Origin of the sequence: Rhizobium sp. CB3090 (genome assembly GCF_029714285.1) — a bacterium.
Taxonomy (GTDB): domain Bacteria; phylum Pseudomonadota; class Alphaproteobacteria; order Rhizobiales; family Rhizobiaceae; genus Rhizobium.
Map to the genome: position 1 here is coordinate 3,850,699 of NZ_CP121662.1, position 56,019 is coordinate 3,906,717.

Below are 56,019 nucleotides of genomic sequence, written 5' to 3' on the forward strand. Positions count from 1 at the left end.
CCGGGCTGCCGGACAGGATCACGGCTTTTGGCTGCAGCCGCTTGAAACCGGCTTCGGCGGATTGAAAGGGGACGATCTCGCAATAGACGCCCGCTTCGCGCACACGCCGCGCGATGAGCTGCGTTACCTGGCTACCAAAATCGACGATGAGAACGGTGTCTGGATGTGCTGTCTGGGTCATGGCGAGCCTTTAATGAAAAGCGCTTTCCCTGGCAATCCGGCAAATCAAGCCGGAGCCGATTTTATTGTCCCCATTGTATCAGCCGACGCGTCGCTCAGAACCAGAAAACGCCGTCTTCCAGCGCCGTGAACAACCCATCGACGGCATAGGAGAGTTTGCGGTCGATGACGTGCAGATATTCGCTCCAGCCGGAAATATGCTGCAGCTCGACCAGGCCATCGGAAATGCCGCGCAGTCCGATCAGCGGCCGGTCGTAGATCTGGCAGACACGCAGTACGGAGAAGGTTTCCATATCCACCATGTCGGCGGCGATGCGGCCATAGGCATCGGCGCCCGAGATGACATTGCCGCCGGTCGAAAGGCTCGCTTCCGGGATGGCGGGAATGCGCAGCGGCAGCTCGATCGTAGCCGGCTGATCGAGGAACGGCGTGCGGCCTTTCTCAAAGCCGAGCGGTGAAGCGTCCATGTCGCGATAGGAAACCGAGGTGACCTGGTAGACCTCGGTTTGCTCCAGCTTGGAGGAGCCGGCCGAACCCAGCGAGACCACCATGTCCGGCAGATCGTCCTGCGCTTCGAGCTGAGAGAGCGCCCGCGTCATGACGATGGCCGCTTCGACCGGGCCGACGCCGGTCATCAGCGGATCGATGCGGGAGCGCAGGAACGGGCCGTATTCCGCCTCCGCCGCCATGACGAATAGGATCGATTTTCCCGATACGCGCTTCAGTTCGAATTTCATCCGGTAATTCCCTCTCGGCCTCGGATGACCATCATCGTCCCGGTCATGGAGGCAATCAGCTTGGCAGGCCCGTCGCTTATGGCATAGGCCCGTCCATCGGCGACGATAATGGTGCTGCCGGGCTTGGTAACATCGCCCCGAAATAGAAAGCGCTCGCCGCGTCCCGGCGACATCAGGTTGATCTTGAATTCGATCGTGAGAATCGATGCATCGGGATCGATGACGCTGTAGGCGGCAAAGCCGCAGGCCGAATCCAGTGCGGCGGCGATGATGCCGGCGTGCAGGATGCCGTGTTGCTGGGTCAGCTTGACGTCGAAGGGCAGCTCGATCTCGACCGTGCCATGCTCGACGCGCGTCAACTCCGCACCGATGGTCGCCATCGCCGCCTGACGCTCGAAACTCGTCCGAATACGCGTCCGAAAGTCGCCGCTACTGCTTTCCCCAGTCATCCTCTTCCCTTTCGCGGCTGCGAAATTGGCATGGCGGGAGAGTTTGGACAAGGGCATTACGGTGGAATTCGCCTTTCCCCTGATGGTGGGCATCCCCTATGTTCATCAGCACATTAGAAATGGAACCGAGATGACGACGATCTTGCAATCGACGAAAGCCTACGAGACCTGGATGCGCACGCAATTGGGCGCCGATCTCGTCGAGACCGATCTCCAAAAGAAGCACAAGAAGATGAAGAGCGGCGGTTTCGTCTTCCTGCGCGCCACCTATTGGCGCTGGGCCGAGACCATCTTCGACATCTGCCCCGATCTTGCGAGCGCGCCGCAAGTGCTGGCAATCGGCGATACGCATCTGGAGAATTTCGGCACCTGGCGCGACGAGGAGGGACGGCTGGTCTGGGGTGCCAACGATTTCGACGATGCGGCGGTCATGCCCTATGCGCTGGATCTCGTGCGCCTCGCGACAAGCGCGATCCTTGCGCGAGGCGCCACCGCTCCGACGCCACGCGCCATCGCAGAAGCCATCCTTGGCGGTTATCGCCGCGGGCTGAAGGCGCCGTCACCGGTCATTCTGGAGCGTGATTACAAGTGGCTGCGCAACGATGTCATCCTTTCGAATGCCGAGCGCAAGGAATTCTGGGACAAATATCGCGATCTGCCGCCTCCGGCCAAGCCTGTACCCGCGCCTTATCTTGACGCGCTGCGTCGATCGCTGCCGGATGAAAGGGTTCCTTTCATCGCCAAGCCGCGCACCGCTGGCACCGGCAGCCTCGGCCGCCCCCGGTTTATCGCTGATGTCGAATGGCGCGGCGGGCCGGTTCTCCGCGAGGTCAAGGCACTCGCTCAATCCGCCTGGTCGCTCCGACACAATCCATCCGATTCGACGATCCGCACGGGCATCATCGCCTCCGGCCGCGCCCGCTCTCCCGATCCGCGCTATCAGGTGATCGACAAGCTGCTGGTCCGTCGCCTTTCGCCGAACAGCCGTAAAATCGAAGTCGAGGGCGATGCGCAAATCCTTCTGTCGCCGGATATGCTCGACCTGATGGGCTTCGAGATCGCCAACTGCCATGCCGATGACGTTTCCCGGCTTCACGGAATTCTGGACGATCTCGACAAGCGGGAAGTGGATTGGCTCAGGAATTCCGCCAAGGCAGCCGCGGCTGCGATCAGTATCGAGCAGGCGGAATTCGCCAGAAGGTGGTAAGGTAAACGGGATCTTCTTCATCCGCCCTCGTGGTTCGAGACGACCCTGCGGGCCTCCTCACCATGAGGGCTATTCTTTTGCACAAGTCGCGGTGAATGGGCTTTTGTGCCGACGCGATATTCTCTCCGCCTCATCCTGAGGAGCGGAGCGCCCTGAGCTTGTCGAAGGGCGCGCAGCCTCGAAGGACGAGGACGGCCCGGTAAACACGTCACCCCCGCAACGCAGTAGGCCGTCCGATCCGCACGATATGTTGGTCCCATGCGACATCGCTGTGCTGCTTCAGAAATTCCCCATCATAGGACGATACCGCAAACCCGTGCTCGGCCGGCGCGATGCCCGCCGCATCCGGCACGCTCTCGACCTTCAACACCGCACCGGTCTTCGCATCTAAAGTCACCGACGTACCTTGGACCGGCGAGGTGACGCCGACAAGGTTGTCCGTGCGGTTGACGGCGATGGCGCCGACGTAGTTGCCGAGGGCGCGGGTGGTGTCGTCGGGCAGGGAGATGAAGGTCAGGTCTTCTCCCTCGGAGAAATGGCCGACGAGCGGCGGCAGGTCGTTGCGATGGCCCTCATATTGGCAGGCAAACCAGATCCGGCCTTGCGCATCGATATCGACATGGCGGGTGGAAACCTCAGCATATTGGGGCGGCAGGGCGTGTTTTTCGATCAGCCGGCCGCTTGCCGCATCGATCAGCGTCAGCGACGGCTCCATGTGATCGAGGTTGAGCTTGGTGCGGCCGAAATCCGGATGGGTCTCGATGCCGCCATTGGCGACGATCAATAGTCTCCCGTCGTCGGAAACCGTCATGTCGTGCGGGCCGGTGCCATAGGTTTCGTATTCGCCGATACGCGCGAAGCGATTGCGGGCGTCGTATATGCCGATGATGCCCCGGCTGTCGTCGAAATCATTCTCGCTGGCGTAAAGCAGCTTTCCATCTGGGGAAAACGTGCCATGGCCGTAGAAATGCCGGCCCTCGCGCGCGGTGATGACGATAGGCTCGCCCTTGTTCCAGGGATCGAAGATCATCGCATAGGTTCCGGGGCGGCGGGCGAAGGCGACGGTCTTGCCGGTCGCCTTCGAAAAGGCCATGCCGTGGGCGCGGGCGGGCAGTGCCACCTGATCGAGGATCTGGCCGCGTTCGGTCACCGTCGCGACGGCAAAGGAACCGTCTGATGTGCGGATGCCGGAAGCATAGACCGCGTCAGCCCGCTCCAGCGCCATCAGCGCACCCGGCTTCAAGGCGGCCAGAAAGGTAAGTCCGGCCGCTTTCACGAAGGCCCTGCGGTCGATCAGCGCGCTCCGCATGCCATCAATCCCCGTCAGCGAAGGAGAACCCGGCGGAAAGGCCGATCGCGCCGCCATAATCGTCGCTGAAGGCGGTGGTGAGGTCGCGCGTGACATTCAGCAGCTTGTCGATCTTGGCGCGCTCGGCATCGTTGTCAAGCGCCGCTTCGATATCGGGATTGACCGTCGGCGCAGTCAGGGTCAGTTCTTTCAGTAGACCATCGATCTTGTCGGCGATGTTGCGCTTGTCGGCAGGCATAAGATCGGCCATGCCGGCTTTTTCCCAGAGCGTTTTCAGCCCATCGAGATTGCCCGACAGCGAGGCCCAGGTGTTACCGGAACGCCAGTAGATCGCCATTTTCGGCCGTGCCGTAGCAGGGTCGCCCTTGTAAAAGGTCTCGAGCCGCTGATCCCTGACATTTCCGGCGCCATGCACGAGAATGCCAAGCAGCGCCGTCACGGCTTCCTTATTGTCCATGAAGTCGTCGCTGCTCTTGCCGGGATTTTTCCAGGACTTCTGCACGCCGTTCGGATCATCCCATTCGTCGGCTATTTCCTTCGCCGTGTTTTCAATATTGCCGGCGACGGCCGCACCATAGCGGCAGCGAAACCCTTGCTTTTCGGTGCTGAGGACGCTGGAGCCGTTACCATAGAGCACATATTCCAGCGCCGTCAGGCTCATCAAAGCCACGCTCTTGCCGGCGACTGCTTCGACCGTGGTGTCCTGCTCGTCGCCCTTGGCGATCAGTGCCTGCACTTGCCGAAGACCGACACCCTTGCGGTCGGGATAGAAGAGGATGTGTTCGAAGCGGTTCTTTTCGAGGATCGGTCCGGTCTGCACGATCTCGATGCGCGACCAGCTTTTGACCGTGTCGCCGAAAGCGGATTGCGCGTTTGTGAGGCTTGCGGCGGAAGGATCGGCGCAGAGCGCCTTCATCGCCTCGGTCAGCTTTGAGGCGCTCTCCTGCATGGCACGGTAGCCGGGCCGGATGACGTCATCTACGGCCCGCTGCAACACCGCCGGCACGGCTGCTTCGTTCAGCCCGGCTCCATTGGCCGTCGCGTCCTGAGCATTGGCGGGCAGCGCCGCAAGGCTGAGGAGAAGGCCGGCCGCGAAAGGTTTCCAATGGCGCATCAGAGGGACTCCAGAAAATCGATGAGCGCTTGCCTGTCGTTCTGCGGCAGGTTTGCGAATGTATTGCGGGCCTTTTCCGCCTCTCCTCCATGCCAGAGGATGGCTTCGGTGAGCGTGCGGGCACGGCCATCATGCAGGTAGGCTTGCTGGCCGCTGACCGTTTGCGTGAGGCCTATACCCCAGAGTGGCGGTGTGCGCCAATCGCGTCCGGATGCCACACCGACCGGCTGGCCATCGGAAAGCCCGTCGCCCATGTCGTGCAGCAGGAAATCGGAATAGGGCCAGATGAGTTGGAAAGCCTGCGCCGTGGCCATGCCGTCGCTGCCTTTGAGATCGTCGCGGGTGACGAATTTCGGCGTGTGACAGGCAGCACAGCCGGACTGATAGAAAAGTTCCTTGCCGTGCAGCACGTCGGGAAAGCTTGCTTTGCGGCGCGCCGGCACGGCGAGGTTTTCGGAATAGAAGGTGACGAGATCAAGGATCGGTCCCGGTGCTTCCGTATCGCCGAGACGCTTCTGCACGCCGGTTGGCATGGAAAGACAATGCGCCTCCTTCGCCGTGCAGTCGCCGTGGGCATTCGGCTGGTCGGGCGTGGAAATGCCGATATCATTGAGGAAGGCGTCCGCCACCTGATCGCGCACGCTGGCATTCTGCGCCTTCCAGCCGAAGCGGCCGAGCGCGAGCTGGCCAGTGCGGTGGTCGCGGACCACGGCCGCGCGGCCGCGAATGCCGTCGCCATCTTTGTCGTCCGGATCGGCATGCGCGAGGATATCGGCATCCGGAATGGCTTCTATCAGGCCGAGACCGATCATCGAAGGTGCGACGCGCGGCGAGATCGTCGTTGTCTCGCCAAGCGGACCGTAGGCGAGGCCGGTCACGGCATAATGCGGCTTGCGCAGTGAAACGGTTTCGCTGCCAGCCAGCGTCACCGTTTCCTCAGTATAGGTGACGGCCACCCTACCCTCTGCGGCGAGGCCAGGCACGGCGAGATCCTGCAACTGCGCGCCATAGGTCGAATCCGGAAAATTGAGCGCCTTGAAATCCTTCAGGGCCTGTTCCTCTTCCGGCGTGATCGCCGGCCGGGCCAGCCGCAGCACCATCGAGGTGGCAGGAGCTCCCGCCGTCTCCGGCGGATGACCGCGGCCATCCCTGATGTGGCAGCTCTGACAGGAGCGGGCGTTGAACAACGGTCCCAGCCCGTCGGTTGCCTGCGTGGAAGAGGGCGAGGAGACCCAGAGCTGGCGGAACAGCGCATTGCCGAGGTGGAAATTCTCCTGACAATCCAGGCTCAGATTAGCGGAAGGCTGTGAAAAGATGTTGCGGCCGACGGGAGCGATCGACGTCGTCGCGCCGCTCTCCATCGCCTCATAGGGCTCGGCCTTGGAAAAATCCGCAGTCGGGCGGGTCACGTCCTGAACTTTCTTCAGGGTGTCGGCTGTGAGATCGGTGCGGACGGTCGGGAAATTCAGAACATCGGCTGCTGCCAGCGTAACGGCAAAAACCAGAAAGCCCGCTGCGAGAGCGGGCAAGATTGTGCTGACAACCGGAATGCGGATCATCTGGATCAGGGCGGCAGCATCATCGGATGCCGCCGCCCTCCTTTGTTACTTCTTGAAGACGGCGTTAGGATTATCCAGGCTATCAGAGCCTTCAAGCTTGATCGTGCCGAGATCGAGGTCGGCGACGACGCGCTGGATGCTCTTCGTCTGATCGAGCAGGCCGTCGATCGCCTTCTGGACGGTGGCGTTGCCGGCCGTATTGCCTTCGGCGATCATCTGGTCGTATTTCTCGACCGTCTCGCCGCGATGAACCATGGCTTTCATGGCATCGAGCGTCGCGTTCAGCTTGCCTTCCATCTCCTTGTCCAGCGCCTTGTCCTTGGCGGCGACAAGATCGTGCAGCGACGGACCTTTCATCTTGGTGCCGTCGACGCGGGTGTAATTGCCGTTATAGGCGGCGGCGATGCCGATGGCGGCATTGTTGTGGGAGTTATAAGTATTGTCGGAGAAGCAGTCGTGCTCCTGCTCGGGATCGTGCAGCAGCAGGCCGAGCTTCATACGCTCGCCGGCGAGTTCGCCATAGGAGAGCGAGCCCATGCCTGTCAGGATGGCGGCGAGACCGGCCTTCGGATCGGCTTCGATGTGTTTCGTGGCTTCGCCATCCGGCGCCCAGTCATTGGCCATTTCCTGCATGGCAGAGACCAGCAGTGTCGAGGCCGATTTCAGATATTCGCCGCGGCGGTCGCAATTGCCGTGCGTGCAATTCTTCAGGTCGTAGTCGGTGGCGGGGCGTTCGCCGGCGCCCGGTCCGGTGCCGTGCAGATCTTGGCCCCAGAGCAGGAATTCGATGGCATGGTAGCCGGTCGCGACATTGGCTTCGACGCCGCCGGCTTGCTGTAGCGTGCCGGAGAGGAATTCCGGCGTCAGATGCGAAGCGTCGACATCCTTGCCGTTGATCTTGATCGTCTTGTTGGCGATGACATTGGCGACATAAAGCGAATTCTCATCGCTCTCGGTGCCATAGGAGGCATCGACATAGTCGATAAGACCTTCGTCCAGCGGCCAGGAATTCACCGCGCCTTCCCAATCGTCGACGATCGGATTGCCGAAGCGGTAGACTTCCGTCTGCTCGTAGGGAACGCGCGCCTTGATCCAGGCAGCCTGGGCCGCCTTCAGCGTCTTGTCGCTGGGATTGGCAAGCAACGCGTCGATCGCCTTGTCCAGTGCCTGCGCCGTGGTCAGCGCGTCCTGATACTTGGCATGGCCCACTTCGGCGTAATGCTTGATGATGGTAGCCGGCTCGGGCGCGGCCGCAAGCGCCGGAAGGGTGGACATGGCGGTCGAGGCGACGGCCAGCGCCAGGGCGGCGCCAAAATTGATTTTCAGTTTCATAATCCTCTCCTGTGACAACGGGGGCGTCGTCGGAAACTTGTAAAATTGTCTCATGTATTAAAAACAAACTGGTGTCAAACACTCTAGTTTGGAATGATTTTAAAGCGGGAAATTATCGGTTCCAGCATCGGCAAAGGCGTAGAGTTGCTGGAAAAAGCAGCAAATGCCGCATCGTCTCATTTCGCCGATGCAGCAATATCCGTCACGGGCGGGGAGTGAGCCTGCCTATCCCTTCCGCTGCAGCCGGCAGAAGAAAAAGCCATCGGTATCGGTTGATGCCGGGGTCAGCGTGATGGTTTTGCCGTCCGATGAGCGCGGCTTCGGCGCGTCGCTGCCGAACAGCTTCTCCCAGGAGCTCAGCGCTTCGACCACGTCGAAGTCCGGATTGTTGGCGGCAAAGCGGTTGACCTGCGTTTCGTTTTCCTCCGGCAGGACCGAGCAGGTGACATAGAGCAGCGCGCCGCCGGGGCGGACGAACTCGCAGGCTTGGGCCAGCGCTTCCTGCTGCTGACTTGTGCGCTCGTCGAGGTTCTTCTGTGTCAGCCGCCATTTCGTATCGGGGCGGCGGCGCCAAGTACCGGTGCCGGTGCAGGGCGCATCGACCAGCACCTTGTCGAATTTGCCGCGCAGCGGAAGCAGGCCGTTTCGTTCGTCATGAACCTGGACATTGCGCGTGCCGGCGCGCTTCAGGCGCTCGATGATCGGGGCCAGCCGCCGTCGATCGGAATCATAGGCATGGACCTGACCCTTATTGTGCATCGCGGCCGACATGGCGAGCGTCTTCCCGCCGCCGCCGGCGCAATAGTCGAGCACCTGATCGCCTTCTTCAGGCAGAACGAGATCGGCAACGATCTGCGATCCTTCGTCCTGCACCTCGAACCAGCCTTTCTGGAAGGAAAGTTCGGCGGTGACATTCGGCAGGCGCGATGCGCCTTCGCCGGCGGGAATGCGGATGCCGTAACGGGCGATCTTCGAGGCATGGGCTCCAGCGCGTTCCAGCGCCTTCACCGCCTTGTCGCGGCTGGCTTTCAGCGCATTGGCGCGCAGATCGAGTGTCGGCCGCTCAGCCAATGCCTGCGCTTCCGCAAGCCAGCTATCGCCGAATGCCTGTTGGAAGGAATGTTCGACCCATTCAGGAATATCGCCCTGGATGTGGCGAGGCGCGTCCTCGATCTTGCGGGCGGCAAAGGCTGCCAGCGCCTCGGCGCTTGGTGGTTCGGGGGCGAATTTGTCGCCGTCGAGTTCTGCGGCCAGCATTTCGGGCGTCAAGCCCCATTGGCGAAAGAGGACGGCATGGGCAAGCGCTGAGGGGCTGTCGTCGCCCATCAGCCAGGCATGGGACAGCCGCATGCGCAGGGCGTCGTAGACGATATTGCCGATTGCGGCACGGTCGCCGGAGCCGGCGAAGCGATGGGCCAGTCCCCAATCCTTCAGGGCATCGGCCACCGGTCGCTTGCGCGCTTCGATATCGGCAAGAACTTCGATGGCCCCCTGCAGCCGGCCGCCCAGACGCATTCACTATTCTCCTGCTTGCGCATGGCTCCGAAATCACCTGGATTGCCGGAAAGGCTCATGCGCCCACCAAAGTGTCACTGACACCTCATCAATCCGCACGAAATAGGCACGTGGCGGCAGATTATTGAGACGTCTCAACCGCGTGGTAACCGCGATTGACGGAGAGAGCAAGCGTCAGGCCGAAATGCCGGGATCGTTGCCGGCAAATCCGCCGGTTACTTCGAGGCGACGACGTCGTAACAAACGCTCGCTGTGCCGGAGGCAACCATGCCGATATCCTGCGCTGCAGCACGGGAAAGATCGAGCACGCGCCCGCGGATGAAAGGTCCACGATCGTTGATGCGAACGACGACGCTGCGGCCATTGTGGCGGTTGGTCACCCTCAGACGTGTACCGAAAGCAAGCGAGCGGTGGGCGGCAGTAAAATTGCCTGAACTCATACGTTCCCCGGAAGCAGTCTTGGAGCGTCCCCCGTACCATGATGCACCCCCGCACCCCGATGCTGCAAATGCATCCGTCGAGAGGATAGCAAAAGCGGCGGATATAGTTGCGATGATCGCAATTGAACGATTGATTTTCTTCAAACCGATTTTCCCTCAAACAATTGAACTTGCGCCTGGTGAGCGGCGGGGGCTTAAATCGGGCGAAAAATGGCAAAAAAGTGCCTGCTAATATCACGGAATGTTACGAGATGTAACATTCGTGATTTATGACAACTTATATTATTAATAGCTAAAATTAAGATTCGATGGAAAAAACCTAATGGAATCAGTTAAAAACCGAACGAATTTTCCTAAATCGATGTTGCAATGCAGAAGATCACGAAATTTGAAAAAATAATTTTCCGACTTCGCCTTATTTGCTGCCGCATTTGTGCAATTTCAGAGACCATTAACCATAAATGTGGAGCAAATTGAACTCACCAATATGGATTAGTAGGAATTTTCGTGCGATTTTTTGAAGGAGCGATCGCGAGTTCGCTTAGCCGCGCCAGCGCCCCGAGGACCACAATTGCGCGAGCGACATACGGTAGTCCGGATAGCGGAATGGGAAGCCAAGCGCGCGCAGTTTTGCGTTCGAAACACGCTTGTTCTCGCCATAGAACGAACGCGCCATCGGCGTCAGCTCCGCCGTTTCGAAAGCCTGTTCCGGCGGCGGCTCGATGCCCATCAGACGGGCTGCCTCGACGATGACATCCTGCGGCGGGCCGGGTTCGTTATCGGTGACATTATAGATGCCGCCCAGCTTGCGCTCGGAGAGGAATTTGGCGCAGGCGCCGATATCCTCGACGCGGATGCGGTTGAACACCTGGTTGGCCTTGATCAGCCGCCGCGCCGTTCCCTTTTCCAGATTGCAGAAGGTGTTGCGGCCCGGACCATAGATGCCGGCAAGCCGGAGCACGGCAACCGGAATGCCGAGCCTGATACCGACACGGTTCCAGCCATCCTCCGCTTCGACGCGTTCGACCGAGCGCTCGGAAACCGGATGCAGCGGTGTCTCCTCGCTGACCCATGCGCCTTTGTGATCGCCATAGACGCCGACGGTGGAAAGATAGCCAATCCATTCGAGCTTCGGCATGAGTGCCCGGATATTCATATGCGCTAGCCGCAAGAGCGGATCACCCGCCTTGCCGGGCGCGATCGACTGGATGAGATGCGTGGCGGATTTCATGGTCTCGCTCAATGTCGGATCGAGTGTCTCGCCGTCGAAGATGAAGGCTTCGATGCCCTCCTGGCCAAGAGAACCGATCTTGTCGGGCGAACGGGTCGTGCCGGTGATCCGAATGCCAGGGCCGGCGAAGGCCTTGGCGATAGCCGTTCCCGAATAGCCGCAGCCGAAAATCATCACATGCATCACGCAACTCCCGCCATTGTCCATTCCGCGCGCACATCGGCGTCCGGTTCGTCACTTCTTTCTGCCGCAAAACTGCGGAACTCGCCAGCCGTCATCAACCGCGACAAGGCCCAGACGGCCATGCCGCGGACCACAGCCGAGGGATCGTCTGCCAGGCCGCGGCATGCCGGGATCAAGCCGCGCTCCCCGGAATTGCCGGCGGCGATCAGCACATTGCGAATGAAGCGATCACGGCCGATGCGTTTGACCGGCGAGCCGCTGAAGAAGGTGCGAAAGGCGGGATCGTTGAGACCGAGCAGAAAAGCGATCGACGGTTCCTTGAGATCTTCGCGAGCGATCAGCTTCATCTCGGCGGCGGCGCTGGCGAATTTGTTCCAGGGGCAGGCGGCGAGACAGTCGTCGCAGCCATAGATGCGATTGCCGATCAACGGCCGAAACTGCGGATCGATCGGTCCCTTATACTCGATGGTCAGATAGGAAATGCAGCGGCGGGCATCGAGCTGATAGGGGGCCGGAAAAGCTGCCGTCGGGCAGGCGTCGAGACAGGCGCGGCAGGAGCCGCAATGATCGATCTCGGCCTGATCCGGTTCGAGATCGGCCGTGGTGAACATCGAGCCGAGGAACAGCCAGGAACCGTGCGTTCGGCTGACGAGATTGGTGTGCTTGCCCTGCCAGCCAAGGCCCGCTGCCGCCGCCAGCGGCTTTTCCATGACCGGCGCCGTATCGACGAAGACCTTGACGTCTTCCTGCGATCGCGCCGCGAAACGGGTGGCGATCTCCTTCAGCCGGCCTTTAATGATATCGTGATAATCGCGATTGCGAGCATAGACGGAAATGGCCGCTCTGTCAGGCTTCTCCAGAATGCCGCGCGGGTCTTCCTCCGGGCCATAGTTGAGGCCGAAGACGGCGATGGAGCGGACATCACCCCAGAGCACGTTGGGATCGCCGCGGCGTTCGCGCGTCTCTTCCATCCACGCCATGGTGCCGTGATAGCCTTGGTCCAGGAATTGATTGAGCCTGGCCCCGGCTTCGGAAATGGCGCCTGGCCGGGTGATACGGCAGAGATCGAAACCCTGCGCCCGCGCTTCATCGCGAAGAAAAGCGGTCAGTGTGCGCCGTCGCTTGTTTTCTCTTTCTATGGCACGATCTTCGGGCATATTGAGCCCTCGTCAGAAATCCAGATCGGCGTAGTGCGATACAGGCGTGATGCCGCGCACGCGTTCCGCCAGGATCGGCCGGAAAGATGGGCGCGATTTCAGCCGTTGATACCACTCCTTGGCGACCGGCGATTCCATCCAGTCGATCTCGCCGAGATAATCGAGAACGGAAATCGAAGCGGCCGCGGCGAGATCCGCATAGCTCAGCCGTTCGCCGGCAAGCCATTGGCGGGAACCCGCGAGCCAGGAGAGATATTTCATGTGCTGGCGAATGTTGCCCCGAGCCATGCGCATCACCTTGGAGTCGGGAGCGCCGCCGCCCTGGTCGGCAGTCATCTGCAGCTTGTATACTCGTTCGCGTACCAAAGGCCGCGTTACGTCCTGTTCCATCTTCTGCATGAACCATTCCGTCAGCCGGCGGATTTCGGCGCGCTGAAACGGGTCTTCCGCCAGAAGCCGGCGGTCCCGCTTCAGGACGCCGTGCGTCTCGTCGAGATATTCGGAGATCACGGTTGCGCCGCAGAGCGCCCGCATGCTGTCATCGACATAGACCGGCAGGGTGCCGGCCGGATTGAGCGCCAGAAAATCGCGCCGCTTTTCCCACGTCTGTTCCTCGATCAACTCCGTCTGATAGCCGTATTCGGTCAGAATCAGACGGACGAACCGTGATGGAGATGACATGGAATGATGATACAGCGTCGGCATTGATACTCGGGCTTTTGCAGTTGATGCTTATAGGAGTCTCGGGCTCACCATCTTGCGGCCCTAGTCATACGTCATCGGTTGAAGCTATAGGAGGTTGGCCTAGCTATTACAAGCGAATCGGGCCACCCCGCCCTTTGACAAAGGACACAATATGGCTGAACAAATTGTTATCGCGTTGTTTTTGGGCCTCGTGGAAGGCCTGACGGAGTTCATTCCGGTATCCTCCACGGGACATTTGATATTGATCGGACATTTCCTCGGTTTTGATGAGGCCGCCACTTTCGACGTTCTGATCCAGCTCGGTGCAATTCTCGCCATCTTGCTTGTCTATTTCAATCGTCTCGTTCAAATCGCAAAGGCGCTGCCGGTCAGCGTCAAGGCACGCCATTTCGTGCTCGCCGTCCTTTTTGGCTTCCTGCCGGCCGCCGTCATCGGTGCGATCGCGCATGATTTCATCAAGACGGTGCTGTTCGATTCGCCGAAGGTCATCTGCATCTCGCTGATCCTCGGCGGCATCGTTCTGCTGGTCATCGACAGGATCCCCTTCAAGCCCAAATATACCAGCGCCTATGAGTACTCCTGGCCGATGGCGATCAAGATCGGCTTCTTCCAGTGTCTGGCAATGATCCCTGGAACCTCGCGCTCCGGCTCCACCATCGTTGGTGCCCTGCTTCTCGGCGCCGACAAGCGCTCGGCCGCGGAATTCTCTTTCTTCCTTGCCATGCCGACCATGGCCGGCGCCTTCGCGCTGGATCTGTGGAAAAGCCGTCACGACCTCAGCATGGACCAGGGCCTGCTGATCGTCATCGGCTTCTTCACTGCTTTCATTTCTGCGCTGTTCGTGGTCCGGGCACTGCTCGATTTCGTCTCGCGCCGCGGCTACGCCCCCTTCGCTTGGTGGCGCATTGCCATCGGCGTTCTCGGCCTGATCGGGCTTTATACCGTCGGCTGAGGCGGGTCGCCTCGGTTAAAATTTTGAGGAAAATGAGGCCGGCGAAAACCGGCCTTTTTCATGCTCGATCAGTTCGAGGATGAGGGTTCGATGGAACCTGTCGTGCAAGGATCGACGCCGTAGGCCGGCGTGCATTCACCCTTGACCGAGGTGATGCTGCCGCGGGCCACGAACGAACCAGCGAGGATCACCAGTGCCGCGCACGCAAACAAAAGCGCGATAGACTTACCCATCGAAGAATGCCTTTCCGCAGAAGTGAAACGCGTCGCAAATTGGTCCATTGCCGGACCCGACGACGCGCGGTTGTGTTAGTCAGTGAAGTGTCCAATAGCAATAAATGTTCATGCTAAATTTGACGTTAATGCTACTATTTTCAGTGTGCGTCTTTTGGGCAACGCCAGGCTGTGAATGAAGGCGGTGAGGGAGGCCACCCGATACCGCAAACGCAGCCATACGAAACAAAACGCCGCCTGGAAGAACCAGGCGGCGCTTCGTTTCTTCGAATCGCTAAAGCGTCACGCGGCCTTGCCGGAGCCGGTGAACTGACCCTGCGGGCGATAGCGCACCAGATAGGACGGCAGCACGGAGATAAGCAAGGTCGGATTTAGGCCAATGCCCTTCAGCGTCCGGCCTTCCGCCTCGGCTTCCTTCGAGACGACATTGTCGTGCTTCAGCAGGCGAACCTGGTCGGGCGTGATCGGCGGTGTGATGAACGGCACAGCCGAAGCGATGCCGCCGATGAAGGAGGCAAGGCCGAACGGTAGAGAAACCAGCGACTTCTTCCGGTTGATGACGGCAAGCGTCGTCTCGAGACATTCGCGGAAAGAAAGCACCTCAGGACCGCCGAGCTCGTAGATCGTGCCGGCCTTCAGCTTGCCGTCGACGCTGCGGGCGACCGCCTCGGCAACATCCTCGACATAGACCGGCTGGAACTTCGTCTGGCCGCCGCCAACCAGCGGCAGGAACGGCGCGGTGCGCGACATATCGGCGAATTTGTTGAAGAAGCTGTCTTCCGGACCGAAGACGATCGACGGCCGCAGGATGACGGCATCCGGCTTGATCGAGAGGATGGCGGCTTCGGCGCGAGCCTTGGTGCGGGCATAGGCGGAAGCCGAATTGGCGTTGGCGCCGATGGCGGAAATATGCGTCAGCGAAGCGCCGACGCCGCGAGCTGCTTCCGCGATGGCCTTGGCGCCGAATTCCTGCACCGCGTCGAATTTATTGCGGCCGCTTTCGGCGAGAATGCCGACGCAATTGACCACATGCTGCGCGCCTTCGACGGAGCGATCGATCGAGTTGCGATAACGCAGGTTCGCCTGGACGATCGAAATCTGACCGAGATTGCCGAGCGGCTGCAGAAAACCGGCGAGATCGGGACGGCGCACCGCGACGCGGATACGGTAGCCGCGCTTGGCAAGCACGCGGACGATATGCCGCCCGATGAAGCCCGATCCCCCGAACACGGTAACGAGCGGCGGAAGGTTGGACAGGGTCATGGCAGGCTCCTCGAAAGGCTTAGATAGGGCTGATGTGGCTTCGTCTTAACCGATCCGAGGGCCGAGGTGAAGTGCTATCGCGCCGCATGTTCTGGCTGCCATTTAAAAGCTTTAAACGCCTTCGACGACGACCATTTCGGCATCAGCCACTTCATGACGAATCTTGGCGGCGATCTGGTATTCCGGGGAATTATAGCAATCGACGGCATGCTGCAGCGACGGGAATTCGATGATGACGTTGCGGCCGCGCGCTTGGCCCTCCAGTGGCGTAAAAGCGCCGCCGCGGGCGAGGAAAACCGCGCCGTATTTTTCGAAAGCCGGCTTGGCGGCGGCAACATAATCCTTGTAACGCTCGGTATCGCGAACATCCACGCGTGCGATCCAATATCCCTTTGCCATGTCCGATCTCCCTGTTTCCTGAAAATCTAGAGCGCAGCGTCCATCTCTGCGAGGATGGCGCGGGCGGCTTCCTTCGGATCGGCCGCCTTGACGATCGGCCGCGCGACGACGAGATGGCTCGATCCCGCCTTGATGGCCTCAGTCGGCGTCATCACACGCTTCTGGTCGCCCTTCTCGCTGCCGGCCGGGCGGATGCCGGGGGTCACCAGCGCCATGTCCGGGCCGATGATCTTGCGCACGGCGGCGGATTCCTCGGCCGAGCATACGATGCCGCCCATGCCGGCGAGGAGCGCCTGTTCGGCGCGGCGCAGCACCAGTGTATGCGGGTCGTATTCGTATCCGGCGGCGATCAGATCCTGCTCATCCATGGAGGTCAGCACGGTGACGCCGAGCAGGCAGAGATCGGAACCCTTGGCTGCGGCGACAGCGGCCCGCATCGCCTTCGGATAGGCATGCAGCGTCAGCATCGACATGCCCATCTTGACGATGTTCTCGACGCCGGAAGCGACCGTGTTGTCGATATCGAGCAGCTTCATGTCGAGGAAGATCTTCTTGCCGTCAGCGGCAAGGTCGCGGGCGAATTCCAGCCCGCCGGCAAAAACCAGTTGATAGCCGATCTTGTAATGGAGGATATCGTCGCCGAGGGTGTTGACGACCTTTTCGGCCTCCTGAAGGTTTGGAACATCCAGTCCAACGATCAAGCGGTCGCGTGCGGTCATCTCAACTCCACCCCTGCCAATCTTCTATAGGCGTCCAGTCGCATGAGACGGCGCGCTTCGCAAGGTCGAAACAGAAAAGATTACCGCCGCCGGGCGGCTGATCGCCCTGACGCGCGATCGGTTTGCCTTCAAGGCGGCATTTCAGCAGCGTGCCAACGCCGCCATGACCGACAAAGGCGATGGGCACGTTCGGGTCATGCCGCGACAGAACTGCTTCCACCTCGGAGACGATCCGTACCTGCGCATCTATCGCACGCTCCCAGCCCTTAAAGCTCTCATGTGGATGGGCAAAGAACCAGTCCGCCGCCTTCTCGAATTCCGGCGGGGTCAGGAAGCCCGTGGCGCTGCGGTCGTTCTCGTGCATGGCTTCGATGATCTCGACCGCAGCAGCGCTCGCCGTCGCCAGGATTTCGGCAGTCTCGATCGCCTTGCGCTCGCCGCTGGAAACGATGAGACCGAGCTCGCTCGCCCATAGGCGCGTCGCCGCTATCTGCGCCCGTGCCGCGCCAATATCGGAGAGCCCCCAATCCGGAACGGGAACGGCGGGATCGATGCGCACCTGCGGGTGCGTAATATAGAGAGCGAACATGATCTAGCTCAGCCGCGCCGATAGACCCAGAGCTGGGCCGGCGGGATGTTGCGAACAATGAAGTCGAAGTGCTGGATATGGTAGCGATCCGGCCGGGCGATGATCGGCGAGACCGGTCCGTAGGAGATCTGCACCACGGGACGGCCGGGCGGGATGCGGTCCAGTAGGCTTTCGAGGAGAGCGACGCGCGCCTTCATGGGAAAATTCAGCAGCGGAATACCCGAGACGATGGAATCGAATGTCTGGCCGCGCAATACCCCAAGAGTCTTGTCCAGATCGAAGGCATCGCCATTGATGAAATGGACGCCGGGATAAAGACGGACCAGATGATTGTAGAAGTCGGTGGAATATTCGACGGCGACGAGATTTTCCGGTTCAACGCCGCGGGCCAGGATCGCCTTGGTAATGGCGCCTGTGCCGGGGCCGAGCTCCAGCACCGGCAGGCCGGAATGGATGTTGACGACGCTCGCCATCTTTCGCGCCGTGATCGAGGATGTGGGAACGATGGAACCGACCGTTTTCGGGCCCTGCATCATGCCTTTGAAGAAACGGATTTCTTCGTCGAACTTCTTGCCCAACCGTTCCTTGAGACGCAGCGCCATTCTCTCCCCCACCACATTTAACAGTTACGACTTACATATCGTTTATCTCTCATCTTGCAATGCCATGGCGCAATAACAAGGAAAAATGTCGTAACCGGTGCAAGCTCGAATAGAAGCGCCCCCTCGTTCTCAGAACGCATAAAAGGCGCCTCGGTTTCGTTAGAGCGGTTCAGCGTTTCACAGAATCGCTTCTCCGCTCTATCCCTTTGTTTTGACGCGTTCCGGACGGAAAACCGCTGCGCACTTTTCCTGGAACTGCTTTAAACGCGCATCGGCATCAGGACATAGAGTGCGTCATCGCCGGCCGTGTCGCGGATCAGTGTCGGCGAGCCGGCATCGGCAAGCAGGAAGATCGCGGCATCGCCGGACAATTGCGCGGTAATGTCGAGCAGATATTTGGCGTTGAAGCCGATTTCCATCGCATCCATGTCGTAGCCCACGGCAAGTTCTTCCGTGGCGCTTCCGGAGTCGGGATTGTTGACCGTCAACAATAGCTGGCCGTCCGACAGTGCCAGCTTCACGGCGCGACCGCGCTCCGACGAAATGGTCGAGACGCGGTCGACGGCCTGGGCGAATGTCTGGCAATCGACCCGCATTTCCTTGTCGTTATTCGTCGGGATGACGCGCTGATAATCAGGGAAAGTGCCGTCGATCAGCTTCGAGGTCATGACGATCGAGCCGATTGTCAGGCGGATTTTCGCATCGGACACTTCGACGGTGACGATGACATCGGGGCTGTCGACGAGCTTCTGCAACTCGCCGACCGTTTTGCGCGGAATGATAATGCCCGGCATGCCTTCCGAGCCAGAGGGAGCGTCGACATCGGCGCGGGCGAGCCGGTGTCCATCCGTGGCCACGGCTCTCAGCTTCAGGTCGCCCTTGCTTTCGATCGTGTGGAAGAAGATGCCGTTCAGATAATAGCGGGTCTCTTCGGTGGAAATCGCGAACTGCGTCCGGTCGATCAGCATCTTCAGGTCCGCCGCCTTCAGTTTGAAGGAATGGCTGAAGCTGCCGGCGGTCAGGTCCGGAAAGTCGGATTCCGGCAGGCATTGCAGCGAGAATTTCGAGCGGCCCGAAGCAACCGTCATCGAGCTGCCGTCGGGATTGGTGGCGAGAAGCACTTCTGAACCGTCCGGCAGCTTGCGCACGATGTCGTAGAGCAGATGCGCCGGTACGGTGGTGGCGCCAGCCTTCTCGACATTGGCGGGTGTCGCCTCGGTGATTTCGAGGTCGAGGTCGGTCGCCTTCATGTCGAGGCTCGCGCCCTCCGCCTTGAGCAATACGTTGGACAGGATCGGGATCGTGTTGCGACGCTCGACCACGCGATGCACGTGGTTCAGCGATTTCAGGAGGTTCGACCGCTCAATTGTAATACGCATGATGCTACCGCTTTCGACCGTTACTCCCGGGCAGCCATAGGCGCCCGAAGGATGCTTTTTCGGACAAGGCCCGAGATTGGACGGGCAAAATGACAGAACTCAGCATGCGAATGCAAGAGGCATCGGGATATGCCGCACGTCATTTCGGTATTTGGCCGACAATGCTCACAGGATTTGCACCGCTCTTGCCGTCAGGCCATACCTCGCCCATAAAGGCGATGATTCCGAGGCGAATTCAGGGTCGGTATGAGCGACGAACACACAAGCGGCGGAGCGCGCAGTTTCCGCCTGCACAATACCACGGTTCCAGCACGGCCGCTGGAGCCGGCGCTTTATCTCGTCGCGACGCCGATCGGCAATCTCGGCGATATCACGCTGCGCGCACTGGAAACGCTGGCAGGTGCCGATGTTCTCGCTTGTGAGGATACCCGCGTTACCCGCGTGCTGCTCGACCGCTACGGCATCCAGAACCGGCCCTTCGCCTACCATGAGCACAATGCCGACGAGGTAGGGGCGCGGCTGCTGCAGGCGCTGGAAGCCGGCCGTTCCGTGGCACTGGTCTCCGATGCCGGCACGCCGCTGGTCTCCGATCCTGGTTACCGGCTGGCGCTGCAGGCGATCGACGCGGGTTACCGTGTCGTGCCGATCCCGGGTGCGTCCGCGCCGCTTGCCGCGCTGGTCGGCTCCGGCCTGCCCAACGACGCCTTTTTCTTCGCCGGCTTTCTGCCCGCCAAGGACAAGGGCCGCCGCGACCGGCTGGCCGAGCTTGCTGTCATCCCCGCGACTCTGATCTTCTTTGAATCGCCCCATCGCATCGCCGCAACGCTCAGCGCAGCAGCCGATGTGCTTGGCGGCGAGCGCAAGGCTGCCGTTTGCCGCGAACTCACCAAGACCTTCGAGGAATTCCGTCGCGGCACGCTCACTGAACTCGCAATTTTCTATGAGGCTGTCGAGCATGTGAAAGGCGAGATCGTGCTGCTCGTCGGCCCGCCGGAAGAAACGATCGCCGCCGAAGCTGATGTTGAGGCCATTCTCAGCGATCTCGCGCGGAGCATGCCGACAGCGAAGGCGGCGGCAGAGGCTGCCCGGATCACCGGTCTGCCGCGCAAGGATCTCTACCAGCGCCTGCTCGATATGAAGGAGCGCCATGGCTGAGACGGGCGAGAGGCTGAAGCGGCGGGAAGCGTGGCGACGCGGCCATGTCTCTGAATATGCCGCAGCGCTTTTTCTGTTCTTCAAGGGCTACCGCATTCTCGCCATCCGCCACCGCACCAAGCTCGGCGAAATCGATATCATCGCTCGCAAAGGTGATCTCGCAGTCTTCGTCGAGGTCAAAGCGAGGCGCGGCGAGCAGGAGGCGATCGATGCCGTCTCCTTTTCCGCCCAAGGGCGTATTCGTGCTGCCAGCGACCTTTGGCTTGCTCGCCAGAAGGACTATGGACGCCTGTCGCAACGCTATGACATCGTGGTGATCCTACCCGGCCGCTGGCCCCGGCATTTTCCGGATGCTTTTTGAGGCTGACCATCATGGCGCCGTCATAAAGCGCAACTATTGCCAGACCACCGCGCTCACGTCGCTTCCGCGCATCGCGCCCTAATCATTTCGTCAGGTCTTATGATGATCCGCAGCACCGTTTCCGCCTTCGCCGTTCCCTCGCAAGAGGAACGCAAAGGCTTCATTTCATTGGAAAAGACCCCTGACATTCATGCGGCAACGCTCGCCTCGCTTGCTTGCATGAACACCGTGCGCATCGGTGGCGCGACCGGCGAAGTCCAGCCGCTGAGCTTCCCCTTCACCGTGGCCGCATGGAATATGGAGCGCTGCCTTTTTCCCCTCGAATCCGCCACCAAGTTGAAGGCGACCAAGGCGTCGCTCATCCTGCTCTCCGAGATGGACGAGGGCATGGCGCGGACCGGCCAAAGTGACCCGACCGCGATCGTCGCGGGCGAACTCGGCATGAACTATGCCTATGGCGTGGAATTCCTGGAACTCAGCCTCGGTTCGGAAATCGAGCGCTCCTTCTGCAAGGACGATTTCAACGAAAAGGGCTTTCACGGCAACGCCCTGATGGCGTCCGTCGCCTTGAAGGATGCCTTTCTCTTCCGGCTGCCGGGCGAGGCCAAGTGGTTCAACGACAGCAACGAACAGCCCCGCATCGGCGATCGCTGCGCTGTCGGCGCCATCGTCGAAACCGAGGCTGGTCCCTTCGTCGCCGTTTCGGTCCATCTCGAAAGTGTCGCAACTGCTGCCTATCGCGAGCGGCAGATGGCGGCGCTGATCGACGCTGTTGAAGGTTTTGCACCGGGTTTCCCCATCCTGATCGGCGGCGATCTCAATACCGGCAATCACACAGGCGGGGATTTCTCGACCGATACCCTGTTCGCCATGGCCGAAGGCCGCGGCTTCGAATGCCATGGCGGCCCACTGGATCAGACCAGCACGCGCCCGAGCCTGATCACGCGCTTTCCCGATCGCACCATGAAGCTCGACTGGTTCCTGAGCCGCGGTTTGAAGATCAGCGAAAGCCATCTCGTTTCCTCCCTCAATGAAGAGGGCAAGCCGCTTTCCGATCACGACATGATCGTTTGCACAATCGAAGGTTTTTCTACCTGATCGCTGCAATCGTTAAAATGCGCCGGATTTCATGAACCGCGTCGTTACCTCTTCCGTGCGATGGAGGCTGAGACGCGCATGGAATTGGGGGATTGCATGGTCTTGAAATTGATGTTGGCGAGCATGGCGGCTTTTACCGCGCGTGCCGTCCCGGTCGTCGCCGCGCTGCCGCAGTCGAAAAGCTTCGTGGCCGGCGCCAGCAGCGAAATGGAAATGAAGCCTTCGCCGATCGAACCGTCCTGGATTTTGGCGGGCGATCCGGTTGCCCGCATTGCGGAGCATTCGCGCGGGCACGACGATGCTGCGATGACCGCGCTATGGGATTGCACCGCGGGCGAGTTTCGCTGGTATTTCGGCTGGGACGAAACGGTGATGATCCTCGAAGGTGAGGTACATATCACGACGGAGGATGGCGTTGAACGCACGCTCAGCGCCGGCGATGTCGCCTATTTCGCCGGCGGAACCTGGGCCACATGGCGCATCGACCGCTATCTGCGCAAGGTCGCCTTCTGCCGCAAGCCGTTCCCGAAGCCTTTGACCATGGCCTATCGCCTGCGCAACTTCGTCCGGCAGGGCGGTGCACAGGGCCTTGCCGCCTGACGCGGCCGGCCCTGACGGAAGCCCTTGAATAGCCGTTGCGTTTGGATGCGGGCCGACCTACATCTGTCCGCAAATTCGAGCGAGGGCTGACTATGGCTGGTATCAAGAATGTTGCGGTCCAGATGGACCACGTCAAGAGCATCAACATCGCAGGCGATTCCACCTTCGCCATGAGCCTGGAGGCCCAGAACCGCGGCTATAAGCTCTTCCACTACACGCCCGAGCGTCTCAGCATGCTCGACGGCAAGATCTATGCTACGGTCGAGCCGATGATCGTGCGCGACGTCAAGGGCGATCACTTCGAGCTTGGTGAGCCGGAGCGCGTCGATCTTTCGACCATGGATGTGGTGCTGCTGCGCCAGGATCCGCCCTTCGACATGGCCTATATCACCTCGACGCATCTGCTCGAGCGCATTCATCCGAAGACACTCGTCGTCAATGATCCGGCCTGGGTCCGCAATTCGCCGGAAAAGATCTTCGTCACCGAATTCGCCGACCTGATGCCGAGGACGCTGATCACCCGCGATCCAGCCGAAATCCGCCGCTTCCGCGACGAGATGGGCGATATCATCCTGAAACCGCTCTATGGCAACGGCGGCGCGGGCGTGTTCCATTCGACGCGCGACGACCGTAACCTGTCTTCGCTGCTCGAAATGTTCGGCCAGATGTTCCGCGAGCCTTTCATCGCGCAGCAATACCTGCCTGACGTGCGCAAGGGCGACAAGCGCATCATCCTCGTCGACGGTGAGGCTGTCGGCGCGATCAACCGCGTGCCGGCCGAGCATGATGCCCGCTCCAACATGCATGTCGGCGGCCGTGCCGAGGCGACGGAGCTGACGCCGCGCGAACAGGAAATCTGCAAGCGCATCGGCCCGGCGCTGAAGGCGCGCGGCTTCCTGCTCGTTGGCATTGACGTCATCGGCGACTACATGACCGAGATCAACGTCACCTCGCCCACGGGCCTGCGCGAAGTCAGACGCTTCGGCGGTGCCGACATTGCCAGCCTGTTGTGGGATGCGATCGAGGCGAAGCGCGCTTGAGGAGCGCCTGTCCTGTAGGATCACGGCGCCACCTCTCGCCTTGCCGCAGGTAAGCTATATCGCAATGCCCATCCGGCTGCAGGTCAGGATCACTGCTGACTGCCCGATGGAACTGTCATCCGAGATGACGGTTGGCACGAAGCCGAAAAGCGGCTTCACGTCGACCATCATCCCGACATAGGGGCGCTTGTACATAACGCCGCCATAGCCGCCCATGGCGCTAATGGTGCCGCAGACGCTGACGTAGCCTTTGCTATCCTTGGAAGCCGCCATCGGCCCGAAGATCAGCACGCCCTGATAGGGAAGCTGCTCGCGCAAACCCTTTTCCACCGTAGCAATTTCCTTGACGCTCAATGGATAAGGAACGCCTTTTTCCAGATTATCCCCGCCATCGATAGACTGGCAGCCGGCCAGAACCGCACCCAGCAGAAGGGAAAGCGATACTACAAGTCTCATATTTGCTACCGATTGTAGAAATCGTCCCTTCGTTCCTTTATTGTTCTTGTTTCATTCCATAATTTCTGCCACTATGCAACCCATAGTCTGTTATGAAAAATTGATAACGGTAAACGGGTTAAAAGAGGGCGGGATGGTAGCGCGCGTCAGCACGGTTGCGTTTCAGGGTATCGAGGGCGTTCCCGTCGAAGTGCAGGTGATGATCTCACCGGGCAAAGTGATGATGCATATTGTCGGGCTGCCGGATAAGGCGGTGGCCGAAAGCCGCGAAAGGGTGCAGGCAGCCCTTCACGCCTCCGGCCTGTCGCTGCCGCCGAAGAAGGTCACCGTCAATCTCGCGCCGGCGGACCTGCCCAAGGAAGGCAGCCATTTCGATCTTGCGATCGCGCTCGGATTGATGGCGGCGCTGGGCGCCATTCCGGCGGATGCGCTATCGGCCTATACCGTCATCGGCGAGCTCAATCTCGATGGCACGATCGCGCCTGTCGCCGGCGCTCTGCCGGCTGCGATCGCCGCCAACGCAATCGGCAAGGGGCTGATCTGCCCGGCCGAAAGCGGTCCGGAGGCCGCATGGGCCGGCCCGGACATCGATATTCTCGCACCGCGCAGCCTGATTGCGCTCGCCAATCATTTCCGCGGCACCCAGGTCCTGTCGCGCCCCGAACCGGCGATCCGCGCCAATGCCGCCAACTTCCCCGATCTTGCCGATATCAAGGGGCAGGAGAGCGCCAAGCGGGCGCTGGAGGTGGCGGCGGCTGGCAACCATAATCTGCTCTTGGTCGGTCCGCCCGGTTCCGGCAAGTCGATGCTGGCGTCGCGCCTGCCATCCATTCTGCCGCCATTGTCGACGGCGGAGCTGCTGGAAGTGTCGATGATCCATTCCGTCGCCGGCCAGCTCTCGGGCGGAAAGCTTTCCAATCGCCGGCCCTATCGCACGCCGCATCATTCAGCCACCATGGCGGCGCTGGTCGGCGGCGGTTTGCGTGCCCGCCCCGGCGAGGTATCGCTGGCGCATCATGGCGTTCTGTTTCTCGATGAATTGCCCGAGTTTTCGCCGCAGGCGCTGGATGCGTTACGCCAACCGCTGGAGTCGGGCGAATGCGTCATCGCCCGGGCCAATCATCGCGTTTCCTATCCCGCCAGCATTCAGCTTGTCGCAGCGATGAATCCTTGCCGTTGCGGCATGGCCGGCGAGCCGGGTCACACTTGCGCCCGCGGCCCGCGTTGCGTAGCTGATTATCAGGGCCGCATATCCGGACCGCTGTTGGATCGTATCGATATCCGCCTTGACGTGCCCGCCGTCTCCGCAGCCGATCTCATCCGCCCGACGACGGCCGAAAAGAGCGCCGATGTCGCGCTCCGCGTCGCCCGTGCCCGCGAAAGACAGCGCGAGCGTTTCGAGGCAGCCGGCGTGAAGGGCATCTCCACCAACGCCCGTTGCTCGACATCGATGATCGAGGCTATCGCCGAGCCGGATACTGCCGGCCTGCAATTGCTGCGCGACGCAGCGGAAAAGATGAAATTTTCTGCCCGCGGCTATCATCGCGTGCTGAAAGTGGCCCGCACGCTCGCCGATCTGGACGACAAGCAAATGGTCGGGCGTATCCATCTCGCAGAAGCCATTTCCTACCGCATTGCCGGCGAACGGCTGACCGCGGTAGTGTGAGCGCAAGCGGCTCAGATGACAAAGGGCGCCGCAGCGCCCTCTGAATGTTTGACGATTGAAGTAGTCTGTCTCAGCCGCCGAGACCTTCGAACAGCGCCGTCGAGAGATAGCGCTCGGCAAAGGAGGGGATGATGATGACGATATTCTTGCCTTCGTTTTCCGGCCGTTGACCGATCTTGATCGCAGCCGCCAGTGCTGCACCGGAGGAGATGCCGACCGGCACGCCTTCGAGCTTGGCGACGAGACGTGCCTGCTGGAAAGCCTCGTCATTGGTGACCGTGACGATCTCGTCATAGATGTGGGTGTCGAGAATCTTCGGAGCGAAGCCGGCGCCGAGACCTTGGATCTTGTGAGGGCCGGGATTGCCGCCGGAGAGAATCGCCGAGTCTGCTGGCTCGACGGCGACGACCTTGATATTCGAATTGCGGGCTTTCAGCACTTGGCCGACACCGGTGATCGTGCCGCCGGTACCAATGCCCGACACGAGGATATCGACCTTGCCGTCCGTATCGTTCCAGATTTCCTCTGCCGTCGTTTTGCGATGGATTTCCGGATTGGCCGGGTTTTCAAATTGCTGGGGGATGATGGCCTCCGGCAGCGTCGAGGCCAGTTCCTCCGCCTTGGCGATCGCGCCCTTCATACCCTTCGGACCTTCGGTCAGCACCAGCTCGGCGCCGAGCAGCAGCAGCATCTTGCGGCGCTCCATCGACATCGTTTCCGGCATTGTGAGGATCAGCCGGTAGCCCTTGGCGGCGGCGGCAAAAGCGAGCGCGATGCCGGTATTGCCGGAGGTCGGTTCGATCAGCACGCTCCTGCCGGGTGTGATCTTGCCCTGCGCTTCCAGGCTCTCGATCATGGCGACGCCGATACGGTCCTTGACGGAAGCGATCGGGTTGAAGAACTCGAGCTTCGCCAGCAGGTTGGCCTTGACGCCCTTCTCCTTGGCCAGCTTGTCGAGACGCACGATGGGCGTGTCACCAATGGTATCGGTGATAGAATCATACACGCGGCCGCGGCCTGGTTTACGGGTGTCGGACATGGGTAGCTCCCCCTCTATTGAAATCGCGGAGACACAATAGGATCAAACGCTGCCGGAAACCAGAATGGGATCACTCTGCCGACCCTGTGCTGCGGGAAAAGAATCTCCCACAGCGTTTTGTCGAGAAAGGTTTTTTCAGGCCGCCCGAGCGGCGATGAATGCTGCCGTACCGGCCAGAATACTGGCGGCGACCCGGTTCAAAATCTGCAGCGCTTTCGGTCTCTTAAGGAAAGTGCGGGCACGAGAAGCGAGCAGCATATAGGGGATGAGCACCACCAGAAGAACGACGAAAGTCGCCGCAAGCAGAATGGCATATTCGCGAAGCCCAATGCTGCCGATATCGATCAGCGTCGGTACGAGTGCCACGTAAAAAAGCATCGTCTTCGGATTGCCGAGGGTCACCAGCAGTCCGGAAAGGAAGGACATGCCTGCGCTGGTTGATTTTTTCGCCGCGACATCGGTAGAGAGCAATCCAGAAGTCCAAAGCTTCCAGGCAATGTAGGCGAGATAAAGCGCACCGGCGATCTTGATGACGATGAAGATCTCCGTGAAGGTCTGCGCCACGAAAGCGAGTCCGAGAATGACCGCCGTCAGGTAGATCGTGTCGCCGAGCACGAGGCCGAGGCCCATGAAGAAAGTCTCGCGAAAGCCGGAACCAAGCGCGCGGGCAACGATCGCAGTGACGCCCGGACCGGGAATCGCGGCCGCGATGAAAAGCGCGCCGCTGTAGGCGAGCAGGGCTGCAAACGTCATGGTGCATTCCTCCAGCAACAGGTGATTGCTCTATCCCACTGATCTTGCGTTTTCAAGCGATTGCGCAAACGGTGCGAACATACTACCAAGGGTTAACGGCCCCGTCGAAACTGTGTTGCACAAGGCTCCCATGTCGTCCGCATTGCTCCTGATCGACCTTCAGAACGCCATTTTGGCTGGCCTCGGCACGCCGGAGCGCCAGCCGGCGATCGACGCTGCCCTTGAAGGTGTCGTGGCGAGGCTTGCTGAACTGAAACATAAAGCTCGCGCCGCCGGCATTCCTTCCTTCATCGTGCAGCATGATGGCCAGGGAACGCATCGTCTGGCAAAGCGCGGCGAGGGCTGGCAGTTGCGCCGCGAAATCGCGCCGGAAGCCGGCGATGTCGTGGTACATAAGACAAGCTGCGATTCCTTCTTCGAGACCGATCTTGAGGCGCGCCTCCGCGCCAAGGGGATCACCCATCTCGTGATCGGCGGCTGCATGACGCAATTCTGCGTCGATACCACCGCGCGACGCGCCGTTTCGCTCGGCTTCGACGTAACATTGCTCTCGGATGGCCATACCACCGCCGATATGGGCAAGCTGACATTCGAGGCGATCATCGCTCATCACAATATGCTGCTGGACGGATTCGATGCCGGCCCGCATGAGGTCAAGCTAATCCCGACCGCCCGAATCGCCTTCTGAATTCATCCCCCGCCGGAGACCTCCATGCCGCATCTCGCCAGCATCATCACCTTTGCCTTGATCGCCGTCGGAATGGTGGTGACGCCCGGGCCAAACATGATCTATCTGGTGTCGCGATCGATCTCGCAGGGACCTACGGCCGGACTGATCTCGCTCGGCGGCGTGGCGCTCGGTTTCGTCTTCTACATGCTTTCGGCCGCGCTCGGCATCACGGCCTTCCTGTTCGCCGTGCCCTTTGCCTATGACGCGCTGCGTCTCGCCGGCGCGGCCTATCTCGCCTGGCTTGCCTGGAATGCATTGAAGCCGGGCGGCCGTTCCGCCTTTCAGGTCCGCGATCTACCGAAGGACGGGCCGCGCAAACTCTTCGCTATGGGCCTGGTGACAAGCCTGCTGAACCCGAAGGTCGCAGTCCTCTATCTTTCGCTGCTGCCGCAGTTCATCGATCCCGCGAACGGCAGCGTCTTCAGCCAATCGGTCATTTTCGGCTTCACCCACATTGCCGTCAGCGTGACCCTCAACTCCATCTTCGCACTGACGGCTGGTTCCGTCGCGCTGTTCTTCTCAAGCCGCCCATCTTTCATGCTGGTGCAGCGCTGGCTGATGGGCACGGTGCTTGCCGGGCTTGCGATGAGGATGGCCTTCGAGGCACAGCGATAGCAATTCCAGGAACGGCTTGAGATCAGAACACCGGCCGCATGAAGCTGCGTTCATAGCTGACGATACAACGCGTTTCCTCCGCATAAGCAAAAGCGGCGCGGCATTCGGAGTCTTCGGCCATCTCCTGCCGATAGGCCTCATAGGCGGCCAGACTCGGGAAACTGAAGAGCGCCAGCGCGATGTTGTTGGCGCCCTCATGCGGCAGGAAGTAGCCGTGATGCGTGCCGCCGAGCCGGTTGACGAGAGGGATCCAGAGCTTTGCGTAGTGTTCGAATTCCGCGAGCTTGTAGGGATCGATCGTATAACGAAGATAGCAGGTGATCATTCGGCGGCTTCCTTTGAAAGATGACCGCTTTTAGGACGCGGCAAGGCGATCGTCCAGCCGAGGTTCATACCGGCTGCTGCTGCTAAAATGATGACCGCACCAATGATCTGCGCTATGCCGAGCACATGTCCGAAGGCGAAGCGATCGACGACGATGGCGGCGATCGGATAGATGAAGGACAGAGCCCCGGTCAGATGCGTCGGCAGCTTCTGGATGGCGCCATAGAGCAGCACATACATCAAGCCGGTGTGGACAATGCCCATCGTCGCCAGAATGGACCATCCGCCGGCGTCTCGCGGCAAAGCAGAAAAATCGGCGAAAGGCAGGAGCATCAGAATGCCGGTCGAAACCTGGATCAGCGCGATCAGATGCGGCGGCGTGCCCTTCAGCCATTTGGCGGCGAGTGCTGCCAGCGCATAGAAGAAGGCGGCGCCGAGTGAGAGCAGGATGCCGATGGCATAGCTGCCGGTGGCCGTTGCTTCCGCCGGCTTGCCCTCAACAATGACGGCCATGCCGGCAAAAGCGAGACCCAGCCAGAACAGCTTGGTGATCGTGATTTTTTCGCCGAGAAACAGCGCGCCGAGACCCAGCAGCATGAACGGTTGGGTATTGTAGACCGTCGTCGCGATCGAGATTGAGGCATGCGAATAGGCGGCGAAAAGCAGCAGCCAGTTGAGGACGATGGCGACGCCGCCCGCGACGGCGATCGCAAAAGTCCGCGGGCTGAGAATGCCGGGGCGCAGCAGACCCATGGCGCCGCAGATAACAAGAAGGGTAAGCGCACCAAACAGGCATCGCCAGAAGACGACGCCCGTGACAGGCTGCCCGGACATCAACACGAACCAGCCGATCGTTCCCGAAATCAGCATCGCCCCCGTCATTTCCGCTGTGCCGCGCCTTATCTCATTCATTGCTTTCGCTCCCATTTATGAAGCTTGATAATATTGTTCTCAACGGACGGATGATATAATCTGAATAAAGAATATGGGGTGAATAGCCTAATAATGTGAGGTAAAAGAATGAGTGTGCCTAATGTGTCTGCGGAGCTCGACGCGATTGATCAACGCATGCTGGACGCCCTGGCGCGCAATGCCCGGATTTCGCTGAAGGAATTGGCCGAAGTGGCCGGCCTGTCGTCGCCGAGTGCGGCCGAGAGGCTGCGCCGGCTGGAGGAGCGGGGCGTCATTGCGGCCTTCACCGTCGATATCGTGCTGGAAGCGGTCGGCTATCCCCTGCAGGCGATCGTGCGCATCCGGCCGCTGCCTGGGCAATTGCATGTGGTCGAGCGCATCATCCAGGAGACGCCGGAATTCATCGAATGCGACAAGGTCACTGGCGACGACTGTTTCATCGGCCGCCTCGTCGTGCGCTCGATGGGAGAACTCGACGGCATACTGGACAAGATTGCCGAGCGCGCCGAGACCAATACGTCGATGGTCAAGGCAACCCCGGTCAAACGGCGACTGCCGCCTCTTTCGCGTTAAAACACCCTCAAACGCCAGTCGAGCCGAAGCCGCCGGCGCCACGCGTGGTTTCGCCGGCTTCGGTGATTTCGGCAATGCGCGCCTGCGTCACCGGCGCAATCACCATCTGCGCGATGCGCATGCCGCGGGTGATGTCGAACGGCTCTTCACCGAGATTGATGAGCAGCACCTTCACTTCGCCGCGATAATCGCTGTCGACCGTGCCGGGCGTGTTGAGGCAGGTTATGCCGTGCTTGAAGGCGAGGCCGGAGCGGGGGCGGATCTGGGCTTCGAAACCCTCGGGGATCTCGAAGATGAAGCCGGTCGGCACCAGCGCTCGTTTGCCGGGCGCGATCGTCAGGGTCGCACCCTCGTCGACAGCCGCGCGCAGGTCCATGCCGGCCGCCCCCTTCGTCTCGTAGGCGGGCAGATCGAGGCCCTGGCCGTGGGGCAGGCGAATGAGGTTCAGCGTCGGGCGCGTATCCGTGTGAATGGTCATGCGGCATTAGTTTGTGCTGGAACTGTCAAGGTCAATTGCAATCCCGCCTTTGAATCGCTAGATACAGCCGCAATTCACAGGATTTCACAAGCATGGCCGAAAGTCTCGCCGAGGCGGTTTCCCGCCGCCGCACATTCGCTATTATCGCCCACCCGGATGCGGGCAAGACGACGCTCACCGAAAAGCTGCTGCTCTTCGGCGGCGCGATTCAGCTTGCCGGCGAAGTCAAGGCCAAGAAGGATCGCATGCAGACGCGCTCCGACTGGATGAAGATCGAGCGTGAGCGCGGCATCTCGGTCGTGACCTCGGTCATGACCTTCGAATATGACGGCAACGTCTTCAACATTCTCGATACGCCCGGTCACGAAGACTTCGCCGACGATACCTATCGCACGCTGACCGCTGTCGATGCCGCCGTCATGGTCATCGACGCCGCCAAAGGTATCGAGCCGCGGACGCTGAAGCTGTTCGAAGTCTGCCGCATGCGCGACATCCCGATCATCACCTTCATCAACAAGATGGACCGCGAAAGCCGCGATCCCTTCGAGATCCTCGATGAAGTGGAAGAGAAGCTGGCCCTGGACACCGCTCCGGTCACCTGGCCGATCGGCCGGTCGAAGACCTTCTGCGGTTCCTATCGTCTGGCTGACAATACCGTCCGTGGTTCCGATACCGAGGTGGAGGCGACCCCGGTCAACGGCCCGCAGGCGGTCGCCGGTCGGCTGCCGGAAAATGAGCGGCAAGCCTTTATCGACGAGACCGAGCTCGCAATCGAAGCCTGCCGTCCCTTCGACCGGGAATCCTTCCTGGAAGGCCATATGACGCCGGTTTTCTTTGGCTCGGCTCTTCGCAATTTCGGTGTTCGCGATCTCATCAACGCACTCGGCGACTTCGCGCCGCCGCCGCGCGATCAGGTCGCCGATATCAGGACCGTGCAGGCGACCGACGACAAGATGACGGCCTTCGTCTTCAAGATCCAGGCCAACATGGACCCGAACCACCGCGACCGCATCGCCTTTGCGCGCATCTGCTCCGGCAAGCTGGAACGCGGCATGAAGGCCCGGCTGTCGCGCACCGGAAAGCAGCTCGGCCTGACGGCGCCGCAATTCTTCTTCGCCTCTCAGCGCCAGCTTGCCGACACCGCCTATGCCGGCGATGTCGTGGGCATTCCAAATCATGGCACGCTACGCATCGGCGATACACTGACGGAGGGCGAATCCCTGGTCTTCCAAGGCGTACCGAATTTCTCGCCGGAAATCCTGCGCCGCGTCCGCCTTGAGGATGCGATGAAGGCGAAGAAGCTGAAGGAAGCGCTGCAGCAGATGGCCGAAGAGGGCGTCGTGCAGCTCTTCTCGCCCGAAGATGGTTCTCCCGCCATCGTCGGGGTTGTCGGCGCCCTGCAACTCGACGTCTTGAAGGAGCGGTTGATGGCCGAATATGGCCTGCCGGTCTCCTTCGAAATGTCGCGCTTCTCCGTCTGCCGCTGGATCTCCGCCGACCAGACCGTCGACCTCGATAAGTTCGTCACCGCGCGCCGCGGCGACATCGCCCGCGACCTCGACGGCGATCCGGTCTTCCTCGCCCAAGACGGCTTTTCGCTGCGCTACGAAGCCGAACGTTATCCGGCTATCAAGATGGTCGCCATCAAGGAATATCACGCCGTCAAGGCGGCGTGACAGTATCGTCGATCGCAGAACGATGATCGTGCCGCGCCGGCCGTCATGAAACCCGCCTGACCGCACGCCGCTCGACCAGCGCTACATAAAGTGCCGCCAGCAAGGCGAGCGATGCCGATATGAGCATCAGAGCGAACAGGGTATGGATTGTCGCCGACTGCGCAAGGAACAGGCCGGCGATCGACCCTATCAGCGCTCCGCCGGCGATTCTCATGGCGGCGGCCAGTCCCGCGGCGGTGCCGACAAGATCGGGCCGGACGGACAGTGCGCCGCTATTGGCAGCAGGCATGGTCAATCCGTTGCCCAAGCCGATGAACATGCAGGGTCCGAAGAGTGCGAGACTATGGGTAATGCCCAGCATCGACAGGATCAGACCAACGGACAGGCCGAGACAGGTCAAGAGACGCGCAAGAACGAGAATGGTGGTGAGCGGGATCCTTGAGGCGTAACGACCGGCAAGATAGCTGCCCAGAATGAAGCCGGCAGGGACCAGCCCCATGTAAAAGCCGAGCTTCGCGCTCGATCCACGAAACGAGTCGCCGACAACCAATGGCGCCCCACCCAGGAATGCGTAAAGGACCCCCATCGAGCAGGCCATGCAGAGGGTATAAGCCCAAAACCGTACCGAACCGAGCAGCAGCCCGTAAGAGGCCAGATGGGTCCCGTTTGTTCTTGACGAAGGCGCCGTCGTTCCCTTCAGCTCGCGAATGGACAAAACGAAGGCACCCGCGCCAAGGATCGCCAGGACAATGAAGCATGCCTGCCATCCGAACAGCTCGTCCAGCGATCCGCCGAACAGAGGGCCGACCATCGGTGCTAGCGCCCATCCCATGGCCAGATACCCAAATTTGCTGGCGGCTTCGCGTTCACCCGACGTTTCCTTGATGACAACCAGTGCGACGGAATAGCAGGGCGCGATACAGGCCTGCATTGCGCGAAACAGCAGGAAAACGCCGATGTTGGGAGCCAGAACGCAGCCGATGGATGCGACGATGAAGACGGCGAGAGCCGTCAATACGACAGGCCTTCGTCCAAATCGATCCGATATCGCGCCTCCGATGACTTCCAAGAGCGCCGTCATAATCGAATAACCGGCAACCGAAAGGTTCACGAGTGCGAAATCGGCATGGAACGTTGTCGCAATATGCGGCAGCGACGGCAGGATCATGTTCACTGGCAGCACCGCGAGAGCCGAAAGCAGGATCAGGATCGTTAGGCGGGGCGGGGCAGCGATCGCAGTCATCTGCGTGCTGGAAGCCTGAATGGGACTGTCGCTCGTCATGGTCTCGTCCGTCTTGTCGGTGGGAAATAGCGAAAGTCTGACGAGGCGCGGCCCAATTTCCGGGCATAAAAAAGGCCCCGTCAGGAGCCTGCTTTCCGCGCATGGGTGCTTTCGCCGGATGGCTACGCCATCCTGCCCATGCGCTCTATCACGACGACGAGAACCGTTGCGATTGTCATGAGGCTACAGCTAGACAGAAATTTCCATGGCGTCAATGCGCCACCTGTTGCACCAAACAGAGTGCATTTCGCCATCGGGATATTCCTTGAGATATAACGCCATGCCATAGTGCGGCCGCCGAACTATTGTTCCGTTAGATGACGGTGCCGGTGTATCGGAGGGAAATCATGGTCCGCGAAAACGAAATCCGCGAAAACGAGGTCGCCATCGCGCCGCCGGCGGCGACGGATGCCGGTCTTGTCTTCATCGGCCGCATTTCGACGCCCTGGACCTCCCGCATGGAGACGCCGCGCCAGGGACGGCATGACGGTCCGATCTGCCGGATCGAGATTTTCGAGCCCTGGGTGCCGGCGCTGAAGGGCGTGGAGAACTTCGAGCGGCTGGAAATCCTATATTGGCTGGACCGCTCGCGCCGTGATCTTGTGCTGCAAAGCCCGGCCAGCGGCAAGGTGCACGGCACATTTTCGCTGCGCTCGCCGATGCGGCCGAACCCGATCGGCACCTCCATCGTCAAGCTGGAGGCGGTCGAAGGCGCCGTCTTGCTCGTGCGCGGCCTTGATTGCCTGGATGGCACGCCGCTTCTCGACCTGAAGCCGGACCGCACCCTGTTCAAACCGATCGCGCCGCCGCAGCCCGGCGATTTCCAGACCGGCGACGGCGAGACGGCGCATTATTGTCAGAAGGCGTGAAACTCAGTCGGCTGCGACGATAGCGTGCGAGGCCTTGGCCGCGGAACGTCACTCTCCACGCGGAAAACGCTGGTTCTCTTCCAGCACGTTCAAGTCCATATGGTTGCGCATATAGCGCTCGGATGCCTTCTGCAGCGGCTGGTAATCCCATGGATAATAGGCGCCGTTGCGCAGCGCCGCATAGACCACCCATCGCCGCGCCTGGCTTTCGCGTACGGCGGCGTCGTAGGTGGCGAGATTCCATCGCTGTCTGGCTTGCGCGGTCAATCGCGCCAGGATTTCGGCATGCGCGGGATCGTCCGCAAGATTGGTGAGTTCTTTGGGGTCGGCGTCGAGATCGAAAAGCAGGGGCGGGTCCTTGTCGCAGAGCGTCAGCTTATAGCGGCCGTCGCGCAGGCCGACGAGCGGCGCCTCCGATCCTTCAGCCGCATATTCCATCGGCACCGGGCCACGGCTTCCCGTGCCTTGAACGAGAGGAGCAAGGTCCTCTCCATCCGTCCATTGCCGCAGCGAGGCGATATCGATCCCGGCAAGACCGGCAAGCGTCGGCGTTACATCGAGCGTCGACACCGGCTGATCGATGCGTCGGGCATTCCAGCCGGGCGCTGCGATCATCAGCGGCACGCGGGCCGAGCCTTCGAAGAAATTCATCTTGAACCACAGGCCGCGGTCGCCGAGCATATCGCCATGGTCGGAAACGAAGAGCACGATTGTGTTGTCGGCCATGCGGCCGCGCTCCAGCGCGTCGAGGATTTCGCCGATCTTTTGATCGACATAGGAAATATTGGCGAAATAGCCGCGCCGGGCTCGGCGTATCTGTTCGGGCGTGATGTCGAAGGCAGTATGATCGCTCGCCTTCATCAGCCGCTGCGAATGCGGGTCCTGCTTGTCGAAGGGAATTTCCGCGACATCGGGATCGAGCGCCGGACAGTCCTCGTAGAGATCCCAGAAGCGGCGGCGGGCAACATAGGGATCGTGCGGATGAGTGAAGCTGACGGTCAGGCACCACGGCCGTTCGTCGTGTCGGCGCGACAGGTCGAGCAGTTTGCGGGCCGCATGATAGGCGACCTCGTCATCATATTCCATCTGGTTGGTGATCTCGGCGACGCCGGCTCCGGTCACGGAGCCGAGATTGTGATACCACCAGTCGATGCGTTCGCCCGGTTTCGTATAGTCCGGCGTCCAGCCGAAATCGGCGGGGTAGATATCGGTGGTCAGTCGCTCCTCGAAGCCGTGCATCTGGTCCGGCCCGACGAAATGCATCTTGCCGGAGAGCGCCGTCTGATAGCCCGCCGCCCGCAGATGATGTGCGAAGGTCGGAATATCAGAGGCAAATTCGGCAGCATTGTCATAGACGCGAGTGCGGCTCGGCAATTGGCCGGACATGAAGGAAGCCCGCGCCGGCGCGCAGAGCGGGCTTGCCGTGTAGCTGTTGGCGAAGCGCACGGAGCGTTTCGCCAGCGCTTTCAGCACGGGTGCGTGGAGAAAATCGGCCGGGCCGTCAGGAAACAATATTCCGTTCAACTGATCGACCATCACGATAAGGATATTCGGGCGCGCCATATTGGATGTCCTGGATGGATTAAAGACCGACCGCAGCCTTGACGGCATCGAGGCCGGGCTTGCCGTCGATTGTTGTCACGCCTGCAAGCCAAGGCGTCAAGCTCTCCGGATGCGCCTTGAGCCAAGCCGTCGCCGCAGTCTTGGCATCCTGGCCGCCGAGAATCGAACCCATCAGCGAATTTTCCATGCCGATGTCGAAAGTCAGATTGTGGAACAATTTCGCGGCGTTCGGGCAGGTGGCCGACCAGCCAGTACGCGCCAGCGTGTAGACTTGTGCGCCGCCGTAGTCTGGGCCGAAATAGGCGTCGCCGCCGGAGAGATAGGCAATCTTGAAACGCTCATTCATCGGATGCGGCGCCCAGGCGAGGAAGACGATCGCGTGCTTGTCCTTGCCGGCACGCTCGACCTGCGACAGCATTGCCTGCTCGCTCGATTCCACCAGTTCCCAGCCCTTCAGCCCGAAGTCGTTGGCGTCGATCATCTTCTGGATATTGGCATTGGACGGCGCGCCGGGTTCGATGCCGTAGATCTTGTGGTCGAAATCGTCGGCATGTTTCTGCAGGTCGGCGAAATCCTTGATGCCCTTGTCGGCGACATAGCTCGGAACGGCAAGGGTGAATTTCGCACCCTGAAGATTGCGGTTCAGCACTTCGATGGCTTTCGCCTTGTTGAGATCGTCGACGAAGGCTTTCTGTGCCGGCATCCAATTGCCGAGGAAGACATCGATCTCGCCGGTCTTCATCGACTGATAGCCGATCGGCACGGAGAGCGTCTTGATATCAGGCTCGTAGCCGAGTGCGCCGAGCAGCACACCCGTTATCCCATTGGTCGAGGTGATGTCGGTCCAGCCCGGATCGGAAAGATGGATAGTGCGGCAGGAATCGCTATCGGCCCTGGCGACGCCAGTGAAGGACAAGGCGGACAGCAAGGCGCCGACGGCAAGCCGGCCCATGGCAGAAATTCGCATGATGACAGTTCCCTTTTATTATTTGCTGATTTTATTGAACACCAGTAGCATTCGGCCTGTGAAGCAGGCTTTTTTCAATGGATGACAAAAGGAAATTCTATGGCTGAGCGGCCGGTTGATCTCGGATGGCTGCGAATTTTTGTCGAAGTGGCGCGCTCAGGCAGCCTCTCGTCAGCCGCAGCAAACCTCGGATTGACCCAGCCGGCGGTCAGCTATCAGATCCGGCGGATCGAGGAGCAGATAGGCGTTACGCTCTTCGATCGCCAGCATCGCGGTGTCGCGCTGTCCCCCGAGGGCCGCCGCCTGTTCGAGATCGCGGAGAAGGCGGTCGGCGGCGTCGATTCACTGGTGCGCAGCTTTCGCGCCGAGGCTGAGCGGCCGGCAGTGCGGCTTAAGACCGACTATGCCTTTTCGGCGCTCTGGCTGATCCCCCGCATGCATCGATTTCGCCTGCTTCATCCGGAGCTGGATATCCAGATCGTCGCTACGCAGCGGCAGGAGCGTAGCCATTCGGAAAACGGTGACGTCGCCGTCGTCTTTGGCGCACGGGAGGAATTTGGGCCGGAAGCGGCCTTGTTGTTGCCTGAGAAGGTCGCGCCGATCTGTTCGCAGGGCTTCGCCGAAAAATACGGTCCCTTCAGTGATCCAAGCCGCCTGGCACAAGCGACGCTCGTGCATCTGGACACGGAAACACCGTCGCCCTGGTTCGATTGGAAGAGCTATTTCGCTGCACTTGGCATCAGCCGCGATAGCTATGCCGGCCATGGCGATCTGCGGTTCAATACGTATTCGCTGGTCGTTCAGGCGGCGATCGGCGAGCAGGGATTGGCGCTCGGCTGGATGGGATTGGTGGATTCGCTATTGGCCGGGCGCATGCTAGTGACCGCAGGGCCGGTGCTGGACGGACCGAACCGCGGCTATTGGCTTCTGCCGCCGAAGTCGCAGAGTATTCATGCCGAGCGGCTGACGGAATGGCTGGTCAGGGAAGCGGCGGTGATGTAGCCGGTGCCCGTCACTCCGCTCTCAGATCCGTCAGGAAGGTATCGCACCAGCGCGAAACGTCGTTTTCCAGCAGGTGGTCCATCATGCCGCGCCAGCGCTCGCGCCGTTCTTCCAGCGGCATATTGATGCTGCGCGCCAAGGCATTTGCCGTGCCGTCAACATCATAGGGATTGACCAGCAACGCACCTTTCAATTCGCGCGCCGCACCGGCGAAACGTGAGAGCACCAGCACGCCGGGATCGTCCGGATCCTGCGCCGCCACGTATTCCTTGGCGACGAGGTTCATGCCGTCGCGCAGCGGCGTCACCAGGCCGACTTTCGCCAGCCGGTAGAGGCCGGCGAGGATCGGACGGCTGATCGAGCGGTTGATATAGCGGATCGGCACCCAATCGACGGTGCCGATCGCACCGTTGACCCGGCCGGCCTGCTCGGCGACCGCATGCTGCATCGCCTCGTATTCAGGCACCTCTGAACGCGATTTCGGGGTGATCTGCAGGTAGGTGACACGGCGCTGATGGGCCGGATTGTTGGTGATGAAGCGTTCGAATGCGTCGATGCGTTGCGTGATCCCTTTGGAGTAATCGAGCCGGTCGACGCCGATGATCAGGTCGCGGCCTTCGATGCTTTGCCGCGCCTTGCGCACCATGTTGTGGGCTGCGGCCTTGCGGGCAAAGGCGGCGAAGGCCGCAGTCTCGATGCCGATCGAGTAGGCGCCGCCACGAAAATTGTGGCCGTGAGAGCTGAAATGGCCGGGACTGTTTTCAACCCCCATGCCTTCGCGCTTCAGGCAGCCGGCGAAATTTTCGAGATCGTATTTGGTCTGGAAACCGAGAAGATCATAGGAGGAGAGGCCTCGCATGATTTCTTCGTGCACGGGCATGGTAAAGAGCACGTCGGCCGGCGGCCAGGGAATGTGCAGGAAAAAACCGATGCGGTTCTTGAACCCCATTTCCCTCAGCTCCGCGGCCAAGGGAATGAGATGATAATCATGCACCCAGATGGTGTCGTTGGGCTCGATCAGCGGCGCCAGCCGGTGAGCGAAGAAACGGTTGACGCGGAAATAGCTCGCCATTTCCTTGCGGCCATATTCAGCCAGGTCCAGCCGGTAATGGCAGATCGGCCAGAGCACACGGTTTGCGAAGCCTTGGTAATATTCCTCGACATCGGTCTGGGTAAGATCCGTCAGTGCATACGTGATATTGCCGTCTTGGGTCAGCACGAGCGGTTCAGGTTCGATATCGCCACTCGATTTGCCGGACCAGCCCATCCAGACACCGCCGCGCTCGGCAAGGGCAGCCTGCAGCGCCACGGCAAGCCCGCCCGCCGCTGCCGCACCTTTGTTGTCGGGGACGGAAACGCGGTTGGAAACAATGATGAGACGACTCACGGAATGCTCCTTTCAAGAGGGCCGCGGCGGTAGCCGAAATGACCAAAAAGATTATTTGGCAAGCGCCGCGAGTATCTCTCGTAAACGCCCGGGCGAGGGAATGGATGCACGGGCGAGCGTCTTGCCCTTGGGTGGGCCGATGCGTACGGATTGACCGCCGAGGCGGTTCGCGACGGCGAACATGGTCTCGTCGGTGACGTCGTCACCGATCGCGAGAGGCCGCCGCCCGTTGAAGGGTGGCTCATTGAGAAAGGCTTCGATGGCATGCCCTTTGCTCGCGTGCGCCGGACAGATTTCGATCACAAGCTTGCCGTGCTGCAGGATCCAGTCTGGGCCAGCTTCCTGCAGATAGCGCTGCATCGTTTCGGCGACGTCGGCTTCGCGCTCGGGTGCCAACCGGTAGTGAACGGCGACAGCGGCTCCTTTGTCTTCGACGAGCACGCCGGGCCAGACCTGGACCTCCCGTGCGATCCTAAGCTTCATCTCCTGAAAGGCGGGCGGAATCAGCGCGCGCCGGAGGCGTCCCGCCGTATCGCGCCGTTCAGCGCCGTGCAGGCCGGCGACAGAGAAGTGGAAGGGGGCAAACAGAGGATCCACAAAGGCAACCGCGCGACCGGTCACCAGCGCCAGCGCGCCGCCGAGTCGGCGGGACAGCGTCTCAAGCACAATGGGCAGGGACGGGGGGACTGCGATCGCCTCCGGGGTTTCGGCGAGATCGAGCAGCGTTCCGTCTATGTCGAGGAACAGCGCCCATTCGTGAGGATACAATGAGAGTGCGGTGAGCGCCGGCTCATTCGGCGGCGTTGGTTCGGCTTCACCCTGTTCGGGCTGTTCCTCGTAAGTCATGGAGGCTTAGCTATGGCGCGCTTTTCGTTCGGCAAGGGAAAAACGACCACAACGGACGTTTATTCCGGGAATGGCGGCCCGAAAGTGCTGCAGTATCGGCAATCGATAGATGCAAAAAAGGGTCGCACGAAGCGACCCTTCCATGAGTTTTGGCCCGTAACTGGCCTGAAGCGCAAAACGCTTCCGGAAGGCTTGATCAGAGCGAGGGCTGCCTCGCAACGCTCACAACCATTTCCATGCCTGATACGCGGACCGAAATCTCACTAGACATTGGATCACCTTCCTTTCGTTACGTTGACGATATGCCTAACGTAACTCAAATCTCATCGATTTCAAGGGGCGTACATGAGAGATGCTTCACTCTTCATGTCGCATTGAAACGCAGGGGTTCGTTCAACTTTTGCGTGATATTCATCGCGGCAGTTGGCAGCGAAAGCAGCGCCTGTCTGTGCCAGCGGACAGGATCGGGGAAGATGGGCAACCTCGACCGTGGCGATCGGCCTCGCCGTCAACAAGGAGGTGAGCTATGTGGTTTCCACTTAGCATCACGCTTTGGGTAAGAAAAACCCGGACTAGCTGGCAAGTGCAAGTCCGGGTCAATTTCTTCAGCTAAAGCAAACGAGGGGTGGGCTGCAACCCGCCCCTCACTCCCTCAATATAGGCCAAGCTGACATCTTCATCAAGCTGCAGCGAGAGGCTACAGAGCCGCAGGTATGTTCACAGAAGAATAATGCTGCTCAGCCAAAATGTGATCGGACGAAGTGTCAAATATCTGTCACCTTCGCCTCTCAATCGTTGGTAAATTAAGAGTTTATTACCTATTCGGTACGAACAATCGTCCTTGATTTTGACATTCTCCCGCGGGACAGGAAGCGAGCGGGAATTGGAGCGAAAGACGCATGTGTCGCTGGGCAGCCTATCGTGGAGACCCCCTCTATCTGGAAGAGCTGGTGTCTTCGCCTGCCCACTCCCTGATCGAGCAATCGCACTGCGCCACGCGCGCCAAGACGGCGACCAACGGCGATGGATTCGGCATTGCCTGGTATGGCGACCGGCCGGAACCGGGCCGCTATCGCGATATCTTGCCTGCCTGGTCCGATTGCAATCTCAAGAGCTTGGCACGCCAGATCCGTTCGCCGCTCTTTCTCGCCCATGTCCGCGCGGCGACCGGCGGCGGCACGCGTCGCGACAATTGCCATCCTTTCGTGCATGAGAACTGGTCCTTCCAGCACAACGGGCAGATTTCCAATTTCGACCGGTTGCGCCGGCCGATGGAATCCATGCTCGATGATCAGCTTTTTCACGCCCGCGGCGGCACGACCGATTCCGAGCTTCTGTTCCTGCTGGCCTTGCAATTCGGTCTTGCATCCAATCCGTTTGCCGCGATCTCGGAAACCATCGGTTTTGCCGAGGGCCTGTCGGTTCATCTGACCGGTTCCGCGCTTGTGCGCTTCACGGCCGCTTTTTCCGATGGCAAGTCGCTGTATGCGGTGCGCTATGCCACCGACCGTAAGGCGCCGACGCTCTATGCCTCGCCTGTCGGCAGCGGCTATTGCCTCGTATCTGAGCCGTTGAACGACGATATCGATGCCTGGACGGAAGTTCCGGATGGCAGCGCCGTATTGATAGACGATATGGGCGTCCACATCACGCCCTTCCAGCCGGAAAAGCGCGCATCCGTCGGACCGGAAGCGCCTCTCACGATCCCAGCTTGAACTGTTCGGCAATCAAAGCCGCCAGACGCACCGCCACTTCTTCCTTGTCGAGATCGGGCCATTGCTCCACGCCGCTATGGCGGACGAGTTTCACGCTGTTCCGCGTGCCGCCCATGATGCCGGTTGACGGCGAGACATCGTTGGCGACGATCATGTCGGCACCCTTGCGCTCCAGTTTCGCCCTGGCATTCACCTCTACGTCCTGCGTTTCGGCGGCAAAGCCGATGACGACTTTCGGTCGCTGCGTGTGATGGCCGACGGTTTTCAGGATGTCGGGATTTTCGGTGAGCGCCAACGTCGGAATGGATTCGCCCGGATGTTTCTTGATCTTCTGATCGGCGGCCGAGGCGACGCGCCAGTCGGCGACAGCCGCAACCATCACGGCGATGTCGGCCGGAAGTGCCGAAAGCACGGCATCGCGCATCTCTTCCGCCCGCTCGACATGGACGACATGCATGCCCATCGGATCGGGGATCGAAACAGGCCCGGAAACGAGCGTGACATCGGCGCCGAGAGCCGCAAGTGCTGCGGCGATGGCATGGCCTTGCCTGCCGGAAGAGCGGTTGGCGATATAGCGCACCGGGTCGATCGGCTCATGCGTCGGACCCGACGTGACGACGGCCTTCCTGCCGGCGAGTGGTCTTGCCCTGTCATCCAGCCGCATCTCGGCGGCAGCGACGATCTCCAGCGGCTCGGCCATGCGACCGGTGCCGGCCTCCTTGCTCTCGGCCATTTCGCCGGCCATAGGCCCGACGAAGCGGATGCCGTCGCCCCTCAATATCTCGATATTGCGCTTCGTTGCCGGATGCGCCCACATCCTCGGATTCATGGCAGGTGCTGCGAGCACGGGCCGGTCGGTCGCGAGCAGCACGGTCGACGCAAGGTCATCGGCAAGGCCATTGGCCATCTTGGCCAGGAGATCGGCGGTCGCCGGCGCAATCAGCACCAGGTCACAGTCACGCGCCAGCCTGATATGGCCGACATCCTGCTCGTCTTGTCGGGAAAACAGGTCGGTGAAGACATGATCCGCCGCCAGCGCGCCGACGGCAAGCGGCGTGATGAATTGCTGTGCCCCCGATGTCATGATCGGGCGGACGGACGCGCCGCGCTCGCGTAGCCGCCGAATGAGGTCGAGGCTCTTATAGGCCGCGATGCCGCCGGAAATGATGAGAAGGATGCGTTTTCCCGCGAGAACCATGGCCCGAACCCGTCGCCTGTTTTTATGCTCATGAACCTAAGCCTTTGGCACACAATAGGCAATCGGCAGCCGTATCAGGCGAAGATATCGACGAGAAGTCGATGAAGATGCCCACCTTTGTCGGCGCGTGATCGAGGCGCTGCCATCGACCAGCTATGTGTGAGAACGTGTCTGTTTTTCTGTCCGATGCACAGAGAATTGGGAGCAGAGCGCCTGACTATGCTATCAGGCTCATGAGATTGGCAACAACGGGCGATCGCTGCGCTTTGAGGCTCGCAAGGCCAAGCCGCGCCACGACCGGCGGCCCATCGATCGGTCGATAGGCCACGCCGTCGAGCTTGATCTGTGCGATGGAAGCCGGAACGATGGAAACGCCCAGATTGGCGGCGACGAGATTGACGACGGAGGGGATTTGCGGCGCCTCCTGCATCACCACGAGCTCGAAGCCCGCTTCGCGGCAGGCCGCGACGATATCGTCATAGAGGCTGAGCCCCACCATGCGCGGGAAGAGGATGAAGGGCTCGCCGGCCAACGCTGCAACCGGCACGCGCTCTTTCTTCGCCAACGGATGATGCGCCGGCAGCGCGATCAGCATCGGCTCGTCGGCAAAGCGCTTCAGGCGCACATCCCGCGGGTCTTCCAGGCCTGGGCGGATAAAGGCAGCATCGATCTCGCCGCGCATTAGCCGTTCCATCAGCCCTTGGGTGTTCATCTCGGTCAATGAAAGCCGCACTTCCGGCCAATGACCTCGAAATTCGCGGATGGTCGCCGTGACGATGGTGTTGAAGGCCGAGGATGCGGTGAAGCCGAGTGCCAGCCGCCCGATTTCGCCGCGATTGGCACGCTGGGCGGCGAGCTTTGCCTTTTCCGCCGCTTCGACCGCCGCTCTCGCTTCTGTGAGAAAGGCCTCGCCGGCTGCCGTCAACTCCGCGCCATGCGGTACTCGGTGGAACAGTTGTGCTCCCACCTCGTTTTCCAGGTCCCGGATCTGTTGGCTGAGCGGCGGCTGGCCGATGCCGAGATTGGCGGCGGCGCGGGTGAAATTTCCCGCTTCCGCGAGTGCCAGAAAATAGCGGATATGACGTAGCTCCATCGCTATCTCCAAAAGCTATTGAGATCGCCTGTTCCATATATTGGACTAATGAAGCGGGCCTGACTAGATTTGAGGGCAAGAAAGGTTGTGTGCCCCATGTTCCGCGCCGCCAGCAAGCAAACCGTTGCTTCCGAAGTCCCGTCCCGTCCCGAACTGACGCTCGTCAGGAATGAGCCGCAGATCGAGTCCCGCCAATTCCTGACGCGCGGAACGCCCGCCTTCCGCCGCGCGACCATTGCTCTGTTTCTCTCGGGCTTTGCCACCTTTTCGCTGCTCTATTGCGTGCAGCCGCTGATGCCGATCTTTTCCGAGGATTTCGGTGTCACGCCCGCTGCAAGTTCGCTGTCACTGTCGCTTTCGACCGGCTTCCTGGCCTTTGCGATTTTCGGTGCGGCCGCCGTTTCCGAAAGCCTCGGCCGTCGCAGCCTGATGTTCATATCGCTGCTCGGTGCAGCAATTTGTACGCTCGTCTGCGCGGCGTCGCCGAGCTGGCATATGTTGCTTGTCGTTCGCGCGCTCGAAGGCTTCCTGCTGGGCGGCGTACCGGCTGTCGCCATGACCTATCTGGCCGAGGAGATCGAACCGCGCGGCCTTGGCGGCGCCATGGGTCTCTATATTGCCGGCAATGCTTTTGGCGGCATGGCCGGCCGCGTGGTGACGGGTACGATCGCCGAATTCCTAAGCTGGCGGCCGGCACTGGCCGTTGTCGGCATTCTCGGCCTGAGCGCCGCCCTCGGCTTCCTCTATTTACTGCCACCGTCCCGCAATTTTGCCCCGCGAAAAGGCTTCAATGCCACCTTTCACGTGAAGGCCTGGGCCGGTCACTTCCGCAACCCGGCGCTGCCGCTGCTCTTTGCCATCGGTTTCCTCGCCATGGGTTCCTTCGTCACCGTCTATAATTATGTCGGCTTCCGCCTCGTCGCCGCGCCCTACGATCTCAGCCAGACCGAGCTCGGCCTGATCTTCACGGCCTATCTCTTCGGCATCGTCGCCTCGTGGGTTGCGGGTCTCCTCGGCGATCGCATCGGCCATTTCGTCGTGCTGCCGGTGGGCGTGCTGATCGCGGCACTCGGCGTAGCGGTGACGCTTTCCGGTTCCTTGCCGCTCATCATCCTTGGCATCGTTCTGGTGACGATCGGCTTCTTCATGACCCACTCCGTCGCCAGCGCGCTTGTTGGGCGGCTTGCCCGCAGCTTCAAGGGGCATGCCTCCTCGCTCTACCTGCTGGCCTATTATCTGGGCTCCAGCATTGCTGGTTCGGTCGGCGGTTATTTCTGGCTTGCCGACGGCTGGAATGCCGTGGTTGCCTTTATCCTCGTCATGCTGGCAATGTGTCTCGTCAGCGCCCTTGCCGTTGCAAAGGTAGCGCGTCGTTGAGGCGGGAGGCTGCCATGATCCGTGTCGACCATTTTGATCATCCGATACATGGGTTTGGTGAGAAGACGCGTCTCGTCTTCCGCAAGGCTTAGCCGCTCGGACATCACGATGCTGTCTTCGTTGCCAGCCAGATGACATGACGCGCGCCGCTCTTGCCATTGGCGCGCGTATTGACCACCTCGGCGGCAAAACCGCTGTCGCGCAGCCGCCGCGTGAAACGCTCGTCAGGTCCCGAAGACCAGACTGCCAGCACGCCGCCGGGACGCAACGCGTCGCGCGACGCCTTGATACCCTGATAGTCATAGAGGCCGTCATTGGCCTCGGATGTAATGCCGTCCGGACCATTGTCGACATCGAGGAGGATGGCGTCGTAAGTCGCCTTGCGGGCACGGATGAGCGGACGCACATCGCCTTCATGAATGGCGACGCGCGGGTCGTCGAGGCAGCCGTCGAAGACCGTTGCCATCGGGCCGCGTGCCCATGAAACGACTGCCGGAACCAGCTCCGCAACCGTGACCTTGGCGTCCGCACCGAGTTCGCCGAGGGCCGCGCGCAAGGTAAATCCCATGCCGAGGCCGCCGATCAGTATATGCGGCGCCTTCCGGCCCTTGATCTTCTCGCAGGAAAGCGTGGCGAGCGCCCGTTCAGAGCCGCTCAAGCGGCTGTTCATCAGCTCGTTAGTGCCGAGCATGATGGAAAATTCCTGGCCGCGCTGCTTCAGCCGTAGCTCGCCGCCACCGGGGATTTTCGCTGTATCGAGCAAGGTCCAGGGGATCACGGGCAACTCTCCAAAGCAATTCCAGGAAAAGTGTGTAGCGGTTTTCCGCCCGGAATTGCGTGTAAAACATATCGTTTTCGAAACGCCCGGGACCATAGTCTCTCGAAGTCGCTAAGAACAGATGCCCTCTCCGAGACGGATATAGGGCACATCCTTTTTCGCAACTTCGTCCAGCGCTTCCTCGTAGCCCGCATCGGCATAGCGCATGACGCCAAGCGCGGTGTCGTTGGTCAGCGCATGATCGAGCCGTTCGTCGGCGGCCGGCGTCCCATCGGCGACCACGGTGACGCCGCAGCTCGTCATATAGCCGGCATAGCCGCCGCCGCCGGAGTGGACGACGACGAGATCGGCCATGGACGAGCAGAGCATCATGGCATCGATCAGCGGCCAGTCGGCGACAGCGTCGGAGCCATCCTTCATGCGCTCGGTCATGATATTCGGATGCGCCATGGCGCCGGCATCGAGGTGATCGCGCGAAAAGGCAATCGGACCTTTGAGTTCGCCGCTTGCCACAAGCTCGTTGACGCGGCGGGCAAGCGCCGTGCGCTCGCCATGGCCAAGCCAAGCAATACGCGCCGGCAGCCCTTCGAAGGGCACGTGCTGGCGGGCGAGGCGGATCCAGTTGGTGATGATCTTGTTGTCGGGGAACATTTCCAGCAGCAGATCGTCGATGCGGGCGATGTCGCTTTCCTCGCCGGAAAGTGCCATCCAGCGGAACGGGCCTATGGCGCGGCAGAAGAGCGGCCGCAGATAGGCTTCGGTGAAGATCGGGATGTCGAAGGCGTTGGCAACGCCGCCTTCCTTCGCCTGGGTGCGGATCAGGTTGCCATTGTCGAAGACTTCAGAGCCTTGTCTCTGGAAGTCCAGCATGGCCTTCACATGCTCGACGATCGAGGCGCGGCTTGCCGCCATCAACTGTCCCTGGCCGTCGTCTCGCAGGTCTTTGACTTGGCTCAGGCTCATGCCCTTTGGCACATAGCCATAGACGAGATCGTGGGCCGAAGTCTGGTCCGTGACGATATCGGGCACGATGCCGCGCCTCGCGATCTCGGGATAGATTTCTGCCGCATTGCCGACGAGGCCGACGGAAAGCGCTCGCTTCTCCTTGATCGCCGCGTCAATCATCGCCAGCGCGGAATCGAGATCGGGCGCGATTTCCTGCAGATAGCCGATGTCCTGCCGCTTCCTGGCGCGCTCCGCATCGATGTCGACGCAGAGGATCGCGGCCCCCGCCATGCGTCCGGCGAGCGGCTGCGCGCCGCCCATGCCGCCGAGACCGGCGGTGAGTACGAAACGCCCGTAGAGATCGCCCCCGAAACGGCGCTCGGCGATACGCATGAAGATTTCGTAGGTGCCCTGGATCACGCCCTGGCTGCCGATATACTGCCAAGCGCCGGCGGTGAGTCCACCCCAGCAGATCAGGCCCTTGCGCTGCAGCTCATAGAAGACCTCGGCCTTCGCCCATTGCCCGACGATATTGCAGTTCGCCATGATGACCAGCGGCGCCTTGTCATGCGTGCGAATGAGGCCTATCGGTTTGCCGGATTGAATGAGCAGGGTCTGGTTCTCATCCATTTCGGTGAGCGCCTTCACGATGCCCTTATGTGCGGCCCAGTTGCGGGCCGCCTTGCCGAGGGCTGCGTAGACGACGAGATTGTCCGGATCTTCGCCGACCGAGAGCACGTTTTCGAGCAGGCGCAGCAGCGCCTCCTGCCGCCAGCCCTTGGCACGCAGCTCCGGGCCGCCCGGAATGGGGAATTTCGGATGACGTGGATTGGCTTTCGGCATGGTCTGGTCCTCGTGTCTAAGTGTTCCACCTTCTCCCCGGCGGGGAGAAGAGGGTGGCCGTTTGGCATTCTCCCTTCTCCCCTCGGGGAGAAGGTGGCCCGAAGGGTCGGATGAGGGGGCGGGCCCGGCATATGCCGTCTTCGCTTGCCGCTCAGACGCTCGCTCCTTTGTCGCTCACCCCCCTCATCTGTCCTGACGGACATCTTCTCCCCGAGGGGAGAAGAGGAAAACTCGTTCACTTCGGCGGCAGGCCCTGGACGAAATTCAGCGCTGCGATCAGCAGTCGCTTGCGCAACATGTCGTTGCCATAGGCCCCAGGCCCGGCGCGCACCCATCCCTGCATTTCACGGCTGCCCGACAGCATGGGTTTGACATCAGGCTGTTGCAGCGCCCAGGTATCGTTGCCCTTGCCGAGGCGGATCAGCATGCCGTCTTCGCGGGCGCCGCAAAGCAGATGGCCGTTGAGAAGAAGGGCCCAGCCGCCGAACATCGCCTTTTCGCTGAGCCCCGGCCTTTGCCCTATCTCCTCTCTTAGCAACTCTTCAAGACCTGCGTCACGGGCCATTCGATCCTCCTGCGCTCTTCAGCCTTTCTTGCCGGCCAGAGCGTATTTCGCGATCTCGATCCCCATGGCCTTTTCGACGGAAGGATAGACAGTCGGGTCGAGCACGCTGGCTGAAAGCGGAATAATATCCATCGGCACATGCAGGATGAAGACCTTCATGCCCTCATGCAACTGGCCGACGCTCAAGGGTTCGCCTTCCGGCGACAGCGTCGTGATGACGGAGGGGAAGGTCGCCAGGCGCTTGCCACCGGCATCTTCGACAGCCATGTATTCGTTCATCACATGCATGATGGCGGCCTTCTCGCCGCTACCGACCCTGATGGTGCCGATGTCGAAGGCTTCTTTTGTGTAGACGACATCCTTCTTGGTGATCGTTCCTTCGGCCAGAATGTGGCCGCCGGTCGTCTTGCAGATGGCGTCGATGACGGCGCTGCCGCTCTTCTTCTCCGCCTCGATGATCGCTTCGCCGAGCGAAAGCGCCATGGAGATGCCGCCGAGCGCTGCGTGAGTGCGGATATAGGAGGCCCGTAGCGGGTTGCGGCACGAGGCAATGAAGCCGCCGGACTGGTCGGACGCCGCGCGTAGGATCGGCGAAATCTTCGCCGTTGCGCCCTTCACGACCAGCTCGATATAGCGGTTCTCGGCGCGGTTACCGCCGACGGCGGTCTGGATCATCTGCTCGGGCGACCCCGCCATGCCGATCGAGCCCATGTCGCCGGTCGGATGGGCGCGGATGTCGCCGACCGCGTCCACGACCTTCGTTCCGAGAATGGCCGACGGCAGCCAGCCGTTCAGCGTCGAGGACTTGCCGTTCTGGCCGATGATCAGGCCGGAAAGCTTCTCGCCGAGCTCGTCCTGCAGCAGTTGCACGGCTTTGACGTAATCGATGCCCTGCATTTCCCAGGCGGTCGTGGAGGCCGGCGCGCCGATCGCGGCGGCCGTTGCGATCCAGTCGTTGTCGTCGAGTTCATCGATCGATATCAGCTCCGGCTTGCCGACATTGACGGCCGCATAGCCGAGCATGCGGCCGTGATCGGCCCAGCCGCCACCGCCTGCTGCATAGACGGAGCCGCCTTTAACGGCCGCTTCCACATCCCTGGCAACGAGTATGCGTCCCATCGGCTACTCCCCGTTTCGTTTGAGGTTCCTGTCCATGTCGCGCACGGCTTCGAACAGCACGGCCGCGCCCATGGCGATGTCGTCGTTCTCAGCCCATTCCTCGGCGCAATGGCTGCGGCCTTCCTTGCAGGGCACGAAGATCATGGCGGCAGGGGCGACCTTGGCGATCCAGGCCGTGTCGTGGCCGGCGCCGGAGGCCATGCGGCGATGCTTTGCGCCGACCGCGTCGCAGGCGCGCTCCAATGTTTCGAGCAATACGGGGGCGCCCGGCGTCGGAAAATTGTCGGAGACGCGGACCGGCGACTTGATGGTCACTCCGTAAGCTTCCGCTATCCGTTGCGCTGCACCATCGATCCAGGCCAGGAACTCTTCCATGTCGCTGCGGATTTCGGCGCGGCCGTCGATCAGCAGCACCACCTTCGATGGCACGACATTGGCGGCGTTCGGCTCGATGCGGAATTCGCCGACGGTCGCGGCGAAATGGCCCGGTGTCTTCGCCTGCTCGGCTGCCCGGCTCCGGATATCGAGCACGAGCTGCGAGGCTGCCACCAGCGCATCCGCACGCCGGTCCATCGGCGTCGTGCCGGCATGGTCGGCGCGACCTTCCACGGTGATCTCGATGCGGGTGATGCCGGCGATCGCCGTGACGATGCCGACATCCTTGTTCTCGGCTTCCAGCACAGGACCCTGCTCGATATGCAGTTCTAGGAAGCCTGCGAGATCCGGACGCTTCTGGGCGAGCAGCACCGAAGGATCGCCGCCGACTTCGGCGATGCCCTGGGAAAGCGTGCGGTCGCCGCTCACGCGGGTAAGCCATGCCTCAGGGATCTGCCCGGTCATGCCGCGGCTGCCGATGCAGGACACGCCGAAGATGCTGACTTCCTCAGCCAGGAAATCGACGATCTCCAGATCATGGTCGAGCTCGATATCACGATCCTTGAGGGAGCGGGCGACCTCCAGTGCCGCAATCGTGCCGGCAATGCCGTCGAAGCGGCCGCCATCGGGTACGGTATCGGAATGCGAGCCGACGAGGATCGTGCCGAGGCCGGGTTTTGCGCCCGCGCGCCGGCCGATCAGATTGCCGGCGGCGTCGATGCGCGTCGTGAGCCCCGCCGCCCTCATGCGCGCCTCAATGTAAGCGCGGCCTTCCAGAAAAAGCGGGGAGAAGGCGCGGCGCGTCCAGGGGTGATCGGGTTCAGTGATCCCTGCCAGCGCCTCGATATCCTCGGCGATGCGGTCGGCGTTGACGGGCAGGTTGTGGCGTTTCGGTTGATTCATCAGGCAGTCTCTCCGGCGATAATCTGGCGAGGAAGAGGGCGGACAAATCTGCCGCTGCCCGGCTCGGCCAATACTTTGTTTCTGTCGGCAATCTGCTTGCCTCTCAGATAGGTTGCGGATACCGTCCAAGGCAGGCGGATACCATTATAGGGGCTCCAGCCGACGACGTTGTTGCCGCTCGAAGCGGCGTCGTAGACGGTTTCTCGCGGTTCCAGCACGACGATGTCGGCATCCTTTCCCGGCGTCAGCGCGCCCTTGAGATGGTCGAGGCGGAAATGCCTGGCGGGGTTCTCCGCCATCAGCTTCGCCGCCCAGGTGAGCGGCACGCCGCGCTCTAACGCGCCCTTGACGAAGAGCGGCACCATGACTTCGAGGCCCGGAACGCCCGATGCGTTTGCCAACATATCCGGATTGGTCTTGCGGTTTTCCGACCAACTGACATGGTCAGTCGAAACGAGCCAGACATTGCCTTCCGCCACCTTGCGCCACAGCGTCTCCACTTTGGCGCGTGGGCGGATCGGCGGGTTGATCTTTGCCTTGCCGCCAAGGCGCTTCACGTCGTTTTCCTCGTCCAGCGTCAGATAGTGAATGCAGCACTCCACCGTCGCCTCGAAGCCGTCGCGGCGGTAAGCACGGGCAATATCGTAGCCGCGGCCAAGCGAGCAATGCACCACATGCGCCGGGCAGCCGGTGTTCGCGCCCGTCTCGAAGATCGTATGCATGGCGAGCAATTCGGTGATCGGCGGACGCGACAGGCCGTGGGCGCGATAGTCGGTAATGCCGCTCGCCTTCACCTGTTCCATATAGCTGCGAACCGCTTCATCATCCTCGTTATGCACGCCCGCCGTCAGTCCGGTCGGCGCGATCGCGGCAAAGCAGGCGTCGAGCAGGGCAGGCGGGATGCGCGGGAAGCGCTTCGGATCCGTGCCGAATGTCGAAAATTTGAAGGCGGCGACGCCGGCCTCCACCATTTCGCGGATGCGCGCCGGGCCTTCTTCCGGGTCGACGGTGCCATATAGGGCAAAGTCGACGCGGGCTTGCGGAGCGGCATGATCGATCTTCTTTTTCACCGCCGCTGCCGAGCAGACGAGATTGCCTTCGTCATAGGGCATGTCGACGATGGTGGTAACGCCGCCGGCTGCCGCCGAGCGCGTCGACCAGATGAAATCCTCCTGGTCCTTCTGGGAGAGGGAATGGACCTGCGCATCGATCGCGCCGGGCAGGATCAGGGCTTTTCCAAGCAGATGCCGTTCGCGCCCTGCGGGTGGGATGCCGATACCGATCTCAGCGATCTTGCCGTTGCGCACGGCGACATAACCCCCTTCCACGATGCGTTCGGGAAGAACCACGGTGCCCTGCAGAACGAGATCGAAGTCAGCCATATCCAGTCTCCGCCCGTTTGTTCAGATCACGACAGTATCGCGATAAAGCCGCTCTTCGACCCGCTCCAGCGAGCCGAGCGCGAAGAAATCATCATAGGCGAGGATCGGCGCCTGGGCGATCATTTCGGACACGAAGGCCTCTGAACCCAACTCCTCTTCGATCGCTTCAACTTCGGCCGACAGCGGCCGGTCGACGACATAGAAGTCGGCATGTTTGCGCACGACATCGTAGAGCATGCGCGCCACACCTTCCGGCTCGTCGCCGAGAATGTCCATCGCCTGCGCCGAGAGCAGGGCTTCCAATGCTGCCAGACGCTTCAGCGCCCGCATCTGCCGGTCGAAACGTTCGATCACCAGCGGCAGGAAGGCGGCTTCATCCTCCATGCCGGCGGCGACCACCAGCGACTGCGCCGAGACCGGATTGGACATGGACAGCACCCGCGAGAAAATCTCGCCGGCAAGTTTGATGATCGGGCCGAAGCCGGTGGCGATCTTGCCTTCCGGCACCAGATTGACCGGCAGGCCGCGCCGCTGGCCGTTGCCGAGCAGGACGCAGCGATTGAAGGCATTGCGCGCTGCATGCGCCATGCAGATGACCGCAGCCTCGAGCAGGATCGTTACATCGAGTGGCAAGGAACCACCCGATGTCATGACGCGACCGTCGACGATGACGGGATTGTCGTCGGAGCGGCCCGTCGCCGCCAGAATCTTATGACCGGCGGCCAGCAGATTTTCGATCACCGCGCCGAAGACCTGGCCGATCATGCGCAAGCTCAAGGGGTCTTGCACATGCGTCGCGACGGGCCAGGGCCATTCGTCGGAGGCCTTGCACAGCCAGGCGCCGATCAGCGCTTCGCGCGCCGTGCCGACATGTCGTACCGCATGCCAGGGATCGCGCGAGGCGCCGAGCGCGCCGGCCGCCATCATACCCGTCGCGAGCAGTACGCGGATCGCGGAGGCGGCATTGCGGGTCGTCTCAGCAGCCGCCGCGAAACTGACAGCGTTGACGCTGAGCGAGGCCAGGCTGTCGCGCGGCAGCATCCTCACCGGGTTGATGCCGGCCGCTGCAAAAGCATCCGCCGCCTGCATGCGCCGGCCGTGATAGACCGCTTCGCCGACCCCGGTCAGCACCGCGCCGATCTGGCCCATCAGGCCGATATCGGCGCAGCCGATCGAGCCGGTGCGGCGGACGACGGGAATGACATCCGCATTGAGAAGCTGGAGATAGGCATCGATCAGTTCCGGCGAGCAGCCGACCTGGCCGTTCAACGCCGTATTGACGCGGATCGCCATGGCATTGCGCACGACAGACAAGGAAAAAGGCGCGCCGGTGCCGAAATGATGGGCACGCACCAGGCCGAGATTGAAGGTATCGAGGTCTTCCGGCGACCACTCCACATCCTTCATCGCACCGACGCCGGTGGTCGAGCCATAGACGGGCATGCCGGACTCGATCGTGCTTTCGAGAACTTCGCGCGCCGCGCGCACGCGCACCAGCCCGCTTTCCGATGCCGAGGGCATCACGACGCCTGCGCCAATCCGCACCAGATCGCTGAACCCCAAGGGCTGCCCTGTGAGTTCGATGCCGGCTTTTTGACGCTCCATCTTCGCTGTTCTCCTTTCCCGTAAGGCTATGCGAGCATCATCTATAATGGGATATCCCAAATGACGAACACCTATTGCGCCGTGCATGCAAAGCGCGCGCAGACCCATAGCGCCTTCAATGACCCATCACGGCCAAGAGGGGAGGCATCCATTTTTATTGGACGACATGGTTGCTGAAATAGGTCAGCTCAAAAGCCATGCAATATAGAGCAGCGTAAGCGCGATGATCCAGAGCGCCAGGCGTCCGGAGCGGCTGTGCTTCGCCTCGGCTTTGCCGATCGCCTCCGCCGTCTGCGGGTCGAAGCGCAGACCGCTTTCGCTCATGGCGAGGAGTTCGTGGTGGAATTTCTCGGTCTTGGCCGCGATTTCGGGCACGGCTTCGGCAAGCTTCACAGCCGCTTTCAAACCGTCCTTCAGGTCGGTTACTATGCGTTTAGGTCCGAGATTGGTGCGGATCCAGTCGCCTACGACGGGTTCCGAAGCCTTCCACATGTTGAAACGCGGATTGAGCATGCGCGACACGCCCTCGACCACGACCATGGTCTTCTGCAGCATGACCAGCTCCGGCCGTGTCTGCATATCGAAAAGTTCGGTCACTTCGAAGAGCAATGTCAGCAGCTTGCCCATGGAGATCGTCTCGGCCGGCTGGCCGTGGATCGGCTCGCCGATGGCGCGGATCGCCTGCGCGAAACTCTCGGTATTGTGATGCCCCGGCACGTAACCGGCTTCGAAATGCACCTCGGCGACACGGACATAGTCGCGGGTGATGAAGCCGTAGAGAATTTCGGCAAGAAAGCGGCGTTCCTTTTTGCCGAGCCGCCCGACGATGCCCATGTCGACGGCGACGATCTCCCCTTCGGCATCGACGAAGAGATTGCCAGGGTGCATATCGGCATGGAAGAAGCCGTCGCGCAGCGTATGCCGCAGGAAGGACTGGATCAGCGTGTCGGCGAGCGCATTCAGATCGTGGCCGGCTGCCTTCAGCCCCTCGACATCGGACATTTTGACGCCGTCGATCCATTCCATGGTGATGACGTCGCGGCCGGTGCGCTCCCAATCGACCTCGGGGACGCGGAAGCCGGGGTCCTTCCTGGTGTTTTCGGCGATTTCCGAGAGAGCGGCCGCCTCCAGCCGCAGATCCATCTCGATCTTGGTCGTCTGCTCCAGTGTCCGCGTCACTTCGACGGGCCGCAAGCGGCGGCTTGACGGCATGAAGCGTTCCTGCAGGCCGGCGACAAGATACATCGCCTTGATATCGTTGACGAAGCGCTGGCGCACACCGGGTCGAATCACTTTGACAGCAACGCGCTTGCGGCCTTGAGCTGTCTGCACTTCCGCCGGATGAACCTGCGCAATCGACGCGGCCGCAAATGGTTCGTCAAAGCTTACATATAGATCGTCGAGCGAGCGACCGAGCGAACCCTCGATTGCAGCCTTTGCCGCCGCATTCGGAAAGAAGGCCATGCGGTCCTGCA

Annotated in this window: 55 protein-coding genes and 1 pseudogene (2 of these 56 cut by a window edge); 16 read left to right on the plus strand and 40 right to left on the minus strand. The window is 61.1% G+C overall.

Features of this window, described 5'->3' with window-relative positions; genetic code table 11:
• The 3 genes from guaA to QA646_RS18550 all read right to left on the minus strand — a co-directional run.
• Nucleotides 1–181 carry the 5' end (the start) of a glutamine-hydrolyzing GMP synthase gene (guaA, locus tag QA646_RS18540; RefSeq protein WP_283056830.1) on the minus strand. The gene continues 1,382 nt to the left of window position 1, outside the view, so the window shows 181 of its 1,563 coding nt (coding positions 1–181); it begins with the start codon at nt 179–181; its stop codon lies beyond the left edge, outside the window.
• A gap of 94 nt (nt 182–275) precedes the next feature.
• On the minus strand, nt 276–917 hold the full coding sequence (locus QA646_RS18545; RefSeq protein ID WP_283056831.1) for a 5'-methylthioadenosine/S-adenosylhomocysteine nucleosidase: 642 nt from the start codon (nt 915–917) through the stop codon (nt 276–278).
• Nucleotides 914–1,366 carry a PaaI family thioesterase gene (locus QA646_RS18550; RefSeq protein WP_283056832.1) on the minus strand — a complete coding sequence of 151 codons (453 nt, stop codon included), beginning with the start codon at nt 1,364–1,366 and terminating at the stop codon, nt 914–916. Before QA646_RS18550 ends, QA646_RS18545 begins: the two co-directional genes overlap by 4 nt.
• 130 nt (nt 1,367–1,496) lie before the next feature.
• On the opposite strand from QA646_RS18550, the gene QA646_RS18555 reads away from it, so the two are divergent.
• The gene (locus QA646_RS18555; RefSeq protein WP_283058915.1) at nt 1,497–2,573 is read left to right on the plus strand and encodes a DUF2252 family protein; all 1,077 of its coding nucleotides are present in this window, start codon (nt 1,497–1,499) and stop codon (nt 2,571–2,573) included.
• 208 nt (nt 2,574–2,781) lie between these two features.
• Here the strand turns inward: QA646_RS18555 and QA646_RS18560 are convergent, their stop codons facing one another.
• From QA646_RS18560 to QA646_RS18600, 9 genes are all read right to left on the minus strand, one after another.
• Nucleotides 2,782–3,882 (minus strand): DUF1513 domain-containing protein, encoded by a 1,101-nt coding sequence (locus QA646_RS18560; protein WP_283056833.1) that lies wholly within the window; start codon nt 3,880–3,882, stop codon nt 2,782–2,784.
• Nucleotides 3,883–3,886: 4 nt separating this feature from the next.
• Entirely contained in the window at nt 3,887–4,996 is a 1,110-nt protein-coding gene (locus QA646_RS18565; protein ID WP_283056834.1) for an imelysin family protein, read from the minus strand.
• On the minus strand, nt 4,996–6,555 hold the full coding sequence (locus tag QA646_RS18570) for a di-heme oxidoredictase family protein (protein WP_283056835.1): 1,560 nt from the start codon (nt 6,553–6,555) through the stop codon (nt 4,996–4,998). Before QA646_RS18570 ends, QA646_RS18565 begins: the two co-directional genes overlap by 1 nt.
• Nucleotides 6,556–6,600: 45 nt before the next feature.
• Entirely contained in the window at nt 6,601–7,887 is a 1,287-nt protein-coding gene (locus tag QA646_RS18575) for an imelysin family protein (protein ID WP_283056836.1), read from the minus strand.
• 225 nt (nt 7,888–8,112) lie between these two features.
• Nucleotides 8,113–9,402: an RsmB/NOP family class I SAM-dependent RNA methyltransferase gene (locus QA646_RS18580; RefSeq protein ID WP_283056837.1), complete on the minus strand. Its 1,290-nt coding sequence runs from the start codon at nt 9,400–9,402 to the stop codon at nt 8,113–8,115.
• Nucleotides 9,403–9,617: 215 nt separating this feature from the next.
• Complete coding sequence (locus tag QA646_RS18585) at nt 9,618–9,986, minus strand: septal ring lytic transglycosylase RlpA family protein (protein ID WP_283056838.1); 369 nt, start codon at nt 9,984–9,986, stop codon at nt 9,618–9,620.
• A gap of 397 nt (nt 9,987–10,383) precedes the next feature.
• Nucleotides 10,384–11,256: an SDR family oxidoreductase gene (locus tag QA646_RS18590; RefSeq protein ID WP_283056839.1), complete on the minus strand. Its 873-nt coding sequence runs from the start codon at nt 11,254–11,256 to the stop codon at nt 10,384–10,386.
• Nucleotides 11,256–12,413: a tRNA epoxyqueuosine(34) reductase QueG gene (gene queG / locus QA646_RS18595; RefSeq protein ID WP_283056840.1), complete on the minus strand. Its 1,158-nt coding sequence runs from the start codon at nt 12,411–12,413 to the stop codon at nt 11,256–11,258. The genes QA646_RS18590 and queG overlap by 1 nt, the downstream gene beginning before the upstream one ends.
• A gap of 12 nt (nt 12,414–12,425) precedes the next feature.
• Entirely contained in the window at nt 12,426–13,118 is a 693-nt protein-coding gene (locus QA646_RS18600; protein ID WP_283056841.1) for a glutathione S-transferase family protein, read from the minus strand.
• A gap of 151 nt (nt 13,119–13,269) precedes the next feature.
• On the opposite strand from QA646_RS18600, the gene QA646_RS18605 reads away from it, so the two are divergent.
• On the plus strand, nt 13,270–14,070 hold the full coding sequence (locus QA646_RS18605) for an undecaprenyl-diphosphate phosphatase (RefSeq protein ID WP_283056842.1): 801 nt from the start codon (nt 13,270–13,272) through the stop codon (nt 14,068–14,070).
• A 68-nt stretch (nt 14,071–14,138) separates the two neighbouring features.
• Here QA646_RS18605 and QA646_RS18610 read toward each other — a convergent pair whose 3' ends face one another.
• The 7 genes from QA646_RS18610 to dnaN all read right to left on the minus strand — a co-directional run bounded on the left by QA646_RS18610 (nt 14,139) and on the right by dnaN (nt 19,254).
• The gene (locus tag QA646_RS18610; protein WP_283056843.1) at nt 14,139–14,303 is read right to left on the minus strand and encodes a hypothetical protein; all 165 of its coding nucleotides are present in this window, start codon (nt 14,301–14,303) and stop codon (nt 14,139–14,141) included.
• A 282-nt stretch (nt 14,304–14,585) separates the two neighbouring features.
• Nucleotides 14,586–15,566: a complex I NDUFA9 subunit family protein gene (locus QA646_RS18615; protein ID WP_283056844.1), complete on the minus strand. Its 981-nt coding sequence runs from the start codon at nt 15,564–15,566 to the stop codon at nt 14,586–14,588.
• Between the two features lie 111 nt (nt 15,567–15,677).
• On the minus strand, nt 15,678–15,965 hold the full coding sequence (locus tag QA646_RS18620) for a DUF1330 domain-containing protein (protein WP_283056845.1): 288 nt from the start codon (nt 15,963–15,965) through the stop codon (nt 15,678–15,680).
• A gap of 26 nt (nt 15,966–15,991) precedes the next feature.
• Complete coding sequence (gene pyrF / locus QA646_RS18625; protein ID WP_283056846.1) at nt 15,992–16,684, minus strand: orotidine-5'-phosphate decarboxylase; 693 nt, start codon at nt 16,682–16,684, stop codon at nt 15,992–15,994.
• A 1-nt stretch (nt 16,685) separates the two neighbouring features.
• Nucleotides 16,686–17,273 carry a histidine phosphatase family protein gene (locus QA646_RS18630; protein ID WP_283056847.1) on the minus strand — a complete coding sequence of 196 codons (588 nt, stop codon included), beginning with the start codon at nt 17,271–17,273 and terminating at the stop codon, nt 16,686–16,688.
• A gap of 8 nt (nt 17,274–17,281) precedes the next feature.
• A complete protein-coding gene (gene pmtA, locus QA646_RS18635) occupies nt 17,282–17,875 on the minus strand; it encodes a phospholipid N-methyltransferase PmtA (protein ID WP_283056848.1) in 594 nt (197 codons plus the stop codon).
• 260 nt (nt 17,876–18,135) lie between these two features.
• Entirely contained in the window at nt 18,136–19,254 is a 1,119-nt protein-coding gene (gene dnaN / locus QA646_RS18640; protein ID WP_283056849.1) for a DNA polymerase III subunit beta, read from the minus strand.
• 246 nt (nt 19,255–19,500) lie between these two features.
• Here dnaN and rsmI point away from each other — a divergent pair, with 246 nt between their 5' ends.
• The 5 genes from rsmI (at nt 19,501) to gshB (ending at nt 23,508) form a co-directional block, all read left to right on the plus strand.
• Entirely contained in the window at nt 19,501–20,409 is a 909-nt protein-coding gene (rsmI, locus tag QA646_RS18645; protein ID WP_283056850.1) for a 16S rRNA (cytidine(1402)-2'-O)-methyltransferase, read from the plus strand.
• Entirely contained in the window at nt 20,402–20,770 is a 369-nt protein-coding gene (locus QA646_RS18650; RefSeq protein ID WP_283056851.1) for a YraN family protein, read from the plus strand. The genes rsmI and QA646_RS18650 overlap by 8 nt, the downstream gene beginning before the upstream one ends.
• Nucleotides 20,771–20,872: 102 nt before the next feature.
• On the plus strand, nt 20,873–21,868 hold the full coding sequence (locus QA646_RS18655) for an endonuclease (RefSeq protein ID WP_283056852.1): 996 nt from the start codon (nt 20,873–20,875) through the stop codon (nt 21,866–21,868).
• Between the two features lie 96 nt (nt 21,869–21,964).
• Nucleotides 21,965–22,468, plus strand: coding sequence for a cupin domain-containing protein (locus QA646_RS18660; RefSeq protein ID WP_283056853.1), 504 nt, complete (start codon nt 21,965–21,967; stop codon nt 22,466–22,468).
• Nucleotides 22,469–22,560: 92 nt separating this feature from the next.
• Nucleotides 22,561–23,508: a glutathione synthase gene (gshB, locus tag QA646_RS18665; RefSeq protein ID WP_283056854.1), complete on the plus strand. Its 948-nt coding sequence runs from the start codon at nt 22,561–22,563 to the stop codon at nt 23,506–23,508.
• Nucleotides 23,509–23,562: 54 nt separating this feature from the next.
• On the opposite strand, the gene QA646_RS18670 is transcribed toward gshB, so the two are convergent.
• Nucleotides 23,563–23,964, minus strand: a complete 402-nt coding sequence (locus QA646_RS18670; protein ID WP_283056855.1) for a hypothetical protein — start codon at nt 23,962–23,964, stop codon at nt 23,563–23,565.
• 133 nt (nt 23,965–24,097) lie between these two features.
• Here QA646_RS18670 and QA646_RS18675 point away from each other — a divergent pair, with 133 nt between their 5' ends.
• A complete protein-coding gene (locus QA646_RS18675; protein ID WP_283056856.1) occupies nt 24,098–25,630 on the plus strand; it encodes a YifB family Mg chelatase-like AAA ATPase in 1,533 nt (510 codons plus the stop codon).
• A 70-nt stretch (nt 25,631–25,700) separates the two neighbouring features.
• On the opposite strand, the gene cysK is transcribed toward QA646_RS18675, so the two are convergent.
• Together cysK and QA646_RS18685 are read right to left on the minus strand one after the other, a co-directional pair.
• Nucleotides 25,701–26,669, minus strand: coding sequence for a cysteine synthase A (gene cysK, locus QA646_RS18680; RefSeq protein WP_283056857.1), 969 nt, complete (start codon nt 26,667–26,669; stop codon nt 25,701–25,703).
• Between the two features lie 135 nt (nt 26,670–26,804).
• A complete protein-coding gene (locus QA646_RS18685) occupies nt 26,805–27,422 on the minus strand; it encodes a LysE family translocator (protein ID WP_283056858.1) in 618 nt (205 codons plus the stop codon).
• Nucleotides 27,423–27,552: 130 nt separating this feature from the next.
• On the opposite strand from QA646_RS18685, the gene QA646_RS18690 reads away from it, so the two are divergent.
• A complete protein-coding gene (locus tag QA646_RS18690; protein ID WP_283056859.1) occupies nt 27,553–28,110 on the plus strand; it encodes a cysteine hydrolase family protein in 558 nt (185 codons plus the stop codon).
• 24 nt (nt 28,111–28,134) lie between these two features.
• Nucleotides 28,135–28,767, plus strand: a complete 633-nt coding sequence (locus QA646_RS18695; protein ID WP_283056860.1) for a LysE family translocator — start codon at nt 28,135–28,137, stop codon at nt 28,765–28,767.
• 22 nt (nt 28,768–28,789) lie between these two features.
• On the opposite strand, the gene QA646_RS18700 is transcribed toward QA646_RS18695, so the two are convergent.
• Nucleotides 28,790–29,092 (minus strand): NIPSNAP family protein, encoded by a 303-nt coding sequence (locus tag QA646_RS18700; protein WP_283056861.1) that lies wholly within the window; start codon nt 29,090–29,092, stop codon nt 28,790–28,792.
• Nucleotides 29,089–30,003, minus strand: a complete 915-nt coding sequence (locus QA646_RS18705; RefSeq protein WP_283056862.1) for a DMT family transporter — start codon at nt 30,001–30,003, stop codon at nt 29,089–29,091. The genes QA646_RS18700 and QA646_RS18705 overlap by 4 nt, the downstream gene beginning before the upstream one ends.
• A gap of 108 nt (nt 30,004–30,111) precedes the next feature.
• Here QA646_RS18705 and QA646_RS18710 point away from each other — a divergent pair, with 108 nt between their 5' ends.
• Nucleotides 30,112–30,576, plus strand: coding sequence for an Lrp/AsnC family transcriptional regulator (locus QA646_RS18710; protein ID WP_283056863.1), 465 nt, complete (start codon nt 30,112–30,114; stop codon nt 30,574–30,576).
• Between the two features lie 7 nt (nt 30,577–30,583).
• On the opposite strand, the gene dut is transcribed toward QA646_RS18710, so the two are convergent.
• Nucleotides 30,584–31,054: a dUTP diphosphatase gene (gene dut / locus QA646_RS18715; RefSeq protein ID WP_283056864.1), complete on the minus strand. Its 471-nt coding sequence runs from the start codon at nt 31,052–31,054 to the stop codon at nt 30,584–30,586.
• Between the two features lie 92 nt (nt 31,055–31,146).
• Here dut and QA646_RS18720 point away from each other — a divergent pair, with 92 nt between their 5' ends.
• Nucleotides 31,147–32,730: a peptide chain release factor 3 gene (locus QA646_RS18720; protein WP_283056865.1), complete on the plus strand. Its 1,584-nt coding sequence runs from the start codon at nt 31,147–31,149 to the stop codon at nt 32,728–32,730.
• A 43-nt stretch (nt 32,731–32,773) separates the two neighbouring features.
• Here the strand turns inward: QA646_RS18720 and QA646_RS18725 are convergent, their stop codons facing one another.
• Nucleotides 32,774–34,012 (minus strand): MFS transporter, encoded by a 1,239-nt coding sequence (locus tag QA646_RS18725; protein WP_283056866.1) that lies wholly within the window; start codon nt 34,010–34,012, stop codon nt 32,774–32,776.
• A 347-nt stretch (nt 34,013–34,359) separates the two neighbouring features.
• Here QA646_RS18725 and tsaA point away from each other — a divergent pair, with 347 nt between their 5' ends.
• Entirely contained in the window at nt 34,360–34,881 is a 522-nt protein-coding gene (gene tsaA / locus QA646_RS18730) for a tRNA (N6-threonylcarbamoyladenosine(37)-N6)-methyltransferase TrmO (protein ID WP_283056867.1), read from the plus strand.
• Between the two features lie 48 nt (nt 34,882–34,929).
• Here the strand turns inward: tsaA and betC are convergent, their stop codons facing one another.
• Together betC and QA646_RS18740 are read right to left on the minus strand one after the other, a co-directional pair.
• Complete coding sequence (gene betC / locus QA646_RS18735) at nt 34,930–36,444, minus strand: choline-sulfatase (RefSeq protein WP_283056868.1); 1,515 nt, start codon at nt 36,442–36,444, stop codon at nt 34,930–34,932.
• A gap of 19 nt (nt 36,445–36,463) precedes the next feature.
• On the minus strand, nt 36,464–37,414 hold the full coding sequence (locus tag QA646_RS18740; protein ID WP_283058916.1) for a choline ABC transporter substrate-binding protein: 951 nt from the start codon (nt 37,412–37,414) through the stop codon (nt 36,464–36,466).
• Nucleotides 37,415–37,510: 96 nt separating this feature from the next.
• On the opposite strand from QA646_RS18740, the gene QA646_RS18745 reads away from it, so the two are divergent.
• On the plus strand, nt 37,511–38,413 hold the full coding sequence (locus tag QA646_RS18745; RefSeq protein ID WP_283056869.1) for a LysR family transcriptional regulator: 903 nt from the start codon (nt 37,511–37,513) through the stop codon (nt 38,411–38,413).
• A gap of 10 nt (nt 38,414–38,423) precedes the next feature.
• Here QA646_RS18745 and otsA read toward each other — a convergent pair whose 3' ends face one another.
• Both otsA and otsB read right to left on the minus strand, forming a co-directional pair.
• Nucleotides 38,424–39,800, minus strand: coding sequence for an alpha,alpha-trehalose-phosphate synthase (UDP-forming) (gene otsA, locus QA646_RS18750; RefSeq protein ID WP_283056870.1), 1,377 nt, complete (start codon nt 39,798–39,800; stop codon nt 38,424–38,426).
• A gap of 51 nt (nt 39,801–39,851) precedes the next feature.
• Nucleotides 39,852–40,646, minus strand: a complete 795-nt coding sequence (gene otsB, locus QA646_RS18755; RefSeq protein ID WP_283056871.1) for a trehalose-phosphatase — start codon at nt 40,644–40,646, stop codon at nt 39,852–39,854.
• An 899-nt stretch (nt 40,647–41,545) separates the two neighbouring features.
• Here otsB and QA646_RS18760 point away from each other — a divergent pair.
• Nucleotides 41,546–42,361, plus strand: coding sequence for a class II glutamine amidotransferase (locus tag QA646_RS18760; protein WP_283056872.1), 816 nt, complete (start codon nt 41,546–41,548; stop codon nt 42,359–42,361).
• On the opposite strand, the gene coaBC is transcribed toward QA646_RS18760, so the two are convergent.
• Together coaBC and QA646_RS18770 are read right to left on the minus strand one after the other, a co-directional pair.
• A complete protein-coding gene (gene coaBC, locus QA646_RS18765; protein ID WP_283056873.1) occupies nt 42,345–43,559 on the minus strand; it encodes a bifunctional phosphopantothenoylcysteine decarboxylase/phosphopantothenate--cysteine ligase CoaBC in 1,215 nt (404 codons plus the stop codon). The two genes, QA646_RS18760 and coaBC, sit on opposite strands and share 17 nt — an antisense overlap.
• A gap of 217 nt (nt 43,560–43,776) precedes the next feature.
• On the minus strand, nt 43,777–44,652 hold the full coding sequence (locus QA646_RS18770) for a LysR family transcriptional regulator (RefSeq protein ID WP_283056874.1): 876 nt from the start codon (nt 44,650–44,652) through the stop codon (nt 43,777–43,779).
• Nucleotides 44,653–44,748: 96 nt separating this feature from the next.
• Here QA646_RS18770 and QA646_RS18775 point away from each other — a divergent pair, with 96 nt between their 5' ends.
• A complete protein-coding gene (locus tag QA646_RS18775; protein WP_283056875.1) occupies nt 44,749–46,029 on the plus strand; it encodes an MFS transporter in 1,281 nt (426 codons plus the stop codon).
• Nucleotides 46,030–46,132: 103 nt separating this feature from the next.
• Here QA646_RS18775 and QA646_RS18780 read toward each other — a convergent pair whose 3' ends face one another.
• The 8 genes and pseudogenes from QA646_RS18780 to ubiB all read right to left on the minus strand — a co-directional run.
• Complete coding sequence (locus QA646_RS18780; protein ID WP_283056876.1) at nt 46,133–46,807, minus strand: hypothetical protein; 675 nt, start codon at nt 46,805–46,807, stop codon at nt 46,133–46,135.
• A gap of 111 nt (nt 46,808–46,918) precedes the next feature.
• Nucleotides 46,919–48,595, minus strand: a complete 1,677-nt coding sequence (locus tag QA646_RS18785; protein WP_283056877.1) for a urocanate hydratase — start codon at nt 48,593–48,595, stop codon at nt 46,919–46,921.
• Between the two features lie 235 nt (nt 48,596–48,830).
• Complete coding sequence (locus tag QA646_RS18790; RefSeq protein WP_283056878.1) at nt 48,831–49,160, minus strand: TfoX/Sxy family protein; 330 nt, start codon at nt 49,158–49,160, stop codon at nt 48,831–48,833.
• A gap of 18 nt (nt 49,161–49,178) precedes the next feature.
• On the minus strand, nt 49,179–50,279 hold the full coding sequence (locus QA646_RS18795; RefSeq protein WP_283056879.1) for a DUF917 domain-containing protein: 1,101 nt from the start codon (nt 50,277–50,279) through the stop codon (nt 49,179–49,181).
• Nucleotides 50,236–51,557, minus strand: a pseudogene (locus tag QA646_RS18800) (Zn-dependent hydrolase). The gene QA646_RS18795 and the pseudogene QA646_RS18800 overlap by 44 nt, the downstream one beginning before the upstream one ends.
• Nucleotides 51,557–52,939, minus strand: coding sequence for an amidohydrolase family protein (locus tag QA646_RS18805; protein WP_283056881.1), 1,383 nt, complete (start codon nt 52,937–52,939; stop codon nt 51,557–51,559). The pseudogene QA646_RS18800 and the gene QA646_RS18805 overlap by 1 nt, the downstream one beginning before the upstream one ends.
• Nucleotides 52,940–52,960: 21 nt before the next feature.
• Entirely contained in the window at nt 52,961–54,544 is a 1,584-nt protein-coding gene (locus tag QA646_RS18810; RefSeq protein WP_283056882.1) for an aromatic amino acid lyase, read from the minus strand.
• Nucleotides 54,545–54,727: 183 nt separating this feature from the next.
• A protein-coding gene (gene ubiB, locus QA646_RS18815; RefSeq protein ID WP_283056883.1) for a 2-polyprenylphenol 6-hydroxylase crosses the window boundary here: on the minus strand, nt 54,728–56,019 show its 3' portion. 283 nt of this gene lie beyond the right edge of the window; only the last 1,292 of its 1,575 coding nucleotides appear in the window; its start codon lies off the right edge, out of view; the stop codon is at nt 54,728–54,730.

Excerpts from the sequence above, each read along its gene's own strand:
- cysK (WP_283056857.1), bottom strand. The coding sequence starts at position 26,669 with ATGTCCGACACCCGTAAACCAGGCCGCGGCCGCGTGTATGATTCTATC.
- QA646_RS18700 (WP_283056861.1), bottom strand. The coding sequence starts at position 29,092 with ATGATCACCTGCTATCTTCGTTATACGATCGATCCCTACAAGCTCGCG.
- QA646_RS18745 (WP_283056869.1), top strand. The coding sequence starts at position 37,511 with ATGGCTGAGCGGCCGGTTGATCTCGGATGGCTGCGAATTTTTGTCGAA.
- dut (WP_283056864.1), bottom strand. The coding sequence starts at position 31,054 with ATGACCATTCACACGGATACGCGCCCGACGCTGAACCTCATTCGCCTG.
- QA646_RS18615 (WP_283056844.1), bottom strand. The coding sequence starts at position 15,566 with ATGACCCTGTCCAACCTTCCGCCGCTCGTTACCGTGTTCGGGGGATCG.
- QA646_RS18565 (WP_283056834.1), bottom strand. The coding sequence starts at position 4,996 with ATGCGCCATTGGAAACCTTTCGCGGCCGGCCTTCTCCTCAGCCTTGCG.
- tsaA (WP_283056867.1), top strand. The coding sequence starts at position 34,360 with ATGGTCCGCGAAAACGAAATCCGCGAAAACGAGGTCGCCATCGCGCCG.
- dnaN (WP_283056849.1), bottom strand. The coding sequence starts at position 19,254 with ATGCGTATTACAATTGAGCGGTCGAACCTCCTGAAATCGCTGAACCAC.
- betC (WP_283056868.1), bottom strand. The coding sequence starts at position 36,444 with ATGGCGCGCCCGAATATCCTTATCGTGATGGTCGATCAGTTGAACGGA.
- QA646_RS18775 (WP_283056875.1), top strand. The coding sequence starts at position 44,749 with ATGTTCCGCGCCGCCAGCAAGCAAACCGTTGCTTCCGAAGTCCCGTCC.
- QA646_RS18720 (WP_283056865.1), top strand. The coding sequence starts at position 31,147 with ATGGCCGAAAGTCTCGCCGAGGCGGTTTCCCGCCGCCGCACATTCGCT.
- QA646_RS18620 (WP_283056845.1), bottom strand. The coding sequence starts at position 15,965 with ATGGCAAAGGGATATTGGATCGCACGCGTGGATGTTCGCGATACCGAG.
- QA646_RS18790 (WP_283056878.1), bottom strand. The coding sequence starts at position 49,160 with ATGGCCCGTGACGCAGGTCTTGAAGAGTTGCTAAGAGAGGAGATAGGG.
- QA646_RS18555 (WP_283058915.1), top strand. The coding sequence starts at position 1,497 with ATGACGACGATCTTGCAATCGACGAAAGCCTACGAGACCTGGATGCGC.
- QA646_RS18650 (WP_283056851.1), top strand. The coding sequence starts at position 20,402 with ATGGCTGAGACGGGCGAGAGGCTGAAGCGGCGGGAAGCGTGGCGACGC.
- QA646_RS18580 (WP_283056837.1), bottom strand. The coding sequence starts at position 9,402 with ATGCGTCTGGGCGGCCGGCTGCAGGGGGCCATCGAAGTTCTTGCCGAT.
- QA646_RS18725 (WP_283056866.1), bottom strand. The coding sequence starts at position 34,012 with ATGACGAGCGACAGTCCCATTCAGGCTTCCAGCACGCAGATGACTGCG.
- queG (WP_283056840.1), bottom strand. The coding sequence starts at position 12,413 with ATGCCCGAAGATCGTGCCATAGAAAGAGAAAACAAGCGACGGCGCACA.
- QA646_RS18705 (WP_283056862.1), bottom strand. The coding sequence starts at position 30,003 with ATGAATGAGATAAGGCGCGGCACAGCGGAAATGACGGGGGCGATGCTG.
- QA646_RS18795 (WP_283056879.1), bottom strand. The coding sequence starts at position 50,279 with ATGGGACGCATACTCGTTGCCAGGGATGTGGAAGCGGCCGTTAAAGGC.
- QA646_RS18600 (WP_283056841.1), bottom strand. The coding sequence starts at position 13,118 with ATGCCGACGCTGTATCATCATTCCATGTCATCTCCATCACGGTTCGTC.
- QA646_RS18655 (WP_283056852.1), top strand. The coding sequence starts at position 20,873 with ATGATCCGCAGCACCGTTTCCGCCTTCGCCGTTCCCTCGCAAGAGGAA.
- QA646_RS18675 (WP_283056856.1), top strand. The coding sequence starts at position 24,098 with ATGGTAGCGCGCGTCAGCACGGTTGCGTTTCAGGGTATCGAGGGCGTT.
- QA646_RS18760 (WP_283056872.1), top strand. The coding sequence starts at position 41,546 with ATGTGTCGCTGGGCAGCCTATCGTGGAGACCCCCTCTATCTGGAAGAG.
- coaBC (WP_283056873.1), bottom strand. The coding sequence starts at position 43,559 with ATGGTTCTCGCGGGAAAACGCATCCTTCTCATCATTTCCGGCGGCATC.
- QA646_RS18550 (WP_283056832.1), bottom strand. The coding sequence starts at position 1,366 with ATGACTGGGGAAAGCAGTAGCGGCGACTTTCGGACGCGTATTCGGACG.
- QA646_RS18805 (WP_283056881.1), bottom strand. The coding sequence starts at position 52,939 with ATGGCTGACTTCGATCTCGTTCTGCAGGGCACCGTGGTTCTTCCCGAA.
- QA646_RS18685 (WP_283056858.1), bottom strand. The coding sequence starts at position 27,422 with ATGACGTTTGCAGCCCTGCTCGCCTACAGCGGCGCGCTTTTCATCGCG.
- QA646_RS18630 (WP_283056847.1), bottom strand. The coding sequence starts at position 17,273 with ATGTTCGCTCTCTATATTACGCACCCGCAGGTGCGCATCGATCCCGCC.
- QA646_RS18785 (WP_283056877.1), bottom strand. The coding sequence starts at position 48,595 with ATGCCGAAAGCCAATCCACGTCATCCGAAATTCCCCATTCCGGGCGGC.
- QA646_RS18545 (WP_283056831.1), bottom strand. The coding sequence starts at position 917 with ATGAAATTCGAACTGAAGCGCGTATCGGGAAAATCGATCCTATTCGTC.
- QA646_RS18770 (WP_283056874.1), bottom strand. The coding sequence starts at position 44,652 with ATGGAGCTACGTCATATCCGCTATTTTCTGGCACTCGCGGAAGCGGGA.
- rsmI (WP_283056850.1), top strand. The coding sequence starts at position 19,501 with ATGAGCGACGAACACACAAGCGGCGGAGCGCGCAGTTTCCGCCTGCAC.
- QA646_RS18660 (WP_283056853.1), top strand. The coding sequence starts at position 21,965 with ATGGTCTTGAAATTGATGTTGGCGAGCATGGCGGCTTTTACCGCGCGT.
- QA646_RS18590 (WP_283056839.1), bottom strand. The coding sequence starts at position 11,256 with ATGCATGTGATGATTTTCGGCTGCGGCTATTCGGGAACGGCTATCGCC.
- pmtA (WP_283056848.1), bottom strand. The coding sequence starts at position 17,875 with ATGGCGCTGCGTCTCAAGGAACGGTTGGGCAAGAAGTTCGACGAAGAA.
- QA646_RS18610 (WP_283056843.1), bottom strand. The coding sequence starts at position 14,303 with ATGGGTAAGTCTATCGCGCTTTTGTTTGCGTGCGCGGCACTGGTGATC.
- QA646_RS18810 (WP_283056882.1), bottom strand. The coding sequence starts at position 54,544 with ATGGAGCGTCAAAAAGCCGGCATCGAACTCACAGGGCAGCCCTTGGGG.
- pyrF (WP_283056846.1), bottom strand. The coding sequence starts at position 16,684 with ATGACCGCACGCGACCGCTTGATCGTTGGACTGGATGTTCCAAACCTT.
- QA646_RS18690 (WP_283056859.1), top strand. The coding sequence starts at position 27,553 with ATGTCGTCCGCATTGCTCCTGATCGACCTTCAGAACGCCATTTTGGCT.
- QA646_RS18670 (WP_283056855.1), bottom strand. The coding sequence starts at position 23,964 with ATGAGACTTGTAGTATCGCTTTCCCTTCTGCTGGGTGCGGTTCTGGCC.
- QA646_RS18560 (WP_283056833.1), bottom strand. The coding sequence starts at position 3,882 with ATGCGGAGCGCGCTGATCGACCGCAGGGCCTTCGTGAAAGCGGCCGGA.
- otsB (WP_283056871.1), bottom strand. The coding sequence starts at position 40,646 with ATGACTTACGAGGAACAGCCCGAACAGGGTGAAGCCGAACCAACGCCG.
- QA646_RS18575 (WP_283056836.1), bottom strand. The coding sequence starts at position 7,887 with ATGAAACTGAAAATCAATTTTGGCGCCGCCCTGGCGCTGGCCGTCGCC.
- QA646_RS18710 (WP_283056863.1), top strand. The coding sequence starts at position 30,112 with ATGAGTGTGCCTAATGTGTCTGCGGAGCTCGACGCGATTGATCAACGC.
- QA646_RS18570 (WP_283056835.1), bottom strand. The coding sequence starts at position 6,555 with ATGATCCGCATTCCGGTTGTCAGCACAATCTTGCCCGCTCTCGCAGCG.
- QA646_RS18695 (WP_283056860.1), top strand. The coding sequence starts at position 28,135 with ATGCCGCATCTCGCCAGCATCATCACCTTTGCCTTGATCGCCGTCGGA.
- QA646_RS18605 (WP_283056842.1), top strand. The coding sequence starts at position 13,270 with ATGGCTGAACAAATTGTTATCGCGTTGTTTTTGGGCCTCGTGGAAGGC.
- gshB (WP_283056854.1), top strand. The coding sequence starts at position 22,561 with ATGGCTGGTATCAAGAATGTTGCGGTCCAGATGGACCACGTCAAGAGC.